Source organism: Nonomuraea sp. NPDC049637 (assembly GCF_040675235.1).
In the GTDB taxonomy this organism is placed as follows: domain Bacteria; phylum Actinomycetota; class Actinomycetes; order Streptosporangiales; family Streptosporangiaceae; genus Nonomuraea.
The window spans coordinates 1-49,783 of record NZ_JBFAOM010000060.1; the positions used below are offsets into that span (position 1 = coordinate 1).

Here is a 49,783-nt window from a genome sequence, read left to right on the forward strand (position 1 = left end):
CGGCGTCCAGCGCATCGAGGGCTGCCTGTTCGGCAACGGGGAGCGGGCGGGCAACGTCTGCCTGGTCACGCTGGGCCTGAACCTGGCCACCCAGGGCGTCGACCCCGGCATCGACTTCTCCGATCTCGACCGGGTGCGGCGCGTCGTCGAGGAGTGCACCGGGCTCGCGGTGCCGCCGCGCCACCCGTACGGGGGCGACCTGGTGTTCACCGCCTTCTCCGGCGGGCACCAGGACGCGATCAAGAAGGCGTTCGACGCCATGGACCGGGAGGCGGCCCGTACCGGGAACGATCCGGCGGGGCTGCCGTGGGAGGTGCCGTACCTGCCGGTGGACCCGCGGGACGTGGGGCGCACGTACGAGGCGGTGGTCCGGGTGACCAGCCAGTCGGGCAAGGCGGGCCCGGCGTACCTGCTGAACGCCCGGTACGGCATCACGCTGCCGCGCGGGCTGCAGATCGAGCTGGGCCGGGCCGTCCAGGCGATGGCCGAGGCCGGGCGCGGCGAGGTCGAGCCGGAGCGCATCAGGCGGCTGTTCGAGCAGGAGTACCTGACCCCCGGCGACCCCGCCGACCTGCCCGGCGACCTCGCCGGGACGGTGGCCACGCTGCACGTCGACGGCGGCGCGTACGGGCAGGCCCGATCGGACACGGCGGCGGCGTTGCGCACGGCGCTGGAGGCCGCCGGCGTCCGGGTCCGGGCCGTGCACCACCTCGACGGCGCGGCCGGCGCGGCCGGCGGCGAGGTGACCGTCTACGCCCGGTGCGGCCTGGACGGCGGCACGGCGTGGGGCGCCGGCGCCGCGCCCGACGCGGCCGCCGCGGCCCTGGCCGCCGTGGGCACGGCCGTGGCCCGCGCCCGCCGCGCCCACCCGCCGGCCACCGCACCCGCCACCGCACCCGCCACCGCGCCCACCACTGCCCCCGAGCTGCCCCTTCCCGAGCCCGGACGCCGGCGCGCGGCCAGGAACCGGCGGCTGATGGCGGGACGATAGAGATCGAATACCACCCCGGCCTAGCGTGAGCGCAACACGACATGTGGGGAGACGGCCATGACTCTCATCGAACGGCAGGAGGAGATGTCCTGCCTGGAGTCGCTCGTCGCCAACGCCATCCTCGGCCGTGGACGGGTCGCGCTGGTCAGCGGGCCCGCCGGGACGGGCAAGAGCGCGCTGCTGCGCGCGTTGTCCGAGCAGGCCATAGAGCTGGGCGCGCTCGCGGTGACGGCGACAGGATCGCGCATGGAGCAGGACCTGCAGCTGGGCCTGCTCCGCCAGCTCATCCAGGACGCCCCCTTGGTCGAGGAGGAGCGCGAGCGCTCGGAGAAACTGCTGGCGGAGGGCGTGCGGACCGCGACCGCGGCGCACGCCGACGCCGAGCGGCTGCTCGACCCGCAGGTCGTGCACGCCCTCGTCACGGTGCTGCTCGACCTGTCCGAACGTTGCCCGCTGGTGGTCGTCGTGGACGACGTGCACCACGCCGACCGCACGTCCCTGCTGTGCCTGGCCTACCTGGCGCGGCGGGTGCGCAACGCCCGGATCGTGGCGGTGTTCGCGCTCAACGACCGGCAGGGCACGGACGGCCCGCTGGAGACCGACCTGCTGCGGCTGCCGCACTGCCTGCGCCTGCAGCTCGCCCCGCTCTCCCGCAGGGGCGTGGCCGCGCTGGTGGCGGGCCAGGTGGGGCTCAGCGCGACCGAGCGGTTCGCCGAGGAGTGGCACACGATCAGCGGCGGCAACCCGCTGCTGGCCGGCGAGCTGGCCGCCGACTACCGCCAGCACCTGCGGGCCGTGGAGGAGCCGCCGCGTGAGCTGGTCGTCGGCGACCGGTTCGTCCGGGCGGTCGAGACGTGCCTGCGGCGCAGCCACCCGCGTACCGTCCGGGTGGCGCAGGGCCTGGCCGTGCTCGGCGAGGCCGACGGGCTGGCCGAGATGCTCGAACTGCCCGCGGTCGACGTCAGCAGGGAGCTGCTCACGATCGGCGCGACCGGCCTGCTGCGCGGCGGCGGCTACCGGCACGAGGCGGTGCGCTCGGCGGTGCTGGCCGGCATGGACCTGCCGGAGCGCAAGGAGCTGTACCGCCGCGCCGCCGAGCTGGCCTACACGCGCGGCGTGCGGCCCGGCGTGGTCGCCGACCGCCTGCTCCAGGCCGCCAGAGTCGAGGCGCCGTGGGTGGTGCCGACGCTGGAGGAGGCCGCGCTGGCCGCGCTGCGCAAGGGCGAGGTGGAGTCGGCGGTGGCCTACCTGAAGCTGGCCTGGCGCGAGTGCACCGACGAGCTCCAGCGCTCCAAGCTGATGACCATGCTCGTCCGCGCCGAGTGGCGGATCAACCCGGCCACCCCCGCCGGGCACCTGGACCAGCTCACCGAGGCGCTGCAGAAGGGCAGCCTGCACGGCAGCGACGCCGTCGTGCTGGCCCGCGCGCTGCTGTGGCACGGCCGCTTCGAGGACGCCCGCGACGTGCTGGAGCAGCTCAACATGGAGGCGTCGGCGTCCGACCACGCGACGCTGGCCGAGCTGGTCGTGGCGCAGCTCTGGCTGCGGGTGACCTGCCCGCCGCTGGCCGCCTACGTGGCCAACCCGCCGCGCGAGCACATCCTGGCCGGCATGGTGTCGGTCGCCGTCAATCGGCGGCTGGAGTCCACGCTCGCCCTGGCCGAGGTGCTCACCCACGGCCCGCGCGAGCACAACCTCGACGCCGTCGAGCGCATCCTGGAGGGCGAGCGGCTGGACGAGATGTCCCTGGACGTCGTGGAGAACTCGCTGCTCGCCCTCACCTACGCCGGACGCTGCGAGCGCGCGGCGCCGCTGTGCGACCTGTTCGGCGACGAGGCGGCGGCCCGGCAGGCGCCGAGCCGCCGGGCCCGGCTGGCGGCCATCCGGGCCGAGATCGCGATCCGCCAGGGCGACATGCCCGCCGCCGAGCGGCACGCCCGCATCGCGCTGGACACGATCCCGATGAGCAGCTGGGGCGTGGCCATCGGCGGCCCGCTGGCCAGCCTGGTCATCGCGCTGACCGCGATGGGCCGGCACGAGGCCGTGCGCGACCCGCTGGACCGGCCGGTCGCCGAGGCCATGTTCCAGACCCGCTACGGCCTGCACTACCTGTACGCCCGCGGCCGCTACAACCTGGCCGGCGAGTCGTTCGTGGCCGCCCTGCACGACTTCCTGCGCTGCGGCGAGCTGGTGACGGCCTGGGGCCTGAACAACCCGGCGCTGATCCCCTGGCAGGCCGACGCGGCCGAGGCGTGCCTGCGGATGGGCCAGACCGAGGAGGCCAGGGAGCTGATCAAGGCCCACCTGGACGGCTGCGGCCCCGGCGCCTACCGGGGACGCGGCATCGGGATGCGGCTCAAGGCGGCCGTCTCCGAGCCGGCCCGCCGTCCGGCGCTGCTGCGCCAGGCGGTGGAGTACCTCCAGCTCGCCGGCGACCGGTACGAGCTGGCCAGGGCGCTGTTCGACCTGGTGGAGGCGTACGAGGCGCTGGGCGAGTTCCGTCGGGCCCGGACGGTCGCCGGACGGGCGCAGGCGGCGGCCCTGGAGTGCGGGGCCGAGCCGATGATCGGCGCGCTCAGCCGGGCGGCGGACGGGGACGGGGCGCCGTCCCCCCTGCCGGGCGACCTGATCGGCGTGCTGAGCGTCGGCGAGCGCCGGGTCGCCGCGCTGGCGGCGGCCGGTTACAGCAACCGTGAGATCGCGGCCAAGCTCTACATCACGATCAGCACCGTCGAGCAGCACCTGACCCGCACCTACCGCAAGCTGAACATCCGCCGCCGGGCCGACCTCCCGCTCGTGGTGGAGTTCGACGACACCGCCCAGTCCTGACCGCCCAGTCCTGACCCGGGGCCCGCCCGCTCCGGCGAGACTTCCGCCGCCGGACCGGGTTCACCCGTGCGCACCTGTACTCCCCGGGGGCACCGGGCATGCAGGAAGTTGCGGCCGCGCGGGCCCGCGGGCGAGCGTCGAAGGCATGGAACTCACCGTGGTGCGGGGGCAGGCGACCCCCGAGGAACTCGAAGCGGTCGTCGCGGCGGTCTTCCGCCGCCTGGCCGAGGCGGCCGAGCGCGAGGCGTCGGCGTGGGCAGACCCGTCCGTACTGGTGCGCAGCCCGCTGGCCGGCGGTGGCGGCGACTGGCGGCTGGCGGCCTGGGCGAGCTGACCCGGGTCTTCACGGTACTGGAGGAGGAGCACACCATGTCGTCTCTGCTCGGTTCGCTGCGCCGGCTCGTGCTGGCGCCATCCCTGGCCGACGTGACCTTCGGCGCACGCGGCTTCCCCGTCGTCCCCTCGGCGCTCACCGGCCGCCTGGAGGCCATCCCGCAGGCCGTCGTGTGCGGCTTCGAGTGGGGCATCGACGTCCGCGACCAGTGGGAGATCGAGCGCCGGCTGTCCCTGGTGGACGTCGAGCAGCGCGGCTTCGCCTACGAGGGCGCGACGATGGCCTTCACCGTGCTGGACGCCATGGGCGGCGGGCGCGGGCGGCGGACCCGGGACCTGCTCATGGGCCCGGGGCAGCCGCACATCTTCCTGGCCTACATCGGCATCGGCTTCGCCATGGCCCGGCTGCCGCGGGTGTTGTGGAAGAAGGTGCTGCCGGACCTGGACGGCACCCCGTACCACCCGGTGATGAGCTGGCTGGCCGTGGACGGGTACGGCTTCGACCTGGCCTACTTCCACACCCGCCGGTACGTCGACGGGCAGCAGGTGCCGGCCCCCTACCCCTGGCAGGGCGACGCGGCCTACTTCCCGCGCGCCGTGGACCAGGGCGTCGGCCGGGCGTTGTGGTTCGTCCACGGCGGCAGGCCGGCCGACGTGGCCGCGGCGGTGCGCGCGTTCGCGCCGGGGCGGCAGGCGGACCTGTGGAGCGGGGTCGGGCTGGCGGCCACGTTCGCCGGCTGCGCGGCGGGCGCGGCGGCGGTGCTGCGCGAGGAGGCCGGGGAGCACCGGGGCGAGCTGGCCCAGGGCTCGGTGTTCGCGACCAAGGCCCGGCACTACTCGGGCTTCGTCCCGGAGCATTCGGCGGCCACGGGCGCGGTGCTGACGGGGCTCGACGTGGCCGGCGCGGTGGCGCTGGCCGACGACAGCGAAGTCGCCGCGGGCACGTCGGAACGCGTCCCGGATTACGAGCTGTGGCGCGGCAGGGTGCGCGCGCATTTCGCGGCCGAGGCCGAGCTCCCGGCCCGCTGAGCGTTTCCCGGAATAAGCACGACATTCGCTTTCGCACGCCCAAAAATGAGCCTCCGAGCTGAGCAAAGCCGAAGTTGTCCGGCCACCGGACGGCATGTGTCAATGAAATTGGATTGTTCGGGCTATAAGCGGCGGAGGCTCAATTGGCAAGCGCATTGCGGTCACTGAGACGCAGAATTCTGGTGCCGGACGTCGGCGAGACAAAGGTAGAAACGCGCGGCTTCTGGGTGAAGAACGCGGCGTCCACCGAATTACTGGAGACGGTCGGCGAATACTTTCTCGCCGGTTACGCCCACGCCGTGGAGTCGCGCACCGTCGCCGAGGCCGAGGACCGGCTCGAAGAGGTGCCCGCCCGCTTCCGGGGCTTCGCCTACGAAGGCGCGGGCATGGGCTTCGCCATCCTGGACTGCATGACCTTCGGCGACCTGCGCCGGGTCAACGCCTGCCTCCGGGGACGCGGGCACCACCACAACTACATGATCTACGTGGGGATCGGCTGGGCCATGGCCCGGCTCCCCCGCTTCCTGTGGCCCAAGCCCCGGCTGCTGGACCCGCTGCTGCTGTGGCTGGTCCACGACGGGTACGGCTTCCACCAGGCCTACTTCCACACCGACAAGTACGTGCACCAGCAGGTGCGCGAACCCCGCTTCTCCTGGCCGGCCGGCCAGGAGGACTACGCGGCCCACGCCCTCGACCAGGGCATCGGCCGCGCGCTGTGGTTCGTCGCCGGCACCAGCGCCGAGCGGGCGGTCACGCTGCTCGAACGGTTCCCCGAGTCCCGCCACGCCGACCTCTACGCCGGCATCGGCCTGGCCGCCACCTACGCGGGCGGCGCCGACGACGCCGAGCTGCGGTGGCTGCGCGAGCGCGCCGGAGCGCACCGGGGGCCGCTGGCCCAGGGCAGCGTGTTCGCTGCCGAGGCCAGGATCCGCGCCGGGCTGCTCTTCCCGCACACCGAGTCGGCCGTGGGCGTTCTCTGCGGCACCACGGCGGAGCAGGCGGCCGAGGTGAGCCGCGCGACCCGCCCCACCGCGACAGCACAGGACTCGCCGCCCGCCTACGAGGCGTGGCGCCGGCGTATCGCCGAGACGTTCGTCTTCCATGGAGGTGTTCCCTCGTGAGCTCGGTAGCCGCGTGGTTGCGCAAGCAGGCGGCGGGAGTCGCCGCACTCGCGCTGATGATCGCCGTCTTCGCGATCGGCCACCCGACCTTCGCCTCCGACGCGACCAAGGCCGAGATGGCCGGCGCGTACGGCTTCAAGTCCCTGGCGATCGCGATGCCGGGCGGCGGCCCGGCCAAGACCGTCCGCAAGGTGAACCAGGCCTACAAGCACATCGACGCCTGGATCTCCTCCGTGGGGGCCGCGATCGCGCTGAACGACCTCGACGGCAACGGCAGGGACGACGACCTGGTGATCGTCGACCCGCGTACCGACCAGGTGGTCGTCACCCCGGCGCCGGTCGAGGGCGGCGGCGAGCGGTACCGGCCGTTCGCGCTGTCGCTCGGCTCGCTGCCGGTCACCGACGCGATGGCGCCCATGGGCGCGGTGCCCGCCGACTACAACGACGACGGCCGGACGGACCTGCTGGTCTACTGGTGGGGCCGCACGCCCACGCTGCACCTGCAGCGGCCGACCGCGGCCCGGTTCGAGGCCGCCGCCTTCGACGCGGCCGAGCTGGTGCCCAACGCGGGCGGCGCGAAGTACACCGGCGAGGTGTGGAACAGCAACGTCGCGACCGTCGCCGACTTCGACGGTGACGGCCGGCAGGACATCTTCGTCGGCAACTACTTCCCCGACGGCAGCCCGGTCCTCGACAGCCGCGTGGACGGCGGCGTGCAGATGAACCACTCGCTGTCCAAGGCCGTCAACGGCGGCCGGGACTACTTCTTCCGCGGCACCGGCAACGGCGGCTTCACCCGCCTGGACGGCGTGCTGCCGCCGGACGTCTCCACCGGCTGGGAGCTCGGCGCGACCAGCGCCGACCTGGACGGCGACGGCCTGCCCGAACTGCTGCTGAACAACGACTTCGGGCCCGACCACCTGCTCTACAACACCTCCTCCCCCGGAAAGATCACGTTCTCCCCCACCGTCGGGACGCACGAGATCGGCGTGCCGAAGTCGAAGGTGCTCGGTGAGGACTCCTTCAAGGGCATGGGCTCGGACGCCGGCGACCTCAACCACGACGGCGTCCTGGACTTCTTCGTCAGCAACATCACCACCCCGTACGGCATCCAGGAGAGCAACTTCACGTTCCTGTCCACCGTCAAGACCCAGGCCGAGCTGCGCGAGAAGCTGCGGCAGGGCAAGGCGCCGTGGAAGGACCTCAGCGCCGAGCTGCGCACCGCCTGGTCCGGCTGGGGCTGGGACCCGAAGATCGAGGACTTCGACAACGACGGCGAGAACGAGATCGTCCAGGCGACCGGGTTCGTCAAGGGCGACGTCAACCGGTGGCCGCCGCTGCAGGAGCTGGCCGCCGCCAACGACGGCGTGACCAGCAACCCCAAGTCGTGGCCGAACGTCACCGAGGGCGGCGACATCGCCGGCGCGCAGACGCTGGCCTTCTTCGCCAAGGGCCCCGACGGCCGCTACGCCAACCTGTCGGAGCAGCTCGGCCTGGCCGTGCCCGTGCCGACGCGCGGCATCGCGACCGGGGACGTCAACGGCGACGGCCTGATCGACTTCGCGGTGGCCCGCCAGTGGGAGGCCCCCGCCTTCTACCTCAACACCAGCCGGTCGGCGGGCTCGTTCCTCGGGCTGCGCCTGCTGCACGACACCCCCTCCGCGGCCGGCCCGCTGCCCGCCGCCGGATCGCCGGTGATCGGCGCGACGGTGACCGCCACCACGCCCGACGGCCGCTCCTTCATGGGCCGCGTGGACGGCGGCAGCGGCCACTCCGGCAAGCGCGCGCACGCGGTGCACATCGGCCTCGGCGCGAACGTCACCGGGCCCGTGCGGGTCAAGCTGAACTGGCGCGACCGCGCCGGGCAGCGGCACCAGCAGGAGCTCACGCTCACCCCCGGCTGGCACACCCTCCAGCTCGGCTCGCAAGCGAAGGAGAAGTGACGGCATGGCCGCCAAGACGATCACCCCGCCACGTCACGATCCCAAAGTGATCACGGCGCTGCGCCGGTTCGCGATCTCGATCACCATCTTCAACATCCTCGGCTACACCGTGCTGGGGTTCGAGCAGCCGTGGTCGTGGCCGTTCGTGGCGCTGGCCACCGGCTACACCGTGGAGATCATCCTTGAGGTGATCGGCGCCCGCCAGGAGGGCCGCGCGCCGCGCTTCCTCGGCAACGGCCCGCGCGGGCTGATGGAGTTCCTCTACCCCGCGCACATCACCTCCATCGCGCTCAACATGCTGATCTACGTCAACGACCAGGTGCTGGTCATGATGTTCGGCGTGACCGTCGCCGTGGGCGCCAAATGGGTGCTCAAGGCGCCGGTGCGCGGGCGGATGCGGCACTTCATGAACCCGTCCAACTTCGGCATCGCGATCATCCTGCTGCTGCTGCCGTGGGCCAGCATCGCGCCGCCGTACCACTTCACGGAGAACGTCGACAACCCGATCGACTGGATCATCCCGGGGATCATCATCATCGGCGGGACCATGATCAACGGGAAGCTGACCGGCCGCATGTGGCTGATCGGCGGATGGGTGAGCGTCTTCGCCCTCCAGGCCGTGGTGCGCGGGCTGATCATCGACGACATCTCCATCCTCGGCGGGTTGTCGATGATGACCGGGGTGGCGTTCATCCTGTTCACCAACTACATGATCACCGATCCGGGCACGAGCCCGTCCAGGCCGCTGTCCCAGGTCGCCTTCGGCGGCGGCGTGGCCGTGGTGTACGGCCTGCTCATGGGGATGAACATCCCGTACGGGATCTTCTTCGCCACGGCGGCGGTCTGCCTGATCCGCGGCGGCTTCCTGTGGGCGCTGCACATCGTCAACAAGGCGCGCGAGCTCGACGCCGCCAGGGTCAGCGCAGCCGCCGCCCAGGCGCTGCAGCACGCGCGGGAAGAGGTCGCGAAGGCATGACGAGGATCGCGATCGTCGGCATGGCCTGCCGGTACCCGGACGCCGCCTCTCCCCGGGAGCTGTGGGAGAACGCGGTGGCCGGCCGCCGGGCCTTCCGCCGGCTCCCGGACGAGCGCATGCGGCTGGAGGACTACTGGGACCCCGATCCCGCAGCGCCGGACCGCTTCTACGCCAAGACCGCCGCGGTCATCGAGGGCTACGCCTTCGACCGGGTGGCACACAAGATCGCCGGCAGCACGTACCGGTCGACCGACCTGGCCCACTGGCTGGCCCTGGACATGGCCGGCCGGGCCCTGGCCGACGCCGGGTTCGCCGGCGGCGAGGGGCTGCCGCGCGAGCGCACCGGGGTCGTCGTGGGCAACACGCTCACCGGCGAGTTCACCCGGGCGAACGTGCTGCGGCTGCGCTGGCCGTACGTGCGGCGCACCCTGGCCGCGGCCCTGAAGGAGCAGGGCTGGGACGACGAGCGCCTGGCCGCGTTCCTGGCCGACTACGAGGCCGCCTACAAGAGCCCGTTCCCGCCGGTGGACGAGGACACGCTGGCCGGCGGGCTGTCCAACACGATCGCCGGACGCATCTGCAACCACTTCGACCTCAACGGCGGCGGCTACACCGTGGACGGCGCCTGCTCCTCGTCCCTGCTGTCGGTGGTGACGGCCGGCAAGGCGCTGGCCGACCACGACGTGGACGTGGCCGTCGCGGGCGGCGTGGACCTGTCCATCGACCCGTTCGAGGTGATCGGGTTCGCCAAGACCGGCGCGCTGGCCAAGAGCGACTTCCGCCTCTACGACCGGCACTCCAACGGCTTCTGGCCCGGCGAGGGCTGCGGCATCGTCGTGCTGATGCGCGAGGAGGACGCGCTGGCCGCCGGGCGGCGGATCTACGCCACGATCGCCGGCTGGGGCGTCTCCTCCGACGGCAAGGGCGGGATCACCCGTCCGGAGGTGAGCGGCTACCTGCTCGCGATGCGCCGCGCGTACGACAAGGCCGGGTTCGGGCCCGAGAGCGTCGAGCTGTTCGAGGGCCACGGGACGGGCACGGCGCTCGGCGACGCGACCGAGCTCACGGCCCTGTCGCGGGCCCGGGCCGCGGCCGAGCGGCCGGCCGCGGTCGGCTCGATCAAGGGCATGATCGGCCACACCAAGGCGGCCGCGGGCGTGGCGGGCCTGATCAAGGCGGCCATGGCCGTGCACGAGCAGGTGCTGCCGCCGACCATCGGGTGCGTCGACCCGCACCAGGTGCTCACCGACGAGGGCGCCACGCTGCGGGTGCTGCGCACGGCCGAGCCGTGGCCGCAGGGCGCGCCGCTGCGCGCGGCGGTGACCGCCATGGGCTTCGGCGGCATCAACACGCACGTGGTGCTGGAGAACACCGGCCCGCGGCGGCGGGTGTCCAGCCGCGTCAAGGCGCTGGCCGCCGCGTCCCAGGACGCGGAGCTGTTCCTGCTGGACGGCGGCACCTGGGACGAGCTGCGCGGCCTGGTGTCGGAGCTGCTCGACTTCGTGCCCAAGGTGTCCTACGGCCAGCTCGCCGACCTGGCCGCCACGCTGCGCGGGCGGCTGCGCGGCCTGCCGTTCCGGGCGGCCGTCGTGGTCAGCTCGCCCGACGACGCCGTACGGCAGCTCACCCGGGTGCTGACGGCGCTGGAGTCCGGCGAGAACGCGCTGTCCACCCCCGACGGCAAGGCGTTCGTCGGCCGCGCATCGGGCCGGCCCCGGATCGGCTTCCTGTTCCCCGGCCAGGGCTCGGGCCGCGGGACCGACGGCGGCGCACTGGCCAGGCGCTTCGCCGACGTCGCCGAGGTGTACGCCACCGCGGCGCTGCCCACGGGCGGCGACATGGCGGCCACCGAGGTCGCCCAGCCGCGCATCGTCACCGGCTCGATGGCGGGCCTGCGCGCGCTGTCGCTGCTCGGCATCGAGGCGGACGCGGCCGTCGGGCACAGCCTGGGCGAGCTGTCGGCCCTGCACTGGGCGGGCGCGATGGACGAGGACGCGCTGCTGCGCGTGGCGACCAAGCGCGGCCGGGCGATGCGGGAGCGCAGCGAGCCGGGCACGATGGCCGGCGTGCGGGCCGCGCCGGAGACCGTGCCGGCGCTGGTGGGCGACCTGCCGGTGGTGATCGCCGGGTACAACGGGCCGCTGCAGACCGTCGTCGCCGGGCCGGTGGCGGCGGTGGAGGAGGCCGGCCGCCGGGCCGAGCGCGCCGGGCTTACCTGGACCAGGCTGAACGTCTCGCACGCCTTCCACTCGCCCCTGGTCGCCCCGGCGGCCGAGGCGCTGGCCGGATACCTGGCCGAGGAGCGGTTCGGGCCGGTCGCCCGGCGGGTCGTCTCCACCGTCACCGGCGAGGACCTGGCCTCCGGGACCGACGTCCCGGCGCTGCTGCACCGGCAGATCACCGCGCCCGTGCTGTTCGCCCAGGCGCTGGCCGCCGTGGCCGCGGACGCGGACCTGCTGGTCGAGGTGGGCCCCGGCCGGGTGCTCAGCAGGCTGGCGGCCGAGCTGACCGACGTGCCGGCCGTCGCCCTGGACACCGACAGCGAGTCGCTGGCCGGGCTGCTCGGCGTGGCCGGCGCCGCGCACGTGGCGGGCGTGCCCGTCGACTGCGAGGAGCTGTTCCACGGGCGGCTGGTCAAGCCGCTGGAGATCGGCGCGGCGTTCTCGTTCTTCACCAGCCCGGCCGAACAGGCGCCGCAGGTGCGCGTCAAGGCCGCCGCCCCGCAGCCGGCGGAGCGGGCGGAGCGGGCGGCCGATCCGGACGGCAGCGCGAACGGCAGCGCGAACAGCGGCGCGAACGGCGGGACGGCGGCCAAGCCGGGCGAGTCCACGGTCGAGCTGCTGCGGCGGCTGGCCGCCGAACGCGCCGAGCTGCCGCTGGAGATGGTCACCGAGGACAGCAAGCCGCTGGACGAGCTGCACCTGAGCTCGGTCACCGTCATGCACATCATCGACCAGGCCACCCAGCAGCTGGGCGTGCCCGCGGGCATGGCGCCGGCCAACGTCGCCACCGCGACGCTCCAGGAGCTGGGCGAGGCCCTGGACCGGCTGGCCGCGCAACCGCGCGCGCAGTCGGCGCGGGGCGTGGCGGGCGCGGCGCCGTGGGTGCGCCCGTTCGCCGTGGACCTGGACGAGCAGCCGCTGCCCCGGCGGACGGCCGAGGAGCGGGCGGGGACGTGGCAGGTGTTCGCGCCCGCCGGTGCGTCCCTGGCGGGGCCGCTGCGCGAGGCACTCGAAGGGGAGAAGATCGGTTCCGGTGTCCTGGTGTGCCTACCCGCGCGGTGCGCGGCCGACGACCTGGAGCAGGCGCTGCTCGGCGCCAAGGCGGCGCTGGCCGGCGGGCCGGGCACCCGGCTCGTCCTGGTCCAGCACGGCCGCGGCGCGGCGGGGCTGGCCAAGACGTTCCACCTGGAGAGCGGCCTGCCCACCACGGTCGTGCACCTGCCGCAGGACGCGCCGCAGGCCGCCGCCCGGGTAGCGGCGGAGGCGGCGGCCACGACGGCCTTCTGCGAGGTGCACTACGACGCCGCCGGCGTGCGGCGGGTGCCGACGCTGCGGGCGCTGCCGTACCGGCAGGAGCGGGCCGAGGAGCCGCTGACCGGCTCCGACGTGCTCCTGGTGACCGGCGGCGGCAAGGGCATCACGGCCGAGTGCGCCATGGCCATGGCCGGCGGGGCCAAGGTGGCCGTGCTCGGCCGCTCGGACCCCGCCCGGGACGAGGAGCTGGCCGCGAACCTGCGGCGCATGGCCGCGACCGGGCTGACCGTCCACTACGCCAGGGCCGACGTCACCGACGCCGCCCAGGTGCGGGCGGCCGTGGCCGCGGCCGAGCAGGCGCTCGGGCCGGTGACCGCCGTCCTGCACGGCGCCGGGCGCAACGAGCCCGAGGGCATCGCCGGGCTGGACCTGGACGCCTTCCGCCGCACGTTCGCCCCCAAGGTGGACGGCCTGCGCAACGTGCTGGAGGCGGTCGAGCCCGGACGGCTGCGGCTGCTGGTGACGTTCGGCAGCATCATCGGCCGGGCCGGCCTGCACGGCGAGGGCCACTACGCGACCGCCAACGAGTGGCTGGCCGACCTGACCCGCGAGGCGGGCGAGCGGCATCCCGGCCTGCGGGCGATCTGCATGGAGTGGTCGGTCTGGTCCGAGGTCGGCATGGGCGAGCGGCTGTCGGTCGTGGACCGGCTGGTCGAGCAGGGCATCACGCCGATCCCGGTGGACCAGGGCGTGGAGATCATGCGCCGCCTGGTGAGCGATCCCGACGCGCCCGGCGTGGTGGTGATCAGCGGGCGCACCGAGGGCATCCACACCGTGCGCCGGGAGGAGCCGGAGCTGCCGCTGCTCCGCTTCGTCGGCACGCCGCTGGTCCGCTACCACGGCGTGGAGCTGGTCAGCGAGGTCGAGGTGAACGCCGGGACCGACCTGTACCTGGCCGATCACCTGCTGGACGGCAACCTGCTGTTCCCCGCGGTGTTCGGGCTGGAGGCCATGGCGCAGGTGGCGTACGCGGCCACCGGCCGTCCCGGCGCGCCCGTCGTGGAGCAGGCGGAGTTCGTCCGGCCGATCATCGTGCCGCCCGACGGGAGCACCACGCTCCGGGTGGCGGCGACGGTCACCGGGCACGACACGGTCGCGGTCGCCATCCGCAGCCAGGAGACCGGCTTCGACGTCGACCACTTCACGGCCGTGCTGCGCCTGGACGCCGACGCCCCGCCCGCCGGCCCGCCCGAGCAGTCCGGCGACGAGCTGCCGCCGGTCGCGCTGGACCCCGACACCCAGCTCTACGGCGAGGTGCTCTTCCAGGGCAGGCGTTTCCAGCGGCTGCGCCGCTACCACCGGGCCGCGGCCCGCGAGGTGGACGCCGACCTCCAGGTGGCGCAGGAGTGCGACTGGTTCGCCGGGTTCCTCCCGCCGGACCTGCTGCTGGGCGACCCCGGCATGCGGGACGCGCTGATGCACGGCAACCAGGTGTGCGTGCCCGACGCCACCCTGCTGCCGACCGGCATCGACCGCGTGCACCCGGCCGGGGCCGCGCTGTCCGGCGCGGACGAGGTGCGCTACTGCGCCTCCGAGCGGTCCAGGGACGGCGACGCCTACGTCTACGACGTCGCGGTCCGGACGAAGGACGGCGAGGTCGTCGAACGCTGGGAGGGGCTGCGGCTGCAGGCCGTGCGGAAGAAGGGCGGGGCCGGTCCGTGGGCGGCGCCGCTGCTCGGCCCGTACCTGGAGCGCACGCTGGAGGACCTGACGGGCGCGCGGGTGGCGGTCGTCGTGGAGCCGGGTGAGGGCACCGGCGACCTGGCCGCGGCCCGGCTCGGCACGGCGAAAGGCACGGCGGAAGGCACGGCGGAAGGCACGGCGGAGGGCGTGCGGACGGTGTCGGCCCACGTGCCCGGACTGACGGTGTGCGTGGCCGCCCCAGGGCCGCTGTCGTGCGCCGTCGAGCCCGTCACCGCCGTCGAGCCCGTCACCGCCGTCGAGCCCGTCACCGCCGTCGGGCCCGGCGACCCGGGCGACCGGGACGACCGGGGCGACGGGCGGGACGCGCTCGCCGGCGAGATCGCCGCGGCCTGCGGGGAGGACGCGGACACCGCCCGCGCCCGCACCCGCGCCGCGCTCGCCTGCCTGCGCACCGCGGGAGCGGCAGCGGGGACGGCGGCGGGGACGGACGTGCCGCTCGCGGTCACCCGGGCCGCGGCCGACGGGTGGGTGGTCCTGACCGGCGGCGGCGCGGGCGTGGCCACGCTCGCCACCCGGGTGCACGGCCTGCCCGCCCCCGTCGTCGTCGCGATACTCACCGAAGGGCGGTCCTAGCCCATGGGCACCTACTACGAGTACCTGCACACGGTCGGCTTCGAGGAGACCAACCTCGTCGGCAACGTCTACTACGTCAACTACCTGCGCTGGCAGGGACGCTGCCGGGAGATGTTCCTGATGGAACGGGCCCGGGACGTGCTCGCCGACCTGCAGGACGACCTCAAGCTGTTCACCCTCAAGGTCGACTGCGAGTTCTTCGCGGAGATCACGGCCTTCGACCAGCTGTCCATCCGGATGCGCCTGATCGAGCTGGCGCAGACGCAGATCGAGTTCGGCTTCGACTACGTCCGGGTCACCCCGGGCGCGCCCGAGGTCCTCGTCGCCCGCGGCAGGCAGCGCGTGGCCTGCATGCGGGGGCCGAACACCAAGACCGCGCCGGCGAGGGTCCCCGAGCCCCTGGTCAGGGCGCTCGAACCGTACCTGGCCTAGAACCCGGACCCAGGAGGTCACCGTGCAACTCCACTCATCGGCCCCGGCGCCGCAGGTCGCGGACGCCAAGGCGCTGCGCGACGCGTTCGGGGCCTTCGCCACCGGCGTCACCGTGATCACCACGGGCGGCGAGGTCCCGCACGCCATGACGGCCAACTCCTTCACCTCGGTCTCGCTCGACCCGCCGCTGCTGCTGGTGTGCGTCGGCAAGGGCGCGGTGATGCACCAGTGCATCACCGCGGCCACCTCGTTCGGGGTCTCGGTGCTGGCCGGGCACCAGGAGGCCGAGGCGCGGCACTTCGCCGACCGCTACCGGCCGCTCGGCCTGGCCCAGTTCGCCGACGTCGAGGTGACGCCGGGCGAGGTCACCGGGGTGCCGCTCATCGCGGGCGCGGCGGCCCGCTTCGAGTGCCGGGTCTGGCGCGCCTACGACGGCGGCGATCACACGATCTTCGTCGGCGAGGTGCTGTCCCTGAGCCGGCGGGACGACTGCGACGGCCTGCTGGTCTACCGGGGCCGCTTCGGTGAGACCTCCCCCGCTCTGCAGGGGGTGTCGGCGTGACCACACTGGGCACCCGCCCGGTGGCGCTGGGCGGCCGCGTGCCGCCCGGCCCGCCGCCCTGGGCGGCGCCCGTCCTGTACCGGCGGCTGGTCGGCGACCGGCTCGCGCTGCTGTCGAAGGCGACCGCCCGGTACGGCGACGCGGTGCGCATGACGATCGGCCCGAAGAGCATCTACCTGTTCAACCATCCCGACCACGCCAAGCACGTCCTGGCCGACAACAGCGGCAACTACCGCAAGGGCATCGGCCTGGCCGAGGCCCGGCGGGTGATCGGCGACGGGCTGCTGACCAGCGACGGCGAACGGTGGCGGCAACAGCGCAGAACCATCCAGCCGCTGTTCCAGAACAAGCGGCTGGCCCAGCAGGACACCGTGCTGGCCGAGGAGGCCGGCCGCCTGGTCGAGCGGCTGCGGGCCCGGGTGGGCGGCGGGCCCGTGGACGTGGCCGGGGAGATGACCGGCCTGGCGCTCGGGGTGCTCGGCCGCACGCTGCTGGCGGCCGACCTCGGCGCGCACGGCTCGGTCGGGCACGCCTTCGAGGGCGTCCAGGACCAGGCCATGTTCGAGATGGTGACGCTGGCCATGGTGCCGTTGTGGCTGCCGTTACCGCTGCACCTGCGTTTCCGCCGGTCCCGGCGGGAGTTGTACCGGGTCGTGGACCAGCTGGTGGCCGAGCGGCTGGCGAACCCGACCGGCGGCGGCGACCTGCTGTCCCTGCTGATCGAGTCCACCGGGCTGCGGAAGGACCCGCGGGCCGCCCGGCAGCGCCTGCGCGAGGAGCTGGTCACGGTGCTGCTGGCCGGGCACGAGACCACCGCCAGCACCCTGTCGTGGGCCTTCCACCTGCTGGACCGGCATCCGGAGGTGCGCGAGCGGGTACGGGCGGAGGCCGTCGCGGTGCTGGGCGACCGGCCGCCGGTGTACGAGGACCTGCGCAGGCTCACCTACACGGCGGCGGTGCTGGAGGAGGTCATGCGGCTGTACCCGCCGGTGTGGGCGCTGACCCGGGTGGCGCGGGAGGACGACGAGGTGGGCGGGTACCGGGTCCCGGCGGGGGCGGACGTGCTCATCAGCCCGTACACGCTGCACCGGCATCCGGCGTACTGGCGGGAGCCGGACGCGTTCCGTCCCGAGCGGTTCGAGCCGGGCGCACCCGCCGACCGGCCGCGGTACGCCTACATCCCCTTCGGCGCGGGCCCGCGCTTCTGCGTGGGCAACCACCTGGGGATGATGGAGGCCACGTTCGTGCTGGCGATGGTCACCCGGGAGCTGCGGCTGACCGGGCTGCCCGGCCGCCGGGCGGTGCCGGAGGCCATGTTGTCGCTGCGGGTGCGCGGCGGGCTGCCGATGACGGTGAGCCCGGCCTAGGGACCGGAGATCACGGAAGGGCCCGCGGACGTCGTCCGCGGGCCCTTCCGCACGTGCCGCCCCTTCCTGTCAGGTGTGGGTGTCGGTCCAGGCCAGCAGGTCGCGCAGGGCGAGCAGGACGGGCGGGTCGAGCGCGTTCATGGGACGCAGCCGCAGGTCGGCGCGCTCGCTTCCGCCGCCGCCCACCTCGATCGGCCCGATCCGCGCGATGCACGTCGCGGCGTCCCCCTGGGGCGGGTGGTGCACGGCGTCCTCGCGGGACTCGGCCACGGACTGGGCGATCAGGTACCAGGTGCCCTTGGGCACGTTCTCCAGCACGTACGGGCCGGGCCGGTCGATCAGGGTGAAGCTCGCCGGTCTGCCCTCCAGGATCTGGCCGGGGAAGACGCCGGCGAACACCGGCCGATCGGCCAGCGGCGAGGTCACGACGCCGTGCAGGGTCGCCGCCGGGCCGCCGAACGCGCGCTCGCCGCCGGCCAGGTCCGCCGCCGTGACGCTCAGGAACTGCCGGTACCTGCTCGGCGACAGGCCCACGCTGTGGGTGAAGCGCGAGCTGAAGGTGCCCACGCTGGAGTAGCCGACCTGGTGGCTGATGTGCGTGATGCTGAGCGAGGTGGACACGAGCAGGCGTTTGGCCTCGCGCAGCCGCACCGCGGACAGGAACCGTCCAGGGGACAGCCCGGTCACGCGCTGGAAGACGCGCGAGAAGTGGAACTTGCTGAACATCGCGGTCCGCGCCATGTCGTCAATGGTGAGCTGCTCGCCGTGGTTCTCCTGCATGCTCTCGATGACCCGCAGGACCGCTCGTTCGATGACGTCGTCCATATGGTCTCCCGGAACCCGGAAGCCCTCGGGCGCGCGTCCCTCGTCGATTCTCCGGCCGGAGAATTCCCGGGGGGCGCGACGATTCCTCGGCGCTCCGGATGCATTGCCTTTCGGTTGCCACCTGGTACACGCTCGCGGGCGCGCAGTACGCTGCATGACAAATCGCCCTTTTTTGGGAAATCTTCGGAAATCTCGGCAATTTATCTGAGAATGCGGTTTATAGGGCCCATTCGCGGCGGGGGGCCGGCAGCAGTTGCCTGAGCACCCGGCCGTCGCGGTGGTGCGGCCGCCGCTCGTGCGGGTAGCCGAGCGAGACCTCCTCGAAGCGCACCCCGTCGTGCCAGCTCGTGCCCGGGATGTGCAGGTGGCCGTGGACGACCGCGGCGGCGTGGAAGCGCAGGTGCCAGTCGGCCGTCTGCTCGGTGCCGCACCACAGCGCCAGCTCCTGGTGCCGCAGCACGCGGGTGGGGGCGCGCAGCAGCGGGAAGTGGTTGACCAGGACCGTGGGCAGGGCCGGGTCGAGCGCGTCCAGCCGCAGCTCGCTCTCGCGCACCCGGGCCCGGCACCACGCCTGCCTGCTGGGATAGGGCTCGGGATGCAGCAGGAACTCGTCCCTGCACACCACCCCCTGTTCGCGGGCCAGGCCGAGCGCCTGCTCCCGGGTGGTGCCGGGCGGGCGGAAGCTGTAGTCGTACAGCAGGAACAGCGGGACGACGGCCACCGGGCCGCCCTCCCCCGCCCAGACCGCGTACGGGTCCTCGGGCGTGAGCACGCCGAGACGCCGGCAGATCTGCACCAGGCGCCGGTAGCGCTCCTCGCCGCGCAGGCCGGGGTCGCCGGGCGTGGTCCACAGCTCGTGGTTGCCCGGCGCCCACACCACCTTGGCGAAGCGCTCGCCGAGCAGGCCGAGCGTGCGCTCGAAGTCGTCCAGCCGCTCGGCGACGTCCCCCGCCACCAGCAGCCAGTCGTCCGCGGTGCGCGGGCGCAGCTCCTCGACGACCGCCCGGTTCTCGGGAAATCCGACGTGGAGGTCGCTGATCGCCAGTAATGCACCGGAGGCGCTCACGCCGCGAGCGTATGCGCGCGAGAACGACCGGGAAGCGCGCGGAGCGAGAAACAGGGGTCTCATAGGGGCGAATAGGGGGTGGCGGCGGCGCCTTTGTGGATAAGGGCGCGGGGGCGTCCGTTAGGGGTTGTTGCGGCGCACCGCGCATTCAATTCTGAGCATGCCGAAGAAAGCGGAAATTGCACGGCCGTGTTCCGGGGGTGAGGGTGATGGCCGATGTACGGGGGCAGGAATTCGCTGATTTCGCGCGGGAGGCGAGGCCCATGCTGCGCCGGGTGGCCTTCCGGCTCTCCGACGACTGGCACGAGGCCGAGGACCTCGTCCAGCGGACTCTGCTGGCGCTGCACCGGCACTGGGACGGCCTCGACCGGCGCGACCGCGCCGAGGCGTACGCGCGGCAGATCATGCGGCGGCTGCTCATCAGCGACCGCCGGTCGCTGCGCTGGTCGCGGGAGGTGCTCAGCGGCGCGCCGCCCGACGCCGCCGCGGCGCTGGACCCCTACGACCTGGTGGGCGAGCGCATCGTGCTGATGGGCGCGCTGGCCAGGCTCGGGCCGCGGCAGCGGGCGACGATCTTCTTCCGGTTCTGGGAGGGGCGCAGCGCCGAGGACACGGCCCGGGTCATGGGCAACGAGTCCTCCACGGTCCGCAGCCAGACCGTCAGGGCGCTGAGCACCCTGCGGGCCGCGCTGGCGCGCACCGACCCCGCCGACCGTACCGACCGAAAGCCGACCTGAACGAGGGAGTACCCATGGGTCCACTGCTCTACGAGACGAGGGTGGAGACGCTGGAGGCGCTCGCGGACACCATCGTGCCCGGCCCCAAGCGCGGTCCGGACGACCGGGCGGTGGCCGGCATGAGCCCGACGGGCGGCGCGGTCGCGGCCGGCGCCGTCGAACTGCTGGAATGGGACGCCACCGGCGTCACCGAGGGCCTGGACGACTACGCCCGCTCGCTGAACGAGCACGCCCGCGCCCACGCCGACCAGCACGGCATCGTGCTGGAGGAGGGCGTGCCGGCGTTCGTGGCCCTGCCGTTCGAGGAGCGCGGCGCGCTGGTGCGCACGCTGACCGCGCCCGGCCATCCGGAGAAGGCGCTGTGGGTGCTGCTGGTGCTGTTCTGCTACATGGCCTACGACTCCGCCGCCCACCTGCACACCGCCGACGCCATCAGGGCCGGGCATCCCGGCCTGACCGCCATGGGCATCGCCCCGCCGGACGCGGACGGGCTCTGGCGCTTCCCCGCCTACTCCTACGGGCGTCCCCTCGCCGACCTCCACCCGGACACGACAGCTTCAGGGAGCCCCGCATGAACGGCGTCGAACGCACCGACGTGCTGGTGATCGGCAGCGGCTTCGGCGGCGCGATCCCCGCCTACCACCTGGCCGCCGGCGGCGCCGACGTGGTGATGCTGGAGCGCGGCCCGTGGCTGGAGTCGGCCGACTACGAGCACGACTTCAAGCTGGGCTCGTCCTACACCCGCATCTTCGACTTCACCGTCGGCGACGGCATGAGCGTGCTGGGCGGCAACTGCGTGGGCGGCGGCAGCGTGGTCTACTTCGCGGCCATGCCGCGCGCGCCGCGCTTCGTCTTCGAGCGCCGCGGCAGCATCAACCGCCGCATGTGGCCGGCCGCGATCAGCCGCGACACCCTCGACCCCTGGTACGACCGGGTCGCCGAGTCGATCTCCATCACCCAGCAGGGCTGGGAGGACGTCTCGTACTCCGGCGGACTGTGGGCGGCGGCCTGCCGGCACGCGGGCCGCACCGCCAACCCCGTGCCCGCGGCCGTGGACACCGGGGCCTGCGTCAACTGCAACTGGATGATGGCCGGCTGCCGGTTCGACGCCAAGCAGTCGTTGCTGGTCAACTACCTGCCGGCGGCGCTGGCCCACGGCGCCGAGATCCGGCCGCTGCACGAGGTGCAGAGCATCGAGCGCACGCCCGAGGGCTCCTACCGGGTGCACTACAAGATCGTCCATGGCGAGGACTACCGCCTGACCGAGGGCGAGGGCACGATCGAGGCCAAGGTGGTGGTCCTCGCCGCCGGCGCCGCCGCCACGCCGGTCATCCTGCAGCGCAGCGAGGCGGCGCTCGGCGCGATGCCGCACGCCGTGGGCCGCTACTTCTCCGGCAACGGCGAGCGGCTCAACACCGCCGTGCTGAACGAGGAGCGCGTGCGCGAGGTGCTGGGCCTGGAGCGCGGCGACGGCCTGGCGTACGCGGCCAACCAGATCGGCAAGGGCCCGACGGTGGCCAACTGGGACCGGCTGGACGGCTCGCTGCCCGAGTACACCCGCTACTCGCTGGAACAGCTCTACTTCCCGCCCGGCCTGGGCACCATCCTCGCGCTGGCCGGCGGCCCCGACCCGGCGTGGTTCGGGCTGCGCAAGAAGGAGATGCTGGAACGCTGGCGGTCCTGGCTGATCATCTTCCAGATGATCGAGGACGACAACGAGGGCGTCTTCGGGCCGCCGCCCGCGCGCGGCAACGCCGACCGGGTCTCCCAGCAGATGCTGGGCGTCGGCCGGCTGTCGTACAAGCCCACCGCGAACACCTCGGCCGCCTGGGCGATGGCCGACGCCGAGTGCAAGGAGATCCTGGAGCGCGACGGGCTGGCCACGGTGACGCCGTGGACGAACGACCTGGTCGGCGCGTACACGGTGCATCCGCTGGCCTCGTGCCGGATCGGCGACGACCCGTACACCTCGGCGCTGGACGACGGGCACGAGCTGCGCGGGCACCCGGGGATCTTCGTCACGGACGGCTCGGCCGTGCCCGGCGCGCTGACCGTCAACCCGGCGATGACCATCTCCGCGCTGGCCGAGCGGGCCGTGCCGGGGATCGTCAGGGCCGCGCGGGAGCGGGGCGTGCAGGTCTCCTACGGCGCGCCGGCCCCGGACGGCTCCACCGCCGGCCGCCGGGCCACCGCGTCGCTGGCCGCCGCCGCGCTGCGCGGGTAGGGCGCCGGCGATGGGACGGCTGCTCAGCCGGATGACCGCGCCCGGCGCGCTCGCCCAGGTGCGGTACGTGCGCCCGGTGCGGCCGGGCGCCGCCCGCGGCCTGGTGGCCCGGGTGTACGAGCAGGTCGAGCGGGACTTCGGCATGCTCGCACCGCCGGTGGCCCTGCACTCCCCCGCGCCGCGCGCCCTGGCCGCGTGCTGGCTGGTCCTGCGCGAGTCGCTGCTGGCCGCCGGCGCGGCCGGACGGGTGGCCGGGGAGCTGGTGGCGAGGGAGGTCTCGGCCGGCAACGCCTGCCCGTACTGCGTGGACGTGCACGGCGCGACCCTGCGCGCGCTGACCCCCGCCGATCCCGGGCTGCGGCCGCTGGCCGCCTGGGCCAGGGCGAGCGCCGCCCCCGGGGCCGGCGGCCCGCCGGTGACGGGGGCGGCGGCCGTGGAGCTCGTGGCGGTCGCGGTGACCTTCCAGTACCTCAACCGCATGGTCAACGTGTTCCTCGGCGACTCGCCGCTGCCGCCGGAGCTGCCGGGCGCCGCGCGCGGATCCGCGCTGCGGGTGTTCGGCGCGCTCATGCGGCCCGCCGCGCGGCGGCCCGCGCCCCCCGGCGGCTCGCTGGGCCTGCTGCCCGGCGCGCCGCTGCCGGACGACCTGGCCTGGGCGGGCGGCGTCGCGCGGCTCGGCGAGGCGTTCGCCAGGGCCGCGGCGGCGATCGAGGAGGGCGGCGCGCGGCGGCTGCCCGTCCAGGTCCGCGAGCTGGTCGCCGAGCGGGTGTCCGGCTGGGACGGCGTCCCGCCCGGCCCCGGCGACGGCTGGGCCGATCAGGCCGCCGCCGCGCTGCCGCCCGCGCAGCGTCCGGCCGCCCGGCTGGCGCTGCTGACCGCGCTGGCCTCCCACCAGGTGGACGCGCGCACGGTCGGCGAGTTCCGGGCCGCGACGCCGGGCCCGGCCGCGCCCACCGACGCCGCGCCCACCGACGCCGCGCTCGCCGACGCCGCGCTCGTCGAGGCGGCCTCCTGGGCGGCCATGACCGCCGCGCGCCGGACCGGCGCCTGGTCCGGGCTGCCCGCCACCCCGCTTCCGACCGCATCGACAGCCGACTGAAAGGAACGAGGACGTGACCGAGCTAGAGGTAGTGCTCGACGACCTGGCGGCCGACGGCGACCAGCTCGACGCGCTGGTGTCGGGCCTGGACGCCCAGCAGTGGAAGCTGCCCACCCCCGCGCCGGGCTGGACGATCGCCGACCAGATCGCCCACCTGGCCTTCATCTTCCGCCTGGCCACCGCCGCCGCCACCGACGCGGAGGCGTTCGCGGCCATGACGGCCGGCGCCGAGAAGAACTTCGACGGCGCGGTGAACGCCGCGCTCAAGGCGTTCGAGAACGACTCGCCGGACACGCTGCTGGCCAAGTGGCGGGCCGGACGGTCGCAGGTGCACGCCGGTCTGGCCGCCGTGCCCGCGGGCGAGGTCGTGCCGTGGCTGGTCAACCCGCTGCCGCCGATCGTGCTGGCGTGCGCGGGCATCATGGAGACCTTCGCCCACGGGCAGGACGTCGCCGACGCCCTCGGCGTGCGGCTGGAGCGCACCGACCGGCTGCGGCACCTGGTCGTCTTCGCGGTGCTCACCCGGGACTTCGGCTACCTGTCGCGCGGGCTGACCCCGCCGGCCGAGGAGTTCCGCTTCGAGATCACCGGCCCCTCCGGCGAGGTGTGGGCCTACGGCCCCGAGGACGCGGCCCAGCGGGTCTCGGGCCCGGCCGAGGACTTCTGCCTGCTGGTGACCAGGCGGCGGCACCGCGCCGACGTGGCGGTCACGGCGACGGGCGCCGAGGCCGACCGCTGGCTGGACATCGCGCAGGCCTACCGCGGGCCGGCCGGCGCCGGCCGGCGTCCCGGCCAGTTCGCCCGCGCCGGCGTCTGACAGGCGGCGCCTGAGAAGCGGCGCTTGGCAGACGGCGTCCGGGAAGCGGCGTCTGAACAGCGGCGTGTGAGAAGTTTCCCGAACCGCGGGCGCGCCCGTCCGGAACTCCCCCAGTCCCGGGCGCGCCCGCTTCTCACGCCCCGACCTCCAGCGCGCGGCGGTCCACCTTGCCCGAGGCCGTCTGCGGCAGGCGCTCCACGAACGTGATCTTCCGGGGGAACTTCTGGGCCGCCAGCCGGGCCCGGACGAACGCCTTCAGCTCGGCCGCCTCGACCGCCGCCGAGGCCACCACGTACGCGTGCGGCCGGGTCAGCCCGCGCAGCCGGTACCCGACCACCGCGCACTCGACGACGGCCGGGTGCTCGCGCAGGCAGTTCTCGATCTCGGCGGGCGCCACCCAGGACCCGCCCACCTTCAGCAGGTCGTCGGCCCGTCCCCGGTAGCGGAAGTAGCCGTCGGCGCCCCTGGTCACCAGGTCGCCCGAGCGCACGGTCCGCCCGCCCACGAACGTGCTCGCGGTCCGCTCCGGGTCCTGCCAGTACTCCAGCGCGACGGCGTCGCCGGTGACCTCCAGCCGCCCGGTCTCGCCGTCGGGGACCTCCCGCCCCTCGGGGTCCACGACGCGGGCGCGGTAGCCGGGGACGACCTGGCCGAGCGTGCCGGGCCGGACCCGTCCCGGGCGGTTGGACAGGAAGATGTGGTACGCCTCGGAGGAGCCGAGCCCGTCCACCACCTCCACGCCGAAGGTGTCGCTCCAGCGGCGGTGCAGTTCGGGCGGCAGCGCCTCGCCCGCCGACGTGCACAGCCGCAGGCAGCTCAGGTCCTGCCGGCCGGCGTCGGGGTGGGCGAGCATGGCGCTCATCATCGTGGGCACGTTCACCAGGACCGTGGGCCGGTGCTCGGCGATCAGCTCGAAGATCGTCTCGACCCGGCTGCGTTCGGGGAAGATCACGCCGGCCGCGCCGACGCCGAAGGGGAACAGGGCGGTCAGGTCGCGGGCGTAGCCGAAGAACAGCTTGGGCACGGGCAGCACCACGTCGTCCGGGCGCAGGTCCAGCACGCCGCGGGCGTAGGAGTCGAAGCTGACGTGCGGGCTCCTGGCGGGCAGCACGCAGGCGCGCGGCGCGCCGGTGCTGCCGGTGGTGAACTTCCACAGCGCCACGTCCCCGGCGGCGACCGGCACCGGGTCCAGCCGCGCGTCCTGCGCGCCGACCAGGGTGTCGAAGTGGTGCTCGCCGGGGCGCAGCAGGTGGCGCGACACGCCGGTGACGAGCAGGCCGGTCAGCCCCGCCGCGCGCAGGCTCTCCAGCGCCGACGGCCCCGCGACCACCAGGCGCGGACGGGCGTAGCCGGCGAAGTAGCGGTAGTCCTTGGGCCGCAGGAACGTGTAGACCTCGGCGGTGACCGCGCCGATCTTCTGGGCGCCGTACCAGGTGGCGACCGACTCCACGCTGTCGTCGGCGGCGATGAGCACCCGGTCGCCGCGGCGCACGCCGAGCTCGCGCAGCGCGTTGCCGGCGCGGTCGGCCAGGGCGCGCAGCGTCGCGTAGTCGACGCGGCCCTGGCGGGTGACGAGCGCGGTCCTGGCGCCGTCGGCGCGGTCGAGGAATCGTGCGGCGATGTTGAAAGAGTCCATGACATGCCTTCTCGCTGCTCTGCTCGCGGGCTGGTTCCGCCTTCCACGGTGCCGGGCGCGGGCCGTCCGCAGGGGGCCTGGAGGCGTCAGCAAGCTGGCGGTCGTGGCAGCTTGCTGACGGCTTTCTCCCGGATTGCGGGATGGCCGCCGCGGCGTTGACGGGCCCGTTCGGCCGCGCGTGTACTGGGGATGCGGCGGCCGCGACGGCCGTCGCGCTGCGGAGGAGAAGCGATGGCATCCACGCCCGCGGGCTCGTGGCCGGTGACGGAGACGACCGGTGAGGCGCCCGGTGACACGGCCGGCGGCATGGCCGGCGACATGGCTGACGACATGGCCGGTGAGACCGCCGCCGGGACGGCCGGTGAGGCGTTCGCGCCGATGGCCGACTGCCTGGGCGGCGCCGTCCATCTGGCCTGCGCCGAATCCCCGCGGGACGAGCTCGCCGTCATCGTCGCCGGGTTCGCCGGCTACGAGGCCCAGAGCAGGGCGCGGGCCCTGGCCCGGCTCGCCGCCCTGCGCCGCCTGCGCCGCCTGACCGGCGACGGCCCCCAGCCCGCGTGGACGGGGACGGAGCTGCGCCTGTCGGACTTCGTCGCCGACCCGCCGGCGAGCCTGCGGCGGCACGTGCCCGGCACCGGCCTGCTCAGCGGGCGGCGCTACCGGCTGCCCGTCGAGGTCGTGTGGACGGGCGGGCACGAATGCCTGGTCGAGCCGGCCACGAGCGGCGTGGTGGACAGCGGCGTGCCGGAGGCGATCGCCGAGGTGGTCGCCCACGACGTGGTGGCGCGCTGGTGGGCCGAGCCGCGCGAGCCGCTGCTGCGGGTCTCCGGCTCGCTGGACCGCCTGCTGCCGCCCGGCGTGACGGCCGCGGCCTCGGGGCTGGGGCTGCGGATGTCGGCGTTCGTGTTGTCGGTGCCCGATCTCCGGGTCGCCCTGGTGACCGTCGGCGGCGAGGGCGCGACGCTGGCCGCGGCGGCCGGCCGTACCGTGAAGTCGGCCGTGTGCGAGGCGTTCCTGCGCGCGATGGCGGCCAGGGCGCAGCCGTGGAGCACGCTGGAGCTGCCCGACTGCCTGCGCCGGTTCGCGGTGTGGCAGCGGGAGGGCGACTACGCCGCCCATCTGGAGCGCCTGGCCGTCGACGCCGATCCGCGGCTGGTGGACGAGGTGAGCGGGCTGCGTCCGTCCGGCTGGCCGGAGATCGCCGCGCGCCGGTTCGGGCACGAGCCGGTCGCCGTGCGGGCCGGCGGCGAGGTCGTCAAGGTGTTGTGCCCGGGGGCCGCGTGCTACCGGGCCGCGCCCGGGGCCACCGTGCTGCCCTGTCCCGTGCCCTGACCTCCGCGGACACCGCAACCTGCGAGGAGCGCCGGCCGTCCGGATTCCGATAATGGAAGTGCAAGCTCCGGCCGCCGAACCCCCGGGAGGTGGGGCGTGGATCTGTCCGTCATTGGAGTCACCCCCGAAGCGGAGGCGGTCTACCGCTATTTCCTGCGCCATCGGGGCGAGAGCGTGGGCTCGGTGCCCGAGGCCCTGGACCTCGATCCCGAGACGGTGGAGTCGGCGGTGGAGACGCTCGACCGGCTCGCCATGCTCGATCTGAACGACCGCCACCGGGTCACCGCGACCGAGCCGCGGATCGCCATCGAGCGCCTGGTCGAGCAGCGCCTGGAGGAGCTGAACGCGGAGATCCGCCGGGTGTTCGGCGCCCGCGACGCCATCTCCAGCTTCCTGGAGGACAAGCGGGAGGGCGACCGCTCCAACGCGGTGCTGGACATCGAGCGGGTGGAGAGCGGCGCGCGGGTCCGCCAGCGCCTGGACGACCTGGCCTTCTTCTCCTACAAGGAGACGCTCTGCCTGCACCCGGGCGGGCCGTTCAACGAGGTGATGATCGAGTCGGCGCTGCCGCTCGACACGCGCTCGCTGCGGCGCGGCCTGGCCCTGCGCGAGATCTTCCACCCCAAGGCGCTGGAGGACCAGCGCATGGTGTCGTACCTGCGCGAGCTGGCGCACCTGGGCGCCGAGATCCGCGTCACCGACCAGCCGATGGACCGCATGCTCATGTACGACCGCAGCGTGGCCGTCGTCCCGATCGATCCCAAGGCGCACTCCACGGGCGCGCTGCTGGTCCGCGAGCCGGGCCTGATCTCCCAGCTCGTCATCTACTTCGAGGGCCTGTGGAAGTCGGCCGTGCCGCTGGCCGACCACCTCGACCCGCCCGGCGAGGAGCCGACGTTGTCGAAGATGGAGCAGCGGGTGCTGGCGGTCATGGCCACGGCCGACAAGGACGAGATCGCCGCCCGCGAGCTGGACATCTCGGTGCGCACCTACCGCCGTTACGTCGCCGACCTGATGGCCAGGCTCGGCGCGGTCAACCGTTTCCAGGCCGCGCTGCGGGCCAAGGAGGAGAACTGGATCTGAGGCGTTTCTTCCGGCGTTTCCGCCGGACGGCATGACGAACCCCCGCGACCCGGTCGCGGGGGTTCTCTCGTGTTCGGCCCTCGTCTTATAAGCAGACCTCCTCGGCGAAATTCACGGTCAATTCCTTTCCGGTGTCGGGGCTTTTTACGGCCAGGTGTTGCCCTGCGGGGAGGGCAGCGGGGTGGGCAGCGGCCAGGTGTTGCCGTCAGGGGCGGCCGGCGCGGGCCAGGTGTTGCCGTCCGCCTGCAGCACCACCGTGTCGGCGGCAGCGGCGGCGGCCTGCGCGGCGGTGGCGCCGACGGCCCAGACGAGCATCCCGGAGACAATCGCGATAATCCACTGGGAAATCCTCTTGGCAACAATGCTGTTCGTCATTTCACTGCCTCTTTCTCGGCGGTTCGTGGCGCTGTTTCCTTGCACTTCCAACTTTGCGCCGCGGCGGGGGCGCGAACCAGGCTCCGGCGAGGCAGCAAGCTGCATCGGCGTTTCCGCTTCCTGCCATGTCCGGCGCGGTCAAGCACTGCAGGAGGTGACATGAAACGGCCATCGATCCTTAACTGGACATACCGGAAGAGTCCGAGGAGGAAACGATGACCATCTCCCCCGAGGTCCTCCAGGAAGCCCCGCCGTCGGCCATGGACCGCCTGCGCGAGGAGCTGGCCGGCGCGCGTGCGGACATCGCGCGCGGCCGCCCGCAGGCCGTGGAGCGGCAGCACGCGCTGGGCAAGCGCACCGCGCGCGAACGGCTCGACCTGCTGCTGGACGAGGGCTCGTTCCTGGAGATCGAGATGTTCCGGCGGCATCGGGCCCAGGGGCTCGGCATGGAGGCCCAGCGGCCGCACACCGACGGGGTCGTGGCCGGATCGGGAACCATCGACGGCCGCCGCGTCTTCGTCTACGCGCAGGACTTCACCGTCTTCGGCGGCTCGCTCGGCGAGGCGCACGCCCAGAAGATCCACAAGGTGATGGACCTGGCGCTGTCCAGCGGGTCGCCGTTCATCGGGCTCAACGACAGCGGCGGGGCCCGCATCCAGGAGGGCGTGCTGTCGCTCAACGGCTACGGCGGCATCTTCCAGCGCAACGTGCAGGCGTCGGGGGTGATCCCGCAGATCGCCGTCGTGCTCGGCCCGTGCGCGGGCGGCGCCGCCTACTCGACGGCGCTGGCCGACTTCACGTTCATGGTGCGCGACACCGCCCAGCTCTACCTGACCGGCCCGGACGTGGTCGAGGCGGTCACCGGCGAGCGCATCACGCACGCCGAGCTGGGCGGCGCGCAGGTGCACGCCAGCCGGTCCGGGCTGGCCACGTTCGTGCACGACGACGAGGAGAGCTGCCTGGCCGCCGTGCGCGAGCTGGTCTCGATGCTGCCGAGCAACAACATGAGCCGCCCGCCGGCGCTGCCCGCCCGGGCCGCGGCCGGCGACGCCCGGCCCCGGCTGGCCGAGATCGTGCCGGTGGAGCCGACCAAGCCCTACGACATGCGGCTGGTGATCGCCGAGGTGGTGGACGACGGCGACTTCCTCGAACTGCACCAGAGCTGGGCGCCCAACGTGATCTGCGCGCTGGCCCGGATCGACGGCCAGGTGGTCGGCGTGGTGGGCAACCAGCCGACCGTGCTGGCCGGCGTGCTGGACGTGTCGGCCGCGGAGAAGGCGGCCAGGTTCGTCCGGTTCTGCGATGCCTTCTCCATCCCCCTGGTCACGCTCGTGGACGTGCCCGGCTTCCTGCCCGGCAAGGAGCAGGAGCACTCGGGCGTCATCCGGCACGGCGCCAAGCTGCTGTACGCCTACTGCGAGGCGACCGTGCCGCGCGTCCAGGTCATCGTCAGGAAGGCCTACGGCGGGGCGTACATCGTGATGGACTCCCGGTCGATCGGCACCGACCTGTCGCTGGCCTGGCCGACCAACGAGATCGCGGTGATGGGCGCCGAGGGGGCGGTCAACATCATCCACCGCAAGGAGCTGGCCGCCGCGGCCGACCCCGCCGCCCGGCGGGCGGAGCTGCTGGAGCAGTACACCCGCGAGCTGGTCCATCCGGCGTACACGGCCGAGCGCGGCCTGGTCGACGCCGTGATCGACCCGGTGGAGACGAGGTCGGCGGTGGCGCGCGGGCTGGCCATGCTGCGCGACAAGCGCAAGCACGTGGCGCCGCGCAAACACGGCAACCTTCCCTTGTAGCGCCTTCCGTCAGTTTGCCTGGTCGGCGCAGGGGACGGCCGCGGCCGTCCGGGCGCGCCGGCCGGGGATCCTGAGCGCGGCCAGGACGCCCGTCAGCGTGACGGCGCCCAGGACGAGGACCGCCGCGCGCATCCCCTGGGCGGAGGCGTCGCGCAGGGCCTGCCCGGCCAGGCCTTCGATGCCCTGGTTGGCGACGGCCACCAGGACCGCCAGGCCCGCCGCGGTGCCCACCTGCAGCGCGGTGGAGGCCACCCCGGAGGCCAGGCCCTGTTCGTCCGCCGGCACGCCGGTGCCGGCCGCGATCCACATGGCCTCGTACGTGATGCCCATGCCCAGGCCGATGACGACGATCCCGGGCAGGACGGTGAGCAGGGATCCGTCCCCCTGCATGCCGGGGGCCAGGAGCACGGCGCCCACGGCGTTGCCGAGGATGCCGGCGATCAGCGTGCCGCGGATGCCGAGCCGGTGGACCAGCCGCTCGCTGAGGAAGCTGCCGGCCGTGATCGACAGGGTCGGGGCCAGGAACGCCAGGCCGGTCTCCAGGGCGTCGAAACCGAGGACGTCCTGGAGGTACAGGGTCAGGAAGTACGGCACGGCCTGCATCGTCAGGCCGAAGACGAGGATGACCACGACCGCGCCGCTGAGCGCGCGGTTGCGGAACAGCCGCAGCGGCATCAGCGGCCTCCGGCCGCGGGCCTGGAGGCGCAGGAACACCGCCACCAGGACCGCCGCGAGCACGGCCGCCGCGACCACCTCGGCTCGCGCCCAGCCCGCCTCCGAGCCGTGCGCGATCGCGAAGATCAGCAGCGTGACGCCGGCGGTGCCGGTCAGCGTCCCGGGCACGTCCACGCTGCCCCGGGTGGCGCGGCCGTCGGGAGGCAGCAGGGCGAAGGCGGCGACGGCGCCCACGACGGTCAGCGGCACGTTGACGTAGAACACGGCCTGCCAGCCCAGGGCCTGGGTGAGCACCCCGCCGGCCAGCGCGCCCGCCGTGAGCCCGCCGGCGCCCGCCATGGCCCAGACCGTCAGCGCGCGGTTGCGCTCCCTGCCCTCGGCGAACGCGGTGTTGACCAGCGCCAGCACCGCGGGGAAGAGCACCGCGCCGGCCAGGCCCTGCACGGCGCGCGCGGCGAGCAGCACCGCCGGCGCCGTGGCCAGGCCGCCCAGCACGGAGGCCACGCCGTACAGCGCCATGCCGAGCACGAACATCCGCCGGCGTCCGGCCAGGTCGGACAGGCGCCCGCCGAACAGCAGGAAACCGCCGTAGAGGACGGCGTACGCGGTGACCACCCATTGCAGGGTGTGCGCGGTGAAACCGACATCGGACGCGATGTCCGGCAGGGCCACATAGATGATGGTGAAGTCGAGACTGATGATCAGATGGCCCAGCGCGAGCAGCGCGAGGCTCCACCCCGGCCGCCGGATGCGGTCCGGGGAGCGGGTGATGGACATGGATGTGCCTTTCGTCCGTACGGGTTCCGGTGGCCTGATGGCTGCACCGGAACCGGCGGACATTTGTTGGCACACCCCCTGAGGGCACTGGGGTGGGCGGCGCCCGGGCTCGGGCCGTCCGGTCCGGTCATCGCCCCTCCCCACGTGTTCCGCGCCGTCTCCGGGACGACTATGCCGTCCGCCGCGGCCCGCGGGATCGGCCGTCCGGTCGCCGTGCCCCGGGACCTTGGACCTAGGACCAGGGGCGGGCCCGGTGACAACATGCGGCGGCGGCCTGCAGCTTCCTGACGTCCCCATCCCTGGATCGCGCCCTCCCCGGATCCCACAGTGGAGGTACGAGAGACAGACCTCCGGCAGACGAGATGGAGATGAGACCCCATGTTCGCCCCTTCACGCCGCACGGCGACGAGGAAGCCATGCTGATCCAGGTGACGATGCGCCAGGTGCGCGGGATGCCGTTCCTCGGCTCCCCGATCGACGGGATCCGCATCATGGCGCTCCTGCCGGGCCACTGGCACAAGGACCTCACCCAGGCCGGCGGGGACATCGTCATCCGGATGCGCGTGGACGAGCCCCTGACCAGCGCGCAGGTGCGCGCCGAGGTGACGCAGACCCTCGCCAACCCCGAGGTGGACCGGTGGGAGCTGGTGGCCTGCCGCGTCCTGTCCCACAGCAGCACAGCCGCAAGGGAGGAAGACCAGTGATCGCATCTGTGGTGGCGCCAGGAGAGTGCCAGGTCTGGTGGGCCGGCCCGCGCGACCATCCGGAGGGGACCCTGCTGTCGGTGCTCAGCGAGCCCGAGCTGGAACGGGCCGCGCGGTTCCGCCGCGAGGCCGACCGCAGGCGCTTCCTGACCGGCTCGTGGCTGCTGCGCACCGCGAGCGCCGTGCAGCTCGGCGTCCGTCCCGAGGACGTCGTGGTGGACCGGTCGTGCCCCGACTGCACCCGGTACCACGGCAAGCCGCAGGTCCGGGCGCCCGGCTTCCCGCTGCACGTGTCGGTCTCGCACTCCGAGGACCGGGTCGCGGTGGCCGTGACGACCGAGGGGCCGCTCGGGGTGGACGTGGAGGCCGTGCCCGCCGACCCGGTGGACGACCTGGCCCGCTGCGCGCTCACCGAGGCCGAGCTGGCCGTCCTGGAGGCGTTCCCCCAGGAGGACAGGTACGAGGCGTTCGCGAAGGTCTGGGTGCGCAAGGAGGCGGCGCTCAAGGCCACCGGGCACGGCCTGCGGGTGCCTCCGACGGAGGTGGCGGTCAGCGGGCCGGCCGACGACCCGGCCCTGCTGAGCTGGCCGCTGGACATCCCGCCGGAGAGCCTGCGGTTCCGCGTCCTGTCGCCCGGCCGCGGCTACGTCGCCGCGGTCGCGGTGATCACCGGCCGTCCGGTCGAGGCGGTGGAGTTCCACCTGCCCGCCGCGCGGGCAGACTTCGCTCGGGGCCCCCTGCCGGGGCCGCTGGCCGGCGTCGCGTGACGAGGAGGACGATCCAGATGCGAAGGACCTTCCTCCTCCTGCCGGGCTCCTGGTCGGGCGCGTGGATCTGGGAGCCCGTCGTCCGGCGGCTGCGCCTGCTCGGGCACGACGCCCGCGCCGTCACCCTGCGCGGCCTGTCCGGGCCGCGCGACGACGTCGCAGGCGTCGGCCTGCACACGCACGTCGACGAGGTGCTGACCCTGATGAAGAACGAGGGGCTGCGCGACGTCGTGCTCGTCGGGCACAGCTACTCGGGGCTGGTGGCCGGTCAGGTCGCCGACCGGGCGCCGGGCCGCGTCGCCCACACCGTCTACGTCGAGGCGTTCCTGCCGCACGACGGCCGTTCGATGCTGCACGCCTTCCCCGACCGGCAGCGGGAGCAGGAGCTGCGCCTGATCGAGGCGGGCGGGGGCCGCTGGCCCGCCCCCGACCACACCCTGCTGGCCGAGGGACAGGGCCTCACGGCGGCGCAGGCGCGCTGGCTGGCCGCCCGGTTCGTCGGCCACCCCGGCCGCGCCGTGGCCGAGGCCGCCGTGCTCAGCACGCCGCTGGAGCGGCAGCGGGCCAGCTACGTGGTGTGCGCCCTGGACCACTTCCAGGGCAGCCTGTCGCCCGACGTGTCCGCGCTGCGCGCGGCGCCGTCCTGGGACTTCCACACCCTGGACACCGGCTGCTGGCCGATGGTCTCAGCGCCCGGCCCGCTCAGCGCTCTGCTGTCCGACGCCGTCGCCGGCCGCCGTTGAGTGGCCGGCGGCCTCCGGGCCCGGTGCCGGCCCGGGCCGCGAGGACGCGGGCAGCAGCCGCCGCAGCGAGCCGGCGTGCAGGAACCACAGCAGGCCCAGCGCCACGGCCAGCAGCAGGGCGCTGAAGACCCACTCGTTCGACCCGTCCGGCCCGTAGACGCGGCCGCCGGAGCCGATGTCCACCGCGCGGACCGGCTGCCCGGCCCGGTGGGTGTAGCGGTCGCTGCCGTACATCTCGACGCCCGTGCGGCCGGTGGTGCCGTCGTCGGAGCGGAAGTCGCCCGTCCAGACGCAGGACTCGTGCCCCGGATGCGTGATGCAGGCCAGCGTGCGCGGCACGAACACCCCGGGCACGCCGTCGGCGCGGGCGGCGCGCACGACCGTGCCGAGGTTCGGCACGGTCAGGAACAGCAGGAAGCCCGCCACCAGGCTGAGCGCGAAGGAGAAGGCCGGGGAGACCCCGCGGCGCCCGGAGCGCGCCATCACGCGGGCGACACCGCGCAGGCGCAGCGCATCGCCGCCCGCTCGGACGGACGGGGGCTGCGGTGCAGGAGCATGGCCACCACCATGGGCACGAAGACCAGCCCGTTGTAGAACAGGTGCAGCTCCATGCGCGGGACGAGAAGCTGGATGATGCTCGTCGGCACCGGACGGCCCATCAGGTTGTTCCCGGTGAGCGCCTGCAGGAGCAGCAGCAGGTGCTCCAGGTGGTGCCAGACCTGGATGCCCAGCGAGATGTTCCACCACGTGCGCGACCTGCCGGTGAAGCCCGAGCGCAGCATCACCAGGCCGATGAGCATCAGCAGCGCGTAGCCGTAGTGCATCCACTCGGAGCTGACCAGCCAGGGGAAGGGCATGCCGAGGACGCCGCGCGCCTCCTTCAGCGGCCAGCCCAGCACGTAGACCTGGATGGCCTGGGCGACGTGCTCGGCCCAGTGGGCGAGCACGACGACCAGGTAGAGGGTGAGGGCGGGCTTGTGGTAGCGGGTGTTGAGCGCGCTCAACAGGCCGCCGGACGTCGACACCGTGTGGGTGGCCATGCGGGAACCTCGGCTTCCGGGATCGTCGGTCACGCGTCGTCCCGGCACGGCGAGGTCGCCGGCGAACGGTCTTCGGTCCCCTTCGGTTGCGCCTGCTCCGGGAGATCGCGAGTTCAGTGTCCGCTGCGATCCCGGGCCTGACAACTCACAAATTGCGCGGCAGGCCGGCGAGCAGCTGCTTGGTCGTCAGGGTGACGCCGCAGCGGCCGGCGACGTAGCCGAGCGCCTGCCGGTGGTCGGCGGCGGTGAGGTCGGCGACGGCGTCGGCCACCACGTACGGCTGGATGTCGTGGGTGAAGGCGTCGAGCGCGGTGGTCAGGACGCCGATGTGGGCGTAGACGCCGGCAATGAGGAGCTGGTCGCGTCCCGACTCGCGCAGCCACCACAGCAGGGTGGTCTCGTGGAAGGCGCTGTAGCGCCGCCGGGTGAAGATCCAGTCGCCCGGTCCCGGCGCCATCGGCTCGGGGAAGCCGCGCCGGGCGGGCTCCAGCCGGTCGCTGCGCCGCCAGAAGTCCCTGGCCAGCCCCTGCTGCTCGCCGGTCAGCAGGCCCGGCTGCGCCGCGTAGGCGACGGGCACGCCGAGGCGCGCGCACAGCTCGCGCAGCGCCGTCACGTTGCGCACCAGATCGGTGAGCGGCGCCTCGCCGGGCGGGAAGAGGTCGAGGCAGGCGTGCTGCAGGTCGACCAGCAGCAGGACGGCCCGGCGCGGGTCGGGCGTCCAGGTGACCGCGGCGGGCGGCAGCTCGGCGGCGTCCGGCATCGGGTAGGGCTCTATCTCGGAAACGACCGGCACGGCGACCTCCGAATTTCTCGCAGCTTTTTGAGGCTGATTCCATGATGTGCCGCCACGGCGTCCCCTGAAATGCCGGACGGCGGCAGGAAGCTGACTTCCCGCCGCCGTTTCCAGCCATTTTTCTTTTTCCGCGGAGCGCGCCGGGCCCATGGTCACAGCCCGGCCGCCGCCCGCAGTTCCTCCGTCCGGTTCACCCGCTCCCAGGTGAACTCCGCGCGGCCGAAATGCCCGTAGGCGGAGGTGCCCGCGTAGACGGGACGCAGCAGGTCCAGGTCCCGGATGATCGCGGCCGGCCGCAGGTCGAACACCTCGCGCACGGCGTCGTGGATGCGCTCCCGGGGCACCCGCTCGGTGCCGAAGCACTCCACGAACAGGCCCACCGGCCGCGCCTTGCCGATCGCGTACGCCACCTGCACCTCGCACCGCCCGGCCAGCCCCGCGGCCACCACGTTCTTGGCCACCCAGCGCATGGCGTAGGCGCCCGACCGGTCCACCTTGGAGGGGTCTTTTCCGGAGAAGGCGCCGCCGCCGTGCCGGGCCATGCCGCCGTACGTGTCGATGATGATCTTGCGTCCGGTCAGGCCCGCGTCGCCCATCGGCCCGCCGACCTCGAACCGGCCCGTCGGGTTGACCAGCAGCCGGTGGCCGGCGGTGTCGATGCCCGCCTCGGCCAGCACCGGCTCGACGACCTCGCGCGTGACGTCGGGGGTCAGCATGCCGGCCAGGTCGACGTGCGCGGCGTGCTGGGTGGACAGCACGACGGTGTCCAGGCGGACCGGCCGGTCGCCCTCGTACTCGACGGTGACCTGCGTCTTGCCGTCCGGCCGCAGGTAGGGCACCGTCCCGGACCTGCGGACCTCGGCCAGCCGCCGGGCCAGCCGGTGGGCCAGCATGATCGGCAGCGGCATCAGCTCGGGCGTCTCCTCGCACGCGTAGCCGAACATCAGGCCCTGGTCGCCGGCGCCCTGCCGGTCCAGCTCGTCGGCGGCGGCCGCGCCGCGGTGCTCGTAGGCGTCGTCCACGCCGCGGGCGATGTCGGGCGACTGGGTGCCGATCGACACCGACACGCCGCAGGAGGCGCCGTCGAAGCCCTTCTGGGAGGCGTCGTAGCCGATCTGCAGGATCGTCTCCCTGACCAGGCCGGGGATGTCCACGTACGTCTGCGTGGTGACCTCGCCCGCAACGTGCACCATGCCCGTGGTGATCAGCGTCTCGACCGCGACCCGGCTGCCGGGGTCCTTGGCCAGCAGGGCGTCCAGGATGCCGTCGCTGATCCTGTCGGCGATCTTGTCGGGGTGGCCCTCGGTGACCGATTCGGAGGTGAACAAACGACGTGACACCGACGCCTCCTAGTAGGGCAGCCGGCGCCCGGCGGGCGTGCGCAGGTCGAGTGCGGTCACGGGGGTACGCGGTCTCTTCGGCCTCGGCACGCGAATCACTTTGGGCATGGAATGGCTCCACATCTCGGCGGCGGGAAAACTCGAATTTCCCGGACGCAGATCATCCAAGATTTCGCGTCGAGCATTCTTCTCCGATGACCTGCGCGACGAAGGTTCGCTCTCGAGAATAACCACGGCCGGGCGTGGCGGGTTCTTTCCCTGTGCGGCGTCGGGGCCGGTCGGGCAATCCAGGAGATGCCCCGGACGCGCCGGGAGGCCACGATGCTCCTGATGCCCGGACGGCAATTCCCGCCGCGCGGATCACCTACGCCGGGTCCCGGCCGCACCGGCGACGAAAGGCTGATCATGAACGGAATCGGCGCGGAGATCGGGATCATCGGCGGCAGCGGGTTCTCCTCGGTCGCCGACGGCGCCCGGGAGGTCACGCTCACCACCCCGTACGGCGAGCCGTCGGCGCCGCTCTCGCTGGCCCGGGTGCGCGGCCGCACGGTCGCCTTCCTGCCCCGGCACGGGCGCGACCACCGCCGGCCGCCGCACCGGATCAACTACCGGGCCAACCTGTGGGCGCTGCACTCGGTGGGCGTGCGCCAGATCCTCGCGCCGTCCGCGGTCGGCTCGCTCCGGCCCGAGCTCGGGCCGGGCGTGATGGTGGTGCCCGACCAGCTCGTGGACCGGACCTGCGGACGGGTCCGGACGTACTTCGACGACGCGGCGGTGCACGTGCCGTTCGCGGACCCGTACTGCCCGGTGGGCCGCGAGACGGTGCTCGACGCCGCGGCGGCGACCGGACAGGACTGCGTGGACGGCGGCACGACGGTGGTCGTCGACGGCCCGCGCCTGTCCAGCCGGGCCGAGGCGCAGTGGTACGCCGCCCAGGGGTGGTCGCTGCTCGACATGACGGCCTGCCCGGAGGCGGCGCTCGCCCGCGAGCTGGCCCTGTGCTACGTGCCGGTCGCGCTGGTGACGGACCTGGACGCCGGGCTCGGCGTGGGCTCCGGCGCGCGGCGCGACGAGCTCTTCTCGATCCTCCACGAGGGGCTGGACCGGCTGCGGGCGCTGGTGCTGGCGACCGTGTCCCGGCTGCCGCGCACCCGTACGTGCGGGTGCGCGCGGGCCCTGGAGGACGCCGCCCTCCCCGCCGACGCCGACCACCTTCCCGCCTGAAGCGCTCTTGGAGCATGCGGAAACCCGGGTCCCCGCGGGAACCCGGGTGTGATCACGGGGACTACACCGCCATCGGCACGTGCGCGTCCAGGGCGACGCGTTCGACCAGCGCCTCCAGGTTCGGGTCCGCGTCGAAGACGTCGCCGACGTCGATGGAGATGCCCAGCTCCTCCTTGATCCGCCCGACCAGCCGCGCCGCGGCCGCGAACTCCCCTTCCAGGTCGGAGAACGTCGCCGCCTCCAGCCCCTGGGGCACGTCGAGCACCTCGTACCAGATGTCGCCGACCTTCTCGCGAAGCTCGGCGAGGCTGAGTCCGCCGGTCATGGGCCGTCCCCTCTCAAGATCTGCTGGTGATTGCCGCAACGGCGCCGCGGCGGCCGCATCTCCGCGGATGCCCGGGACCTGACCTGGCCGAGCAGCGCGTCGAGCGTCCCGTCGCACAGCAGGACCGCCGGTTCGACGGCCACCCCGAGCCGGCCCTCGATCCGGGCCGCCATCCGCAGCGCGGCCAGCGCCGTGCCGCCGAGCTCGCCGAAGGTGGCGCCGGCCTCGTCCGGGCCGACGCCGAGCACGGTGTTCCAGATGTCGGTGACGTGCCTGTCGACGTCCGCCGGGTCCACGTCTCGCGTCCTCCCGTGAGGCTCCCTTGGGGGGACCATAAGCCGCGGGGGGCGGCGGGCGCTTGTCCTCACGTGCGCACTCGGGACCGTTCGTCCACACCTGCTCGCTCGTCCGCGCCAGAAGGGTCGCTCGTGGGGTCAGGACGCGGCCCGTTCCGCCTCCCGCGTGCGCGACAGCGCCCGGACGATGCGCGCGTGCCCCTCGTTCCCCCTGGCCAGCACCTCGGCCACCGGGCCGTCGTCGGCGGCGCGCAGGGCGGCGGCGACGCGGCTCAGGTCGCGGGTCAGCTCGTCCAGCAGGTCGGCCACAGGGGTCGCGTTGTGCGCCAGGATGTCCCGCCACATGCCGGCGGGGCTGCCGGCCACCCGCGTCACGTCCCGCAACGCCCCGGCGGCCAGCGACAACCCGCCCGCGTCCCGGTCCACCTCGTACCTCGTCCCCGTCTCCGTGCCCGTCTCCGTGCCCGAGGCCATGCCCGAGGCCGGGTCGGCGGGCCCGTCCTGGTCGCCGGTCGCGAACCGGGCGGCGAGCGCGGCCGACAGGACCAGCGGCAGGTGCGACACGGCCGCGGCGGCCCGGTCGTGGGCGTCCGGCGCGAGCAGCCGCACCTCGGCCCCGCACGCGGTCGCGAGGGCCGCCACCGTGCGCAGCGCGCCCGGCGACAGCGCCGGATGGGGGCACAACGCCCACGTCCTGGCCTCGAACAGCCCCGCCCGCGCGGCCCCGGGTCCCGACACCTCCCGCCCGGCCATCGGATGGCCGGGCACGTAGCAGGACAGGTCGCAACCGCTGCGCTCGACCTCGGCGAGGATCCGCGACTTGGCGCTGGCCACGTCCGTGTAGACCCTCCCCAGCCCGCGGGCCTGCGCCTCCCGCAGGACGGCGGCCACCGACGAGGGCGGCGTGGCGATCACGACGACGTCGGCCGGGCCGGCCCCGGCCCGCAGCGCGGTGCCCGCGCCCATCCGCGCGGCCTGCGCCAGCGCCCACGGATCGTGGTCGGCCAGCTCGACCCGGACGCCCGCCCGCCGCAGCGCGCACGCCACGGACGTGCCGATCAACCCACAGCCGATCACCACGACACGGCGGATTGGGGACATGGCCGAACCTCGCTTCCCTCGGACGTCACTCCCCCATGGTCGCGGCGCGCGGCGCCCGGCGGCGGTACGCGGCCCGTCTTCTTGCTGCCGCCCCGCGGCACGTTCCTGCCAGCGCAACCCCAGGTCAAGCCCCTGGACGCGCTCCTACGATCACGACATGTCCTACCAAGACCTGCTGACCCGCCCGGTACGCCCGCCCGACCGCGTGCTGCGCTACGGCGACCGCCACCCCGACCAGGTGATCGACGTCTACGAGGGGACCGGCCGCCCGCCCCTCGTCCTGCTGCACGGCGGCTACTGGATGGCCGAGTACGACCGGCGGCACGCCCGTCCCATGGCCGTCGCCCTGGCCGCGCTCGGCCACACGGTCTGGCTGCCCGAGTACCGCAGGGTGGGCCAGGAGGGCGGCGGCCACCCGGGCACGTTCGACGACGTGGCTGCCGCGCTGGACCTCGTACGGGCGCAGTGGCCGTCCGGGGTGCTGCTGGTGGGCCATTCGGCGGGCGGTCACCTCGCGCTCTGGTCGGCGCTGCGGCACCGGCTGCCGCCCGGCTCCCGCTGGCACGCCGAACCGGCGGTCCGCGGCGTGGTGGGGCTGGCCGCCGTCTGCGACCTGGGCGAGGCGTTCACGGCGGGGCTCGGCGGCGGCGCGGCCCGCGCCCTGCTCCACGACCGCGCCGACCTGCTGGACGAGGTGGACCCGGCGCGCCTGCTGCCCTACGACCGGGGCCCGCTGGTGCTCGTGCACGGGGTCAAGGACCGCGTACTGCCGGTGTCGATGAGCCGCCGGACGGCGGCGGCCGAGCCGTCGGCGGTGCTGATCGAGCCCTCGGACGCCGGCCACTTCAGCCTGATCGACCCCCTGTCGAGCACCTGGCCCCTGATCACCGCAGCCATCGAAGCCGCGGCCGGGGGCGGCGCGGCCATGGAGCCCGCGGCCGGGCGCAGCGCGGCCATGGACTCCGGGGCGGGACGCAGCGCGGCCGCGGAATCCGCGGCTGGCCGCGGCGCGGTCATGGAGTCCGGGGCAGAGCGCGGGGCGGTCAGGACGGTTCGGGGGTGAGCGCGCCGACGACCCGGGCGAGCAGGGCGGCCCACTCCTCCTCGCCGACGGCGTGCAGGTCGGGCGTGACCAGGGCGCTGCCCATGGACAGCAGCAGGCAGAAATGGGCCAGCGCGGCGGGCGACAGCGCCGGGTCCAGCTCGCCCCGGTCCTGGGCGAGGCGCGCCAGCGCGGCCATCGACCCGGCGCGCTCGCCGACGTAGTCGCGCATGGGCCGGGCGACGTCCTCGTCCCGGCGGGCGGCGACGAGGGCCTCGACGATGAGGTAGCCGCGGGCGTCGCGCCGCTGCGGCAGCCAGCGTCCGATCTCCAGCAGCAGGTCGGGGACGGGCCGGTCGGGGTCGGCGGCGAACAGGTCGGCCAGCCCCCGCCGCCCGTGCGCGCGCAGCGCCGCCACCAGCAGCTCGGCCTTGGAACCGAAGTGCGCGTACAGGGCGCCGTTGCTCACCCCGGCGGCGGCGGCGATGTCGGCGACGCGGGTGCCGTCGTAGCCGCGCTCGGCGAACGCCTCCGCGGCGGCGCGCAACAACCGTTCACGAGTCTCGGCGGCGGTGACGCCGGCGATACGTCCCATGGCAGCATTAAACAGCCCGCCCACCCGGAGGACCGCAACGAGCCCGGTGCAGCGGATCAAGGAAACCCGGTGAGCCCGAACGAACGGCGCCTCTGGCGGGACCTCGAGACTCGTAGGCTGCGGAGGAGGCCGCATCGTCAACTTGCCGGGTTGTCATGGGAGAACCGTTCCGGGCGGAAGGCGGCGAGCGTCTCGTCCCGCCTCTTGCTGACGATCTCCGACGCGAGCAGCCGGCCGATCACCGGCCCGAGCGTGATGCCGCTGTGGGAGACGGCCTCGTAGTAGCCCGGCACGGACGGCACCGCTCCCACCGAGGGGTATCCGTCGCCCGGGATGGGCCGGTCGACCACCCGCGCCCCGACGATGCGAGAGTCCTCGAACCCGGGGACGACGTGCCGCGCCGACTCGTGGAGCAGCCGTTCGAGCGCCGCCGGATCTTCGCCGGTGTCGATGAGCGCGTCGACCTCGCGGCTGTGGAGGACCACCGAAGCGCCTCCGTCAGGTCGGATCGCGACGCGGGGCGCGTGCATGGTCCGGCGGATCGGCACCTGCGCACACTCGATCCGGGTGACGAGGCCGGGCTCCCGGCGCATCGGCAAGTGCCGCGCGACGAGCCCGGCGACGTGGGCGGCGCCGGGTCCCGCGGCGTTCACGACGACGTCGACGTCGAGACGGCTGCCGTCGGACAGGACGACGGTCCGTACGCTCCCGTCGGCGGCGGTGCCGATGTCATGGACCGTGGTGCCGAACCTGTGCTCGGCGCCGGCCGCGACGGCCTGGCCGACCAGGCGGCCGACGAGATGGCGTCCGTGCACCCAGGCTTCGTCGGGGAAGAACACGACCGGAACCTCGCCGGACACCGTGAGCGCGGGTTCGAGGTGGCGGCGTACCTCGGCTCCCGTGCGCACCTCGGCCCGGTAGCCCCAGCCGGCCAGCAGCGCGGCCGTTTCCAGGAGGCTCGCCTCCGCCGCGGGGTCGTCCGCCCAGCGCAGGTGGCCGTCGGGGTGCCACCATGGGTCCGGCCCGATGATCTCGGCAAGCTCGCGGTACGCGGCCATGCTCGCGACGTTCAGGTCGAAGTAGGACCTGCTCGCGGTCTTGGCACTGGCGTTGACCCACGAGAACGACCAGTCGGTGACCCCTTCACCCGGCCGGCCCGCGTCGAGGAAGACCACCTTGACGCCGTGCCGTGCCAAATTCCAGCCCACACAGGCTCCGAGAACGCCCACCCCGATGACAGCAACACATCCAGGCCGCTCCACGACCCGATTCTCTCACGGACACTCGTCTCCGCCCTCTGGCAAGCGGCGCGACTGCGCTGTCGTCGTCGAAGAACGGCCCTCGCGCGGCGGCCGTCAGGCACTCACCGACGATCTAGAGTTCCCGGTCGCTTATGGAGTCAGGCTAGCGGCCCTCCACCGTGATGGCGGCCTCAAGGTGCCGGGCCACGGTCAGCAGGTCCTGGGTGCGGGAGTACTCGAGCTGGTCGTCGCGCGAGGGTGCCGGCCGGAGGCGAGCGGTGAGCTGGTCGATGCAGTCGGCCAGGAGTCGACGCTGCTCGGGCGGGAGATGACCGCCCGTGGCGAGGCACGTCTGCACGCATTCGCCAAGGAGCTGTGAAGGCTTGTCATCATCGACGATCAGGACCGCGAGCCGTCGCTGGTGCCAGAAGGACACAGCATGGAGGGCCGCTTCTCGGCGCGCGCCGTACCAACAGGCCGGGGTGTAGGGGTTGATGTCGCCGGGGCGGGGGCTGCGCCGGCCCCGCCGCTTGGCCTCGCGTCGAGCGATCGCGTAGGCCCGCTTCTCCGCCTGCCAGGCTGAACGACTGGCTTCCAGCACGGCCAAGGCTCGCAGAAGCGCGGACTCGTCGGTGCGGAACGGCCCAGCCTTGGCTCGCAGGAAACTCAAGGTCGCCTCGAAGCCGATCGGACGGTAGAGCTGCACGCAGGAGCGAAGCGCGGATACCCGTCGCTGGTGGGGCAAGGCTGTGTCGCGCGCCTTGCGAGCGAAGTTCCCGAAGCTCATCTGGCCGCGCTACCTCCGTCGCCGATGCGCCCGTCTCCTCTCACGGCCGCCGGGCTCAGACGGGCGCCGTGACGGAGCGCAGCCAGGCGAGCTTGTCGGCGGTGTCGGTGCAGGGCAGCGGGTTGTACAGCACCAGGGTCAGGTCGGGTCTGGCGGGCAGTCTCATCTGGCTGCTCTCGAAGGTCAGCGTGCCCACGACGGGATGGTCGACCTCGTTGACCCAGATCCCTGCCGCCTGGACGTCCTGTCGTGCCCACAACCGGGCGAACTCGGGACTGGACGCGCCCAGTGCGCGGACCACGTCGTGGATGTCGTGATCGCAGGGCTGCTCAGCCGCCGCGGCGCGGAAGGCCGCCACCACGGTCGGCGCCAGGTCCTGCCAGGCCCGCTCCCGGCGTCGGTACCGCGGGTCGTGGAAGAAGCCCACCAGGCAGTTGCGCTCGGCCTGCGCCATGTCCAGCGCGAGCGTGGCCGACTCGTTCCAGGCCACGTGGTTCCAGGAGGCGTCCAGCATGGTCGCCGGCTTGGGGTCCCAGGCTTCGATCAGTCGTTGCAGTCCCTCGCAGTAGGCGTGCGGGTGTCCGGCCGGAGGCGGCGGATTGAGCCCGGCCAGCGTGTACAGGTGCCGCCGTTCGACCTCGTCCAGTTGCAGGACCCGGGCCACGGCGTCCAGCACCTGCGCGGAGACGTTGATGTCGCGCCCCTGCTCCAGCCACTGGTACCAACCCGGGCTCACCCCGGCCAGCACCGCGACCTCCTCACGGCGCAGCCCCGGCGTGCGCCGGCGCCCGCCCGCCGGCAGGCCGGCGGCGGCCGGGCTGACGCGGGCCCGCCTGCTCATCAGGAAGTCACGCAGGTCCCGGCGACGTTCCTCTCCCTGCCTCACCGCGCACCGCTTCGACTGGTGGTGCCACCACCGGTGTCACCACGCTCTCCCCGCGCAGACCGGTGATGGCCGAGCGTGGACGCCATGACGATCGACCCCTTGTCCCGGGACGCCGAGGCCGGTGCCGGAACCTCCGCCGGGGAGCACGGCGCTCGGTTCACCACGCGTGCCAAATTCATCCTTGCCATCCTGTGTGCCGCGCAGTTCATCATTTCGTTGGATTTTTCGATTCTAAATGTGGCCTTGCCCGATCTCGGCAGGGAACTCGGGATGGACCAGGCCGACCTGCAATGGGCGATCACCGCCTTCGCGCTGCCCTCCGGCGGCTGCCTGTTGCTGTTCGGCCGCATGGCGGACCTGTACGGCAGGCGCAGGCTCTTCCTGGGCGGCGTCCTGCTGTTCACCGCGGCCTCCGTGCTGGCCGCCCTCGCGTGGAGCCCGGGGGTGTTCGTCGCGGGGCGGGTCCTGCAGGGGCTGGGGGCCGCCGCCGTCATTCCCACCGGCATGTCGCTGCTGACGACGACCTTCGCCGAAGGGCCGCAGCGCAACCGGGCGCTCGGCGTCAGCGGGTCGGTGCTCTCGCTCGGATTCACCGTCGGGATGCTGGTCGGCGGCACCATGACGGACACGCTGGGCTGGCGTTCGACGATGGCGCTGCTGGCCGTGGCGGGCGGCGTCCTCGCCGTGGCGGCGCCCGGACTGCTGACCGAGAGCCGGGGCGCCCGCTCTCCCCGGCTGGATCTGCCCGGAGCCGCCACCGTCAGCGGCGGCCTGGTCTGCCTCATCTATGCCCTGTCGGCGGCGGGCGCGGTGAGGGCCGCGGCCATGGCGGCGGCCGTGCTGTTGCTGGGCGGGTTCGTGGTCATCGAGTCGCGAGCCGCGCAGCCGCTGGTCTCGCTGACGATGCTGCGCAGGCCCACGGTCGCCCTCGGCAGCCTGGGCGGCCTGATCACCTTCTCCATGATGAGCTCGTTCATCTTCCTGCTGACTCTCTACCTGCAGGACGTCGTGGCGCTGTCACCCCTGTGGACAGGTCTGTTCTTCGGCGGCCAGGGCGTCGTCCTGGCCGTGACGGGCATGGTCTCCTCCTCGGTGATCCGGGTGCTGGGCGCGGGGCGGACGCTGGTCGCGGGGCTGGCCGTGCAGGGCGTCTGCACCGCCGCGATGACCGTGACCGAGGGCGCCTGGCCGGCCTTGGCCGTGATCTGCCTGGCCTCCGTGGGCCACATGTCGGTCGTGGTCTCCTACGGCGTCACCGTGACGTCCGGGCTTCCCGACACGGCTCAGGGGCTCGCGACCGGGCTGGTGACGAGCGCCCAGCAGATCGGCATCACCGTCGGCACCCCGATCCTCAGCGCCATCTGCATGGCTCAGGTGTCCGCGCTCCAGGCCGCCGGTCAGGCCGCGGCCCCGGCTCTGCTGAGCGGTGTCCGGCTGGCCGCCGCCGTGGACGCCGCCGTGGTGCTGGCCGTCTCGCTCCTGATCGGGTACGCCCTGCTCCGCACCACCTCTCGCCGGCCATGAGACACGCACCCGTGAACGGCCGGTCAGCAGCCCGCGGAGGCGCCGGGCGACCCTACGGGAGGGCGCGGTCGGCGTCGGGGATCCAGTGCCGTCCGTCCGACGGGTCCGGCGGGCTCACGCGTGGGAGCCGGCCGAGCAGCGTACGGAGCAGCGGGTGCGGGTTGCGGCGGTGCCAGACCACCCACCACGGCAGGAGGGGGATCGGGTCCACGATGGGGATGCGGCGCAGCCCGCTCCCCGTCGCGTCGATGCTCCACTCCCCCAGGCCGACGGCGCTCTTCTCGCGCAGGAACTGCTGGACCAGGTGCCCCTGGCCGATGGCGGGCTCGGTGAAGCGCAAGGGCACGCCGAGGCGGTCGGCGAGGCGTCCCAGGTAGGCGCGCCATTCGGCGGCGCCCGCCGGGTCGGGCATCGCGATGCCGCCCGCCCGCAGGTCGGCGGGCCGCAGCTCGCTCAGGTGCGCGAGCGCGTGATCCTCCGGGACGAACGCGGCCAGGGGCTCCAAATGGACCAGCCGCTGGGACAGCTCCTCCGGCCACGGCAGGTCGCGCGCCCGTCCGAAGGCCGCGTCGATCTCCTGGCGGCGCAGCGCCGGCAGCGCGACCGCGAGCCCCTGCCGCATGCTCACCTCCACGCGCAGCCGCGGGTCGCGCTCGCTGGCCTCCCTGACCATGCGCAGGGGCGTGAAGCGCTCGTCGTAGACGTCCACGCGGACGGGGCTGTCCACCACGCGGACCGCCCCCACCGCCTCGTCGAACGCCGCCACCGCCGCCACGGCCAGAGGCAGGAACCGCCTTCCGGCGGCGGTCAGCTCGATGGACCGGGTGGTCCGTTCGAACAGCGGCGTGCCGAGGGCGTCCTCCAGCCTGCGGACGCGTTTCGACAACGCCTGCTGGGTGATGAACATGCGCGCTGCGGCCCTGCCGAAGTGCAGTTCTTCGGCGGTCGCGATGAAGGCGCGTACGCCGGAGACGTCTGCTTCCACGCCCAGACCCTGCACCGACAACCATCGGTTGTCAATCCGTGGCGCCATGGCTGTTGGACAGCGCCATCGGCGGACCGGTTACCTGTTCCATGACATTTGTGCTGATGAGAGGGGGTCCCGCGATGGAGGTCGTGGAGGTCGAGCAGCGCCTGCACCTGCTGCGGCTGACGTTCGGGCAGGCGTACCTGTGGAACGACGACGGCGCGCTCACCCTGGTGGACACGGGCATCGCCACCTCGGCCCGGGAGATCGCCGAGGCGATCGGCCGGCTCGGGATGCGCACCGACGCCGTACGGCGGGTCGTCCTCACCCACTACCACGAGGACCACTGCGGCGGCGCGGCGGACGTGACGGCGTGGGGCGAGGTCACGGTGCTGGCCCATCGCCTGGAGGCCCCGGTGATCCGAGGGGACGTGCCCGCCCCGCCGCCGAACTTCACCGACGAGGAACGGGCCCTGCATCGCAGTCTGGGCGCCGACCTGCTGCCGCCCGCGCCGCCGTGCCGGGTGGACCGCGAGCTTGAGGACGGCGACGTGATCGCCTTCGGGGGCGGGGCCCGCGTGATCGCCACCCCAGGGCACACCGCCGGCAGCATCGCCCTCCACCTGCCGGAGCACGGAGTCCTCTTCACGGGCGACACCGTGGCGCACGTGTCCGGACTGGTCATGCCCGGAGTGTTCAACATGGACCGTGACGAGATGCTCCGCTCGTTCCGGCGGCTGGCCGAACTGGACGTCCGGACGGCCTGCGTGGGCCACGGCGACCCCGTCACGGACGCCGGCGACGCCCTCCGTAAGGCAGCCGCCGACCTCCCCGCCTGAGCCGGCTGCTCAGGCGTTCTCAGGCGTTCTCTTCAGACGTTCCAGCCAGGCGGTCGGCGAGGCGCCGGCGCGGATCGCCCCCGACCTCGTACACGGTGGAGGCGATCTTCATCCCGAACGCGGTCCAGTGAAAGACCGAGCCGGGGGCCAGCGGCCGTCGGCGTGCAGCTCCCGGACCCGCGTCGGGGCTGACGCCGTAGCCGGGGGCCCCGATCCGCCACTTCCAAGAGCTCTCCCACAACGGCCGGTCGTAGCAGGGGGCCTTCGGCGACGACGCGCCGCGCGCGTCCTCAGCATTCCCACTGAAGAACGACAGAGATCCTTTGCGCAAGGCCGCCAGAACGACGATCCATGCTCCCGCCACTGAACAGCAATCGACTCTCGGAGAAAGCCGGTAACCAGGGCCGTTGACCGACCCTCACCGCAACCGCATACTGACCAGATGTAGCGGGGACAGTCGTCGCCAGCCGCCCGGCCGACAATGGCGAAGGGTATACAGAATGTTGAACGAACGGCGTTCTTTCGAGTCCCTCAGCCCGCGCGGCCACTACATCCGGCACGCGAACTTCTTGGGAGAAATATCTCCGATAGCCACCTCGCTCGACCGCGCCGACGCCTCGTTCGACGTCGTCAGGGGGCTCGCCGGAGACGGCACCGTGTCCTTCCGGTCGGCCAATCTTCCCAACCACTACCTGCGACACCAGAATTTCCGCCTGGTCCTCTCGGAATTTACGCCGGACGACCGGCTCATGCACGAAGACGCGTCCTTCATATCCGACCTGGGCCTCACGGTAACCGTCTGGAACTCCTTTCGCTCCTACAATTACCCCAAGCTGTACATCCGGCATCAGAACTTTCATCTCTACGTGAGCGAGATCAACCAGAACAGCCCTGAGCTCGATCGATCGGACGCGACGTTCAATCCCGGGAACGCGTTCTTGGCGCCGCCCGAAACCATACGCCTCGTCGAGATGGCCAATGACAAGCGGATATTCCAGGCACCCGGGACCCCATTCCTCCGCCTGGACAAGCGGCTTGTCGCCGTAGCCCAAGAGCACAGCCAGGACCTGGCCAACCATCCCGGTCTCTGGGAGAGGCTCCTGAACGGTTATCCGGGACACTACGGCTCGGACAACAGCACGCCGGAGCAGCGGATTCAAAGGGTGATGGGTTCCGCCGGGACCGAGAACGTGTACATCCAGTGGTTCTGGGGCGGGAACACCCCGCCGCCCTCCGCCCAGGCGGCGCATGATTGGTGGTGGTACCAGAGCCCTCCCCACAAAGCCAATCTGATCAATTCAAGCCACAGGTCCACCGGTGTCGGCATAGCCACGGGATCCGGAAACGTCCCCCAAGGCCACGATCACGCAGGTGAGCGCGCGACGTTCCACTATTACACCCAGGTGTTCCATTCATCGCCTTAGCGGAGTCACGCGATACCGGCGTGCGGGGCGCCGCACCGTGGCCCGCGCCGCGCAGCTCCTCGATCAGCGCACGCCCGATCGTGCCTGTCGCGCCCGTCACCACGATCATCAGGCAACCCTCTGCACAGAAGCTGGTCGTCCGCCAAGGCGGGGACGGTCAGCCGATGCGGAGCGGGAGGGTGCGGGGGCCGCGGACCTGGCCCGCTGCCCAGGTGACGGCGTCGGGGTCGGCGAGGGTGAAGGTGGGGATGCGCTGGAGCCAGACGTCGAGGGCGGTGCGCAGTTCCATGCGGGCCAGGTG

Annotated in this window: 43 protein-coding genes and 1 pseudogene; 27 read left to right on the forward strand and 17 right to left on the reverse strand. The window is 73.4% G+C overall.

What is annotated here, in order from left to right:
- The 11 genes and pseudogenes from AB0J71_RS44435 to AB0J71_RS44485 form a co-directional block, all read left to right on the forward strand.
- A pseudogene (locus AB0J71_RS44435) lies at positions 1-991 on the forward strand (2-isopropylmalate synthase); the annotation flags it as partial.
- Between the two features lie 57 nt (positions 992-1,048).
- Positions 1,049-3,820, forward strand: coding sequence for an AAA family ATPase (locus AB0J71_RS44440; RefSeq protein WP_364420230.1), 2,772 nt, complete (start codon positions 1,049-1,051; stop codon positions 3,818-3,820).
- A 145-nt stretch (positions 3,821-3,965) separates the two neighbouring features.
- Entirely contained in the window at positions 3,966-4,154 is a 189-nt protein-coding gene (locus tag AB0J71_RS44445) for an acyl-CoA carboxylase epsilon subunit (RefSeq protein ID WP_352325975.1), read from the forward strand.
- Between the two features lie 35 nt (positions 4,155-4,189).
- The gene (locus AB0J71_RS44450; RefSeq protein WP_364420232.1) at positions 4,190-5,182 is read left to right on the forward strand and encodes a DUF1702 family protein; all 993 of its coding nucleotides are present in this window, start codon (positions 4,190-4,192) and stop codon (positions 5,180-5,182) included.
- A gap of 155 nt (positions 5,183-5,337) precedes the next feature.
- Positions 5,338-6,303, forward strand: a complete 966-nt coding sequence (locus AB0J71_RS44455; RefSeq protein ID WP_364392243.1) for a DUF1702 family protein — start codon at positions 5,338-5,340, stop codon at positions 6,301-6,303.
- Positions 6,300-8,246 carry a CRTAC1 family protein gene (locus tag AB0J71_RS44460; protein ID WP_364420234.1) on the forward strand — a complete coding sequence of 649 codons (1,947 nt, stop codon included), beginning with the start codon at positions 6,300-6,302 and terminating at the stop codon, positions 8,244-8,246. Before AB0J71_RS44455 ends, AB0J71_RS44460 begins: the two co-directional genes overlap by 4 nt.
- 4 nt (positions 8,247-8,250) lie before the next feature.
- Complete coding sequence (locus tag AB0J71_RS44465; protein WP_352330166.1) at positions 8,251-9,222, forward strand: enediyne biosynthesis protein; 972 nt, start codon at positions 8,251-8,253, stop codon at positions 9,220-9,222.
- Complete coding sequence (locus AB0J71_RS44470; RefSeq protein WP_364420236.1) at positions 9,219-15,035, forward strand: SDR family NAD(P)-dependent oxidoreductase; 5,817 nt, start codon at positions 9,219-9,221, stop codon at positions 15,033-15,035. Before AB0J71_RS44465 ends, AB0J71_RS44470 begins: the two co-directional genes overlap by 4 nt.
- 3 nt (positions 15,036-15,038) lie before the next feature.
- Complete coding sequence (locus tag AB0J71_RS44475; protein ID WP_352329445.1) at positions 15,039-15,467, forward strand: acyl-CoA thioesterase; 429 nt, start codon at positions 15,039-15,041, stop codon at positions 15,465-15,467.
- A gap of 22 nt (positions 15,468-15,489) precedes the next feature.
- Positions 15,490-16,029 (forward strand): flavin reductase family protein, encoded by a 540-nt coding sequence (locus AB0J71_RS44480; protein ID WP_352329447.1) that lies wholly within the window; start codon positions 15,490-15,492, stop codon positions 16,027-16,029.
- Positions 16,026-17,396, forward strand: coding sequence for a cytochrome P450 (locus AB0J71_RS44485; protein ID WP_364392074.1), 1,371 nt, complete (start codon positions 16,026-16,028; stop codon positions 17,394-17,396). The genes AB0J71_RS44480 and AB0J71_RS44485 overlap by 4 nt, the downstream gene beginning before the upstream one ends.
- 69 nt (positions 17,397-17,465) lie before the next feature.
- Here the strand turns inward: AB0J71_RS44485 and AB0J71_RS44490 are convergent, their stop codons facing one another.
- Positions 17,466-18,221, reverse strand: coding sequence for an AraC family transcriptional regulator (locus AB0J71_RS44490; protein WP_352331111.1), 756 nt, complete (start codon positions 18,219-18,221; stop codon positions 17,466-17,468).
- A 217-nt stretch (positions 18,222-18,438) separates the two neighbouring features.
- A complete protein-coding gene (locus AB0J71_RS44495; RefSeq protein ID WP_352331110.1) occupies positions 18,439-19,287 on the reverse strand; it encodes a metallophosphoesterase in 849 nt (282 codons plus the stop codon).
- Between the two features lie 209 nt (positions 19,288-19,496).
- On the opposite strand from AB0J71_RS44495, the gene AB0J71_RS44500 reads away from it, so the two are divergent.
- Genes AB0J71_RS44500 through AB0J71_RS44520 form a run of 5 tightly spaced genes read left to right on the forward strand, consistent with a single transcriptional unit; the run spans position 19,497 to position 24,164 of the window.
- Entirely contained in the window at positions 19,497-20,024 is a 528-nt protein-coding gene (locus tag AB0J71_RS44500; RefSeq protein ID WP_364392078.1) for a sigma-70 family RNA polymerase sigma factor, read from the forward strand.
- 14 nt (positions 20,025-20,038) lie between these two features.
- A complete protein-coding gene (locus tag AB0J71_RS44505) occupies positions 20,039-20,599 on the forward strand; it encodes a DUF5987 family protein (RefSeq protein ID WP_352330936.1) in 561 nt (186 codons plus the stop codon).
- Positions 20,596-22,248, forward strand: coding sequence for a GMC family oxidoreductase N-terminal domain-containing protein (locus AB0J71_RS44510; RefSeq protein ID WP_352330934.1), 1,653 nt, complete (start codon positions 20,596-20,598; stop codon positions 22,246-22,248). The genes AB0J71_RS44505 and AB0J71_RS44510 overlap by 4 nt, the downstream gene beginning before the upstream one ends.
- Positions 22,249-22,258: 10 nt before the next feature.
- Positions 22,259-23,347, forward strand: a complete 1,089-nt coding sequence (locus tag AB0J71_RS44515) for a carboxymuconolactone decarboxylase family protein (RefSeq protein WP_364420238.1) — start codon at positions 22,259-22,261, stop codon at positions 23,345-23,347.
- Between the two features lie 13 nt (positions 23,348-23,360).
- Positions 23,361-24,164, forward strand: coding sequence for a TIGR03084 family metal-binding protein (locus AB0J71_RS44520; protein ID WP_352328837.1), 804 nt, complete (start codon positions 23,361-23,363; stop codon positions 24,162-24,164).
- Between the two features lie 133 nt (positions 24,165-24,297).
- Here the strand turns inward: AB0J71_RS44520 and AB0J71_RS44525 are convergent, their stop codons facing one another.
- Positions 24,298-25,800, reverse strand: a complete 1,503-nt coding sequence (locus AB0J71_RS44525; RefSeq protein WP_364420240.1) for a benzoate-CoA ligase family protein — start codon at positions 25,798-25,800, stop codon at positions 24,298-24,300.
- A 231-nt stretch (positions 25,801-26,031) separates the two neighbouring features.
- On the opposite strand from AB0J71_RS44525, the gene AB0J71_RS44530 reads away from it, so the two are divergent.
- Both AB0J71_RS44530 and AB0J71_RS44535 read left to right on the forward strand, forming a co-directional pair.
- Positions 26,032-27,132, forward strand: coding sequence for a hypothetical protein (locus tag AB0J71_RS44530; RefSeq protein ID WP_364420242.1), 1,101 nt, complete (start codon positions 26,032-26,034; stop codon positions 27,130-27,132).
- Positions 27,133-27,228: 96 nt separating this feature from the next.
- On the forward strand, positions 27,229-28,215 hold the full coding sequence (locus tag AB0J71_RS44535; RefSeq protein ID WP_364420244.1) for a helix-turn-helix transcriptional regulator: 987 nt from the start codon (positions 27,229-27,231) through the stop codon (positions 28,213-28,215).
- 144 nt (positions 28,216-28,359) lie between these two features.
- Here AB0J71_RS44535 and AB0J71_RS44540 read toward each other — a convergent pair whose 3' ends face one another.
- The gene (locus AB0J71_RS44540) at positions 28,360-28,530 is read right to left on the reverse strand and encodes a hypothetical protein (RefSeq protein WP_352328843.1); all 171 of its coding nucleotides are present in this window, start codon (positions 28,528-28,530) and stop codon (positions 28,360-28,362) included.
- A gap of 275 nt (positions 28,531-28,805) precedes the next feature.
- Here AB0J71_RS44540 and AB0J71_RS44545 point away from each other — a divergent pair, with 275 nt between their 5' ends.
- On the forward strand, positions 28,806-30,392 hold the full coding sequence (locus tag AB0J71_RS44545) for an acyl-CoA carboxylase subunit beta (protein WP_364420246.1): 1,587 nt from the start codon (positions 28,806-28,808) through the stop codon (positions 30,390-30,392).
- Positions 30,393-30,401: 9 nt separating this feature from the next.
- Here the strand turns inward: AB0J71_RS44545 and AB0J71_RS44550 are convergent, their stop codons facing one another.
- Positions 30,402-31,844, reverse strand: a complete 1,443-nt coding sequence (locus tag AB0J71_RS44550) for an MFS transporter (protein ID WP_364420248.1) — start codon at positions 31,842-31,844, stop codon at positions 30,402-30,404.
- Between the two features lie 368 nt (positions 31,845-32,212).
- On the opposite strand from AB0J71_RS44550, the gene AB0J71_RS44555 reads away from it, so the two are divergent.
- The 3 genes from AB0J71_RS44555 to AB0J71_RS44565 are packed head-to-tail and all read left to right on the forward strand — an operon-like array spanning position 32,213 to position 34,058.
- Entirely contained in the window at positions 32,213-32,548 is a 336-nt protein-coding gene (locus tag AB0J71_RS44555; RefSeq protein WP_352329776.1) for a hypothetical protein, read from the forward strand.
- Positions 32,545-33,315: a 4'-phosphopantetheinyl transferase superfamily protein gene (locus AB0J71_RS44560; protein ID WP_352329774.1), complete on the forward strand. Its 771-nt coding sequence runs from the start codon at positions 32,545-32,547 to the stop codon at positions 33,313-33,315. The genes AB0J71_RS44555 and AB0J71_RS44560 overlap by 4 nt, the downstream gene beginning before the upstream one ends.
- Positions 33,316-33,332: 17 nt before the next feature.
- Positions 33,333-34,058, forward strand: a complete 726-nt coding sequence (locus AB0J71_RS44565; RefSeq protein WP_352329772.1) for an alpha/beta hydrolase — start codon at positions 33,333-33,335, stop codon at positions 34,056-34,058.
- Here AB0J71_RS44565 and AB0J71_RS44570 read toward each other — a convergent pair.
- The 4 genes from AB0J71_RS44570 to metK all read right to left on the reverse strand — a co-directional run bounded on the left by AB0J71_RS44570 (position 34,002) and on the right by metK (position 37,231).
- Positions 34,002-34,544: a hypothetical protein gene (locus tag AB0J71_RS44570; RefSeq protein ID WP_364392094.1), complete on the reverse strand. Its 543-nt coding sequence runs from the start codon at positions 34,542-34,544 to the stop codon at positions 34,002-34,004. The two genes, AB0J71_RS44565 and AB0J71_RS44570, sit on opposite strands and share 57 nt — an antisense overlap.
- The gene (locus AB0J71_RS44575) at positions 34,541-35,098 is read right to left on the reverse strand and encodes a hypothetical protein (protein ID WP_364392097.1); all 558 of its coding nucleotides are present in this window, start codon (positions 35,096-35,098) and stop codon (positions 34,541-34,543) included. The genes AB0J71_RS44570 and AB0J71_RS44575 overlap by 4 nt, the downstream gene beginning before the upstream one ends.
- 145 nt (positions 35,099-35,243) lie before the next feature.
- The gene (locus tag AB0J71_RS44580) at positions 35,244-35,891 is read right to left on the reverse strand and encodes an isochorismatase family protein (RefSeq protein ID WP_352329767.1); all 648 of its coding nucleotides are present in this window, start codon (positions 35,889-35,891) and stop codon (positions 35,244-35,246) included.
- Between the two features lie 152 nt (positions 35,892-36,043).
- The gene (gene metK, locus AB0J71_RS44585) at positions 36,044-37,231 is read right to left on the reverse strand and encodes a methionine adenosyltransferase (protein ID WP_364420250.1); all 1,188 of its coding nucleotides are present in this window, start codon (positions 37,229-37,231) and stop codon (positions 36,044-36,046) included.
- Positions 37,232-37,636: 405 nt separating this feature from the next.
- Here metK and AB0J71_RS44590 point away from each other — a divergent pair, with 405 nt between their 5' ends.
- A complete protein-coding gene (locus AB0J71_RS44590; protein WP_364392103.1) occupies positions 37,637-38,455 on the forward strand; it encodes an S-methyl-5'-thioadenosine phosphorylase in 819 nt (272 codons plus the stop codon).
- A 61-nt stretch (positions 38,456-38,516) separates the two neighbouring features.
- Here the strand turns inward: AB0J71_RS44590 and AB0J71_RS44595 are convergent, their stop codons facing one another.
- The 3 genes from AB0J71_RS44595 to AB0J71_RS44605 all read right to left on the reverse strand — a co-directional run bounded on the left by AB0J71_RS44595 (position 38,517) and on the right by AB0J71_RS44605 (position 40,177).
- Entirely contained in the window at positions 38,517-38,780 is a 264-nt protein-coding gene (locus AB0J71_RS44595) for a phosphopantetheine-binding protein (RefSeq protein ID WP_352330730.1), read from the reverse strand.
- The gene (locus AB0J71_RS44600) at positions 38,777-39,076 is read right to left on the reverse strand and encodes a phosphopantetheine-binding protein (protein ID WP_352330732.1); all 300 of its coding nucleotides are present in this window, start codon (positions 39,074-39,076) and stop codon (positions 38,777-38,779) included. The genes AB0J71_RS44595 and AB0J71_RS44600 overlap by 4 nt, the downstream gene beginning before the upstream one ends.
- Positions 39,077-39,214: 138 nt before the next feature.
- Complete coding sequence (locus AB0J71_RS44605) at positions 39,215-40,177, reverse strand: prephenate dehydrogenase/arogenate dehydrogenase family protein (RefSeq protein WP_364420252.1); 963 nt, start codon at positions 40,175-40,177, stop codon at positions 39,215-39,217.
- Positions 40,178-40,334: 157 nt separating this feature from the next.
- On the opposite strand from AB0J71_RS44605, the gene AB0J71_RS44610 reads away from it, so the two are divergent.
- Positions 40,335-41,240, forward strand: coding sequence for an alpha/beta hydrolase (locus tag AB0J71_RS44610; protein WP_364420254.1), 906 nt, complete (start codon positions 40,335-40,337; stop codon positions 41,238-41,240).
- Here AB0J71_RS44610 and AB0J71_RS44615 read toward each other — a convergent pair.
- The 4 genes from AB0J71_RS44615 to AB0J71_RS44630 form a co-directional block, all read right to left on the reverse strand.
- Positions 41,221-41,814: a TetR/AcrR family transcriptional regulator gene (locus AB0J71_RS44615; protein ID WP_364392108.1), complete on the reverse strand. Its 594-nt coding sequence runs from the start codon at positions 41,812-41,814 to the stop codon at positions 41,221-41,223. The genes AB0J71_RS44610 and AB0J71_RS44615 overlap by 20 nt on opposite strands.
- Positions 41,815-41,951: 137 nt before the next feature.
- Positions 41,952-43,076, reverse strand: coding sequence for an FAD-dependent oxidoreductase (locus AB0J71_RS44620; RefSeq protein ID WP_364420256.1), 1,125 nt, complete (start codon positions 43,074-43,076; stop codon positions 41,952-41,954).
- Positions 43,077-43,218: 142 nt separating this feature from the next.
- Positions 43,219-43,842: a hypothetical protein gene (locus AB0J71_RS44625; protein ID WP_352327205.1), complete on the reverse strand. Its 624-nt coding sequence runs from the start codon at positions 43,840-43,842 to the stop codon at positions 43,219-43,221.
- Positions 43,843-43,897: 55 nt separating this feature from the next.
- The gene (locus AB0J71_RS44630; protein ID WP_364420258.1) at positions 43,898-44,728 is read right to left on the reverse strand and encodes a helix-turn-helix transcriptional regulator; all 831 of its coding nucleotides are present in this window, start codon (positions 44,726-44,728) and stop codon (positions 43,898-43,900) included.
- Positions 44,729-44,812: 84 nt separating this feature from the next.
- Here AB0J71_RS44630 and AB0J71_RS44635 point away from each other — a divergent pair, with 84 nt between their 5' ends.
- Positions 44,813-46,252: an MFS transporter gene (locus tag AB0J71_RS44635; protein WP_364420260.1), complete on the forward strand. Its 1,440-nt coding sequence runs from the start codon at positions 44,813-44,815 to the stop codon at positions 46,250-46,252.
- Positions 46,253-46,304: 52 nt separating this feature from the next.
- Here AB0J71_RS44635 and AB0J71_RS44640 read toward each other — a convergent pair whose 3' ends face one another.
- On the reverse strand, positions 46,305-47,237 hold the full coding sequence (locus AB0J71_RS44640) for a LysR family transcriptional regulator (protein WP_364420262.1): 933 nt from the start codon (positions 47,235-47,237) through the stop codon (positions 46,305-46,307).
- 104 nt (positions 47,238-47,341) lie between these two features.
- On the opposite strand from AB0J71_RS44640, the gene AB0J71_RS44645 reads away from it, so the two are divergent.
- Both AB0J71_RS44645 and AB0J71_RS44650 read left to right on the forward strand, forming a co-directional pair.
- A complete protein-coding gene (locus AB0J71_RS44645; protein ID WP_364420265.1) occupies positions 47,342-48,058 on the forward strand; it encodes an MBL fold metallo-hydrolase in 717 nt (238 codons plus the stop codon).
- 500 nt (positions 48,059-48,558) lie between these two features.
- A complete protein-coding gene (locus AB0J71_RS44650; RefSeq protein ID WP_352327210.1) occupies positions 48,559-49,482 on the forward strand; it encodes an AbfB domain-containing protein in 924 nt (307 codons plus the stop codon).
- Positions 49,483-49,783 lie beyond the last annotated feature (301 nt).

Excerpts from the sequence above, each read along its gene's own strand:
- AB0J71_RS44440 (WP_364420230.1), top strand. The coding sequence starts at position 1,049 with ATGACTCTCATCGAACGGCAGGAGGAGATGTCCTGCCTGGAGTCGCTC.
- AB0J71_RS44445 (WP_352325975.1), top strand. The coding sequence starts at position 3,966 with ATGGAACTCACCGTGGTGCGGGGGCAGGCGACCCCCGAGGAACTCGAA.
- AB0J71_RS44450 (WP_364420232.1), top strand. The coding sequence starts at position 4,190 with ATGTCGTCTCTGCTCGGTTCGCTGCGCCGGCTCGTGCTGGCGCCATCC.
- AB0J71_RS44465 (WP_352330166.1), top strand. The coding sequence starts at position 8,251 with ATGGCCGCCAAGACGATCACCCCGCCACGTCACGATCCCAAAGTGATC.
- AB0J71_RS44470 (WP_364420236.1), top strand. The coding sequence starts at position 9,219 with ATGACGAGGATCGCGATCGTCGGCATGGCCTGCCGGTACCCGGACGCC.
- AB0J71_RS44475 (WP_352329445.1), top strand. The coding sequence starts at position 15,039 with ATGGGCACCTACTACGAGTACCTGCACACGGTCGGCTTCGAGGAGACC.
- AB0J71_RS44490 (WP_352331111.1), bottom strand. The coding sequence starts at position 18,221 with ATGGACGACGTCATCGAACGAGCGGTCCTGCGGGTCATCGAGAGCATG.
- AB0J71_RS44500 (WP_364392078.1), top strand. The coding sequence starts at position 19,497 with ATGGCCGATGTACGGGGGCAGGAATTCGCTGATTTCGCGCGGGAGGCG.
- AB0J71_RS44505 (WP_352330936.1), top strand. The coding sequence starts at position 20,039 with ATGGGTCCACTGCTCTACGAGACGAGGGTGGAGACGCTGGAGGCGCTC.
- AB0J71_RS44510 (WP_352330934.1), top strand. The coding sequence starts at position 20,596 with ATGAACGGCGTCGAACGCACCGACGTGCTGGTGATCGGCAGCGGCTTC.
- AB0J71_RS44515 (WP_364420238.1), top strand. The coding sequence starts at position 22,259 with ATGGGACGGCTGCTCAGCCGGATGACCGCGCCCGGCGCGCTCGCCCAG.
- AB0J71_RS44525 (WP_364420240.1), bottom strand. The coding sequence starts at position 25,800 with ATGGACTCTTTCAACATCGCCGCACGATTCCTCGACCGCGCCGACGGC.
- AB0J71_RS44530 (WP_364420242.1), top strand. The coding sequence starts at position 26,032 with ATGGCATCCACGCCCGCGGGCTCGTGGCCGGTGACGGAGACGACCGGT.
- AB0J71_RS44540 (WP_352328843.1), bottom strand. The coding sequence starts at position 28,530 with ATGCTCGTCTGGGCCGTCGGCGCCACCGCCGCGCAGGCCGCCGCCGCT.
- AB0J71_RS44545 (WP_364420246.1), top strand. The coding sequence starts at position 28,806 with ATGACCATCTCCCCCGAGGTCCTCCAGGAAGCCCCGCCGTCGGCCATG.
- AB0J71_RS44550 (WP_364420248.1), bottom strand. The coding sequence starts at position 31,844 with ATGTCCATCACCCGCTCCCCGGACCGCATCCGGCGGCCGGGGTGGAGC.
- AB0J71_RS44555 (WP_352329776.1), top strand. The coding sequence starts at position 32,213 with ATGAGACCCCATGTTCGCCCCTTCACGCCGCACGGCGACGAGGAAGCC.
- AB0J71_RS44565 (WP_352329772.1), top strand. The coding sequence starts at position 33,333 with ATGCGAAGGACCTTCCTCCTCCTGCCGGGCTCCTGGTCGGGCGCGTGG.
- AB0J71_RS44575 (WP_364392097.1), bottom strand. The coding sequence starts at position 35,098 with ATGGCCACCCACACGGTGTCGACGTCCGGCGGCCTGTTGAGCGCGCTC.
- AB0J71_RS44590 (WP_364392103.1), top strand. The coding sequence starts at position 37,637 with ATGAACGGAATCGGCGCGGAGATCGGGATCATCGGCGGCAGCGGGTTC.
- AB0J71_RS44595 (WP_352330730.1), bottom strand. The coding sequence starts at position 38,780 with ATGACCGGCGGACTCAGCCTCGCCGAGCTTCGCGAGAAGGTCGGCGAC.
- AB0J71_RS44605 (WP_364420252.1), bottom strand. The coding sequence starts at position 40,177 with ATGTCCCCAATCCGCCGTGTCGTGGTGATCGGCTGTGGGTTGATCGGC.
- AB0J71_RS44610 (WP_364420254.1), top strand. The coding sequence starts at position 40,335 with ATGTCCTACCAAGACCTGCTGACCCGCCCGGTACGCCCGCCCGACCGC.
- AB0J71_RS44615 (WP_364392108.1), bottom strand. The coding sequence starts at position 41,814 with ATGGGACGTATCGCCGGCGTCACCGCCGCCGAGACTCGTGAACGGTTG.
- AB0J71_RS44625 (WP_352327205.1), bottom strand. The coding sequence starts at position 43,842 with ATGAGCTTCGGGAACTTCGCTCGCAAGGCGCGCGACACAGCCTTGCCC.
- AB0J71_RS44635 (WP_364420260.1), top strand. The coding sequence starts at position 44,813 with ATGACGATCGACCCCTTGTCCCGGGACGCCGAGGCCGGTGCCGGAACC.
- AB0J71_RS44645 (WP_364420265.1), top strand. The coding sequence starts at position 47,342 with ATGAGAGGGGGTCCCGCGATGGAGGTCGTGGAGGTCGAGCAGCGCCTG.
- AB0J71_RS44650 (WP_352327210.1), top strand. The coding sequence starts at position 48,559 with ATGTTGAACGAACGGCGTTCTTTCGAGTCCCTCAGCCCGCGCGGCCAC.